Source organism: Helicobacter trogontum (assembly GCF_000765905.2).
Taxonomy (GTDB): Bacteria; Campylobacterota; Campylobacteria; order Campylobacterales; family Helicobacteraceae; genus Helicobacter_A; species Helicobacter_A trogontum.
In genome coordinates, this window is the sequence record NZ_JRPL02000005.1 from 1 (window position 1) to 57671 (window position 57671).

General features: G+C 33.7%; 55 protein-coding genes, 5 tRNA genes and 1 pseudogene. 13 read left to right on the forward strand and 48 right to left on the reverse strand.

Annotation, left to right across the window (positions count from 1 at the left end):
- The 3 genes and pseudogenes from LS81_RS03205 to LS81_RS03215 all read right to left on the reverse strand — a co-directional run.
- A pseudogene (locus LS81_RS03205) lies at positions 1-392 on the reverse strand (hypothetical protein); the annotation flags it as partial.
- Positions 392-721, reverse strand: a complete 330-nt coding sequence (locus LS81_RS03210) for a hypothetical protein (protein ID WP_034347710.1) — start codon at positions 719-721, stop codon at positions 392-394. The pseudogene LS81_RS03205 and the gene LS81_RS03210, both read right to left, overlap by 1 nt.
- 15 nt (positions 722-736) lie before the next feature.
- Positions 737-946, reverse strand: a complete 210-nt coding sequence (locus tag LS81_RS03215) for a hypothetical protein (RefSeq protein WP_034347711.1) — start codon at positions 944-946, stop codon at positions 737-739.
- A 298-nt stretch (positions 947-1244) separates the two neighbouring features.
- On the opposite strand from LS81_RS03215, the gene LS81_RS03220 reads away from it, so the two are divergent.
- Complete coding sequence (locus tag LS81_RS03220; protein WP_052096645.1) at positions 1245-2030, forward strand: XRE family transcriptional regulator; 786 nt, start codon at positions 1245-1247, stop codon at positions 2028-2030.
- A 594-nt stretch (positions 2031-2624) separates the two neighbouring features.
- Here the strand turns inward: LS81_RS03220 and LS81_RS03225 are convergent.
- From LS81_RS03225 to LS81_RS03245, 5 genes are all read right to left on the reverse strand, one after another.
- Positions 2625-2700: transfer RNA gene (locus tag LS81_RS03225), tRNA-Ala, on the reverse strand.
- A gap of 135 nt (positions 2701-2835) precedes the next feature.
- On the reverse strand, positions 2836-3339 hold the full coding sequence (locus tag LS81_RS03230) for a chemotaxis protein CheW (RefSeq protein ID WP_034318865.1): 504 nt from the start codon (positions 3337-3339) through the stop codon (positions 2836-2838).
- 3 nt (positions 3340-3342) lie between these two features.
- Complete coding sequence (locus tag LS81_RS03235; protein WP_034345213.1) at positions 3343-5718, reverse strand: hybrid sensor histidine kinase/response regulator; 2376 nt, start codon at positions 5716-5718, stop codon at positions 3343-3345.
- Between the two features lie 92 nt (positions 5719-5810).
- Entirely contained in the window at positions 5811-6758 is a 948-nt protein-coding gene (locus LS81_RS03240; RefSeq protein WP_034345215.1) for a chemotaxis protein, read from the reverse strand.
- Positions 6715-7551, reverse strand: a complete 837-nt coding sequence (locus LS81_RS03245) for a metallophosphoesterase (protein ID WP_034345217.1) — start codon at positions 7549-7551, stop codon at positions 6715-6717. Before LS81_RS03245 ends, LS81_RS03240 begins: the two co-directional genes overlap by 44 nt.
- Before the next feature lie 211 nt (positions 7552-7762).
- Between LS81_RS03245 and thiS the strand changes: the two genes are divergently transcribed.
- Complete coding sequence (gene thiS / locus LS81_RS03250) at positions 7763-7963, forward strand: sulfur carrier protein ThiS (RefSeq protein WP_034345218.1); 201 nt, start codon at positions 7763-7765, stop codon at positions 7961-7963.
- A 169-nt stretch (positions 7964-8132) separates the two neighbouring features.
- Here thiS and LS81_RS03255 read toward each other — a convergent pair whose 3' ends face one another.
- The 15 genes from LS81_RS03255 to LS81_RS03325 form a co-directional block, all read right to left on the reverse strand.
- Positions 8133-8864 (reverse strand): lysozyme inhibitor LprI family protein, encoded by a 732-nt coding sequence (locus LS81_RS03255; protein WP_034345220.1) that lies wholly within the window; start codon positions 8862-8864, stop codon positions 8133-8135.
- Between the two features lie 84 nt (positions 8865-8948).
- On the reverse strand, positions 8949-10325 hold the full coding sequence (locus LS81_RS03260; protein ID WP_034345223.1) for a hypothetical protein: 1377 nt from the start codon (positions 10323-10325) through the stop codon (positions 8949-8951).
- Positions 10326-10607: 282 nt separating this feature from the next.
- Positions 10608-11735: a PLP-dependent cysteine synthase family protein gene (locus LS81_RS03265; RefSeq protein WP_034345226.1), complete on the reverse strand. Its 1128-nt coding sequence runs from the start codon at positions 11733-11735 to the stop codon at positions 10608-10610.
- A gap of 4 nt (positions 11736-11739) precedes the next feature.
- Complete coding sequence (locus LS81_RS03270; RefSeq protein WP_034345229.1) at positions 11740-12894, reverse strand: trans-sulfuration enzyme family protein; 1155 nt, start codon at positions 12892-12894, stop codon at positions 11740-11742.
- A 465-nt stretch (positions 12895-13359) separates the two neighbouring features.
- Positions 13360-14007 (reverse strand): LutC/YkgG family protein, encoded by a 648-nt coding sequence (locus tag LS81_RS03275; RefSeq protein ID WP_034345231.1) that lies wholly within the window; start codon positions 14005-14007, stop codon positions 13360-13362.
- Complete coding sequence (locus LS81_RS03280; RefSeq protein WP_034345234.1) at positions 14000-15463, reverse strand: LutB/LldF family L-lactate oxidation iron-sulfur protein; 1464 nt, start codon at positions 15461-15463, stop codon at positions 14000-14002. The genes LS81_RS03275 and LS81_RS03280 overlap by 8 nt, the downstream gene beginning before the upstream one ends.
- A 397-nt stretch (positions 15464-15860) precedes the next feature.
- Positions 15861-16619 carry an urease accessory protein UreD gene (locus LS81_RS03285; RefSeq protein WP_034345236.1) on the reverse strand — a complete coding sequence of 253 codons (759 nt, stop codon included), beginning with the start codon at positions 16617-16619 and terminating at the stop codon, positions 15861-15863.
- A complete protein-coding gene (gene ureG / locus LS81_RS03290; protein ID WP_034345238.1) occupies positions 16616-17221 on the reverse strand; it encodes an urease accessory protein UreG in 606 nt (201 codons plus the stop codon). Before ureG ends, LS81_RS03285 begins: the two co-directional genes overlap by 4 nt.
- Positions 17222-17242: 21 nt before the next feature.
- Positions 17243-17905 carry an urease accessory protein UreF gene (locus LS81_RS03295; protein ID WP_034345240.1) on the reverse strand — a complete coding sequence of 221 codons (663 nt, stop codon included), beginning with the start codon at positions 17903-17905 and terminating at the stop codon, positions 17243-17245.
- A 61-nt stretch (positions 17906-17966) separates the two neighbouring features.
- The gene (locus tag LS81_RS03300; RefSeq protein ID WP_034345243.1) at positions 17967-18479 is read right to left on the reverse strand and encodes an urease accessory protein UreE; all 513 of its coding nucleotides are present in this window, start codon (positions 18477-18479) and stop codon (positions 17967-17969) included.
- Positions 18480-18992, reverse strand: a complete 513-nt coding sequence (locus LS81_RS03305) for an AmiS/UreI family transporter (protein WP_034345245.1) — start codon at positions 18990-18992, stop codon at positions 18480-18482.
- A gap of 12 nt (positions 18993-19004) precedes the next feature.
- Positions 19005-20714, reverse strand: a complete 1710-nt coding sequence (ureB, locus tag LS81_RS03310; protein ID WP_034345247.1) for an urease subunit beta — start codon at positions 20712-20714, stop codon at positions 19005-19007.
- Between the two features lie 25 nt (positions 20715-20739).
- Complete coding sequence (gene ureA / locus LS81_RS03315) at positions 20740-21417, reverse strand: urease subunit alpha (protein WP_034345249.1); 678 nt, start codon at positions 21415-21417, stop codon at positions 20740-20742.
- Between the two features lie 370 nt (positions 21418-21787).
- Positions 21788-22396: a penicillin-binding protein activator LpoB gene (gene lpoB / locus LS81_RS03320; protein WP_034318827.1), complete on the reverse strand. Its 609-nt coding sequence runs from the start codon at positions 22394-22396 to the stop codon at positions 21788-21790.
- Positions 22397-23881 (reverse strand): COG3014 family protein, encoded by a 1485-nt coding sequence (locus LS81_RS03325; protein ID WP_034345251.1) that lies wholly within the window; start codon positions 23879-23881, stop codon positions 22397-22399.
- An 89-nt stretch (positions 23882-23970) separates the two neighbouring features.
- Between LS81_RS03325 and LS81_RS03330 the strand changes: the two genes are divergently transcribed.
- The 7 genes from LS81_RS03330 (at position 23971) to tatC (ending at position 29697) form a co-directional block, all read left to right on the forward strand.
- The gene (locus LS81_RS03330) at positions 23971-24909 is read left to right on the forward strand and encodes a tetratricopeptide repeat protein (protein WP_034345257.1); all 939 of its coding nucleotides are present in this window, start codon (positions 23971-23973) and stop codon (positions 24907-24909) included.
- Positions 24910-25039: 130 nt separating this feature from the next.
- Entirely contained in the window at positions 25040-25645 is a 606-nt protein-coding gene (locus LS81_RS03335; RefSeq protein WP_034345260.1) for an MBL fold metallo-hydrolase, read from the forward strand.
- 21 nt (positions 25646-25666) lie between these two features.
- The gene (locus tag LS81_RS03340; protein ID WP_034345262.1) at positions 25667-26449 is read left to right on the forward strand and encodes a HesA/MoeB/ThiF family protein; all 783 of its coding nucleotides are present in this window, start codon (positions 25667-25669) and stop codon (positions 26447-26449) included.
- A gap of 87 nt (positions 26450-26536) precedes the next feature.
- Positions 26537-27307: a flagellar motor stator protein MotA gene (gene motA, locus LS81_RS03345; RefSeq protein ID WP_034318846.1), complete on the forward strand. Its 771-nt coding sequence runs from the start codon at positions 26537-26539 to the stop codon at positions 27305-27307.
- A 137-nt stretch (positions 27308-27444) separates the two neighbouring features.
- On the forward strand, positions 27445-28212 hold the full coding sequence (gene motB / locus LS81_RS03350; protein ID WP_034318849.1) for a flagellar motor protein MotB: 768 nt from the start codon (positions 27445-27447) through the stop codon (positions 28210-28212).
- Positions 28213-28234: 22 nt separating this feature from the next.
- Complete coding sequence (gene tatB, locus LS81_RS03355) at positions 28235-28729, forward strand: Sec-independent protein translocase protein TatB (protein ID WP_081955893.1); 495 nt, start codon at positions 28235-28237, stop codon at positions 28727-28729.
- A gap of 161 nt (positions 28730-28890) precedes the next feature.
- Positions 28891-29697 carry a twin-arginine translocase subunit TatC gene (gene tatC, locus LS81_RS03360; protein WP_034345264.1) on the forward strand — a complete coding sequence of 269 codons (807 nt, stop codon included), beginning with the start codon at positions 28891-28893 and terminating at the stop codon, positions 29695-29697.
- A gap of 547 nt (positions 29698-30244) precedes the next feature.
- Here tatC and LS81_RS03365 read toward each other — a convergent pair.
- The 4 genes from LS81_RS03365 to LS81_RS03380 all read right to left on the reverse strand — a co-directional run bounded on the left by LS81_RS03365 (position 30245) and on the right by LS81_RS03380 (position 34428).
- Entirely contained in the window at positions 30245-31216 is a 972-nt protein-coding gene (locus tag LS81_RS03365) for a KpsF/GutQ family sugar-phosphate isomerase (protein ID WP_034345265.1), read from the reverse strand.
- Between the two features lie 842 nt (positions 31217-32058).
- The gene (rplS, locus tag LS81_RS03370) at positions 32059-32424 is read right to left on the reverse strand and encodes a 50S ribosomal protein L19 (RefSeq protein WP_034318911.1); all 366 of its coding nucleotides are present in this window, start codon (positions 32422-32424) and stop codon (positions 32059-32061) included.
- Between the two features lie 11 nt (positions 32425-32435).
- Positions 32436-33113: a tRNA (guanosine(37)-N1)-methyltransferase TrmD gene (trmD, locus tag LS81_RS03375; RefSeq protein ID WP_034345266.1), complete on the reverse strand. Its 678-nt coding sequence runs from the start codon at positions 33111-33113 to the stop codon at positions 32436-32438.
- Positions 33103-34428 carry an outer membrane family protein gene (locus tag LS81_RS03380; protein WP_034345267.1) on the reverse strand — a complete coding sequence of 442 codons (1326 nt, stop codon included), beginning with the start codon at positions 34426-34428 and terminating at the stop codon, positions 33103-33105. The genes trmD and LS81_RS03380 overlap by 11 nt, the downstream gene beginning before the upstream one ends.
- A 315-nt stretch (positions 34429-34743) precedes the next feature.
- Here LS81_RS03380 and pstA point away from each other — a divergent pair, with 315 nt between their 5' ends.
- Together pstA and pstB are read left to right on the forward strand one after the other, a co-directional pair.
- A complete protein-coding gene (gene pstA / locus LS81_RS03385; RefSeq protein WP_034345269.1) occupies positions 34744-35562 on the forward strand; it encodes a phosphate ABC transporter permease PstA in 819 nt (272 codons plus the stop codon).
- A gap of 2 nt (positions 35563-35564) precedes the next feature.
- Complete coding sequence (gene pstB / locus LS81_RS03390; protein WP_034345271.1) at positions 35565-36323, forward strand: phosphate ABC transporter ATP-binding protein PstB; 759 nt, start codon at positions 35565-35567, stop codon at positions 36321-36323.
- 149 nt (positions 36324-36472) lie between these two features.
- On the opposite strand, the gene LS81_RS03395 is transcribed toward pstB, so the two are convergent.
- From LS81_RS03395 to LS81_RS03455, 14 genes are all read right to left on the reverse strand, one after another.
- The gene (locus tag LS81_RS03395; protein ID WP_034345273.1) at positions 36473-38200 is read right to left on the reverse strand and encodes a proline--tRNA ligase; all 1728 of its coding nucleotides are present in this window, start codon (positions 38198-38200) and stop codon (positions 36473-36475) included.
- A gap of 421 nt (positions 38201-38621) precedes the next feature.
- Complete coding sequence (locus tag LS81_RS03400) at positions 38622-40028, reverse strand: DNA recombination protein RmuC (protein WP_034345275.1); 1407 nt, start codon at positions 40026-40028, stop codon at positions 38622-38624.
- Positions 40029-40040: 12 nt separating this feature from the next.
- Positions 40041-41333 carry a tRNA pseudouridine(13) synthase TruD gene (truD, locus tag LS81_RS03405; protein ID WP_052096484.1) on the reverse strand — a complete coding sequence of 431 codons (1293 nt, stop codon included), beginning with the start codon at positions 41331-41333 and terminating at the stop codon, positions 40041-40043.
- 89 nt (positions 41334-41422) lie between these two features.
- Entirely contained in the window at positions 41423-42367 is a 945-nt protein-coding gene (locus LS81_RS03410) for a hypothetical protein (RefSeq protein ID WP_052096485.1), read from the reverse strand.
- 3 nt (positions 42368-42370) lie between these two features.
- Positions 42371-42601: a hypothetical protein gene (locus LS81_RS03415; protein ID WP_034345279.1), complete on the reverse strand. Its 231-nt coding sequence runs from the start codon at positions 42599-42601 to the stop codon at positions 42371-42373.
- A gap of 332 nt (positions 42602-42933) precedes the next feature.
- Entirely contained in the window at positions 42934-43362 is a 429-nt protein-coding gene (locus tag LS81_RS03420) for a hypothetical protein (protein ID WP_034345282.1), read from the reverse strand.
- 193 nt (positions 43363-43555) lie between these two features.
- Positions 43556-44248 carry a Bax inhibitor-1/YccA family protein gene (locus LS81_RS03425; RefSeq protein ID WP_034345285.1) on the reverse strand — a complete coding sequence of 231 codons (693 nt, stop codon included), beginning with the start codon at positions 44246-44248 and terminating at the stop codon, positions 43556-43558.
- A 232-nt stretch (positions 44249-44480) separates the two neighbouring features.
- Positions 44481-44735: an HP0268 family nuclease gene (locus LS81_RS03430; RefSeq protein WP_034345287.1), complete on the reverse strand. Its 255-nt coding sequence runs from the start codon at positions 44733-44735 to the stop codon at positions 44481-44483.
- Between the two features lie 192 nt (positions 44736-44927).
- A tRNA-Arg gene (locus LS81_RS03435) sits at positions 44928-45004 on the reverse strand.
- A gap of 5 nt (positions 45005-45009) precedes the next feature.
- A tRNA-Arg gene (locus LS81_RS03440) sits at positions 45010-45086 on the reverse strand.
- A 42-nt stretch (positions 45087-45128) separates the two neighbouring features.
- Positions 45129-45205, reverse strand: a tRNA-His gene (locus LS81_RS03445).
- A gap of 30 nt (positions 45206-45235) precedes the next feature.
- A tRNA-Pro gene (locus LS81_RS03450) sits at positions 45236-45313 on the reverse strand.
- A 330-nt stretch (positions 45314-45643) separates the two neighbouring features.
- Positions 45644-45769 (reverse strand): hypothetical protein, encoded by a 126-nt coding sequence (locus LS81_RS12300; protein WP_267892471.1) that lies wholly within the window; start codon positions 45767-45769, stop codon positions 45644-45646.
- A 252-nt stretch (positions 45770-46021) separates the two neighbouring features.
- On the reverse strand, positions 46022-46696 hold the full coding sequence (locus LS81_RS03455) for a hypothetical protein (protein WP_233715874.1): 675 nt from the start codon (positions 46694-46696) through the stop codon (positions 46022-46024).
- A 114-nt stretch (positions 46697-46810) separates the two neighbouring features.
- Between LS81_RS03455 and LS81_RS03460 the strand changes: the two genes are divergently transcribed.
- The gene (locus tag LS81_RS03460; RefSeq protein ID WP_034345290.1) at positions 46811-47023 is read left to right on the forward strand and encodes a hypothetical protein; all 213 of its coding nucleotides are present in this window, start codon (positions 46811-46813) and stop codon (positions 47021-47023) included.
- A 681-nt stretch (positions 47024-47704) separates the two neighbouring features.
- Positions 47705-48907 carry a serine hydrolase domain-containing protein gene (locus LS81_RS03465; RefSeq protein ID WP_034345291.1) on the forward strand — a complete coding sequence of 401 codons (1203 nt, stop codon included), beginning with the start codon at positions 47705-47707 and terminating at the stop codon, positions 48905-48907.
- A 446-nt stretch (positions 48908-49353) separates the two neighbouring features.
- Here LS81_RS03465 and LS81_RS03470 read toward each other — a convergent pair whose 3' ends face one another.
- From LS81_RS03470 to LS81_RS03505, 7 genes are all read right to left on the reverse strand, one after another.
- Positions 49354-50310, reverse strand: a complete 957-nt coding sequence (locus LS81_RS03470) for a UDP-glucuronic acid decarboxylase family protein (protein WP_034345293.1) — start codon at positions 50308-50310, stop codon at positions 49354-49356.
- A gap of 241 nt (positions 50311-50551) precedes the next feature.
- Positions 50552-51100, reverse strand: coding sequence for a LolA-like outer membrane lipoprotein chaperone (gene lolA, locus LS81_RS03475; protein ID WP_034345296.1), 549 nt, complete (start codon positions 51098-51100; stop codon positions 50552-50554).
- Complete coding sequence (locus LS81_RS03480; protein WP_034345299.1) at positions 51100-52443, reverse strand: MFS transporter; 1344 nt, start codon at positions 52441-52443, stop codon at positions 51100-51102. Before LS81_RS03480 ends, lolA begins: the two co-directional genes overlap by 1 nt.
- Positions 52444-52849: 406 nt before the next feature.
- Positions 52850-53431, reverse strand: a complete 582-nt coding sequence (gene gmhA, locus LS81_RS03485) for a D-sedoheptulose 7-phosphate isomerase (protein WP_034321483.1) — start codon at positions 53429-53431, stop codon at positions 52850-52852.
- A gap of 433 nt (positions 53432-53864) precedes the next feature.
- Positions 53865-54965, reverse strand: coding sequence for a bifunctional chorismate mutase/prephenate dehydratase (locus LS81_RS03495; RefSeq protein ID WP_199769746.1), 1101 nt, complete (start codon positions 54963-54965; stop codon positions 53865-53867).
- A gap of 192 nt (positions 54966-55157) precedes the next feature.
- Positions 55158-56564: a phosphomannomutase/phosphoglucomutase gene (locus LS81_RS03500; protein WP_034345302.1), complete on the reverse strand. Its 1407-nt coding sequence runs from the start codon at positions 56562-56564 to the stop codon at positions 55158-55160.
- Between the two features lie 253 nt (positions 56565-56817).
- Positions 56818-57501, reverse strand: coding sequence for an outer membrane beta-barrel protein (locus tag LS81_RS03505; protein ID WP_034345305.1), 684 nt, complete (start codon positions 57499-57501; stop codon positions 56818-56820).
- Positions 57502-57671: the final 170 nt, after the last annotated feature.

A 57671-nucleotide genomic window follows, 5' to 3' on the forward strand; every position in this document is an offset into this window, starting at 1 on the left:
CACGCCAAAGTGTCATTTACGCCACCACTCACCACTGCACCACTACTCATGTCATTGAGTGCATGCAAAGTATGCGTAGCATTCGTGGTAATCTCATTACTCACACCAAATGTGTGTTTTGCCATCTTTTCTAGCATATCCACCCTATAATTATGCAGAAATGCCTCTGCTTCTGCTTCACTCTTAAAAGGCTCACTCCATATTTGAAGGACTTTGCCACCACGACCAATGCCATTGGTGTAGGTGAAGGTGAAATATTGCTTATTCAGTGTGATAAACATTTTTTGTTTATCATTGGCTCGTTTCACCTTTTGATAAAGGACATTTTTGTCCTTTTGTAAGGTAAAATTTTTTAACACTAAAAACTCTTTACTACTTATCCATTGTCCCATTATTTTTCCTCTTTATAAGCAAAGCATGCTTGTCTTCTTGCCTTAACTTTAAGCTTACCATTATGTGTTCTTCTACTGAAGTGCCTGTTGCAATAGTAAAAACACTGATTGCCTCTTTGCACACGCTCACTATACTCACATTTACCACATATCCTAGTATGTTTAGTATCCATTTTTTGATCGCATAAAAGCACTACATGGTTATTGTCTCCAGAGATACTAACATTAAATAACATTGTTTGCTCTTGCTTTTGCCTCATTACTTTATCTGATTTAGGTTTTGACCACATACTATAAGCATATTTTATTTTTCCTTGTTGCTTTTTCATATTTTCTCCTTTCTATCACGCGCTCTTTTTAGGGATATAAAACCCTTCAATCTCAAGCATATCACGCAATTCTTTTGCTCTACCTCTTTTACCCTTAATCCTGGCACATGAAAGGGAGTTTAAAAGTTCAATATCTTGCTTATTTAAGCCTTTAGACAAAGCCCATGCCCGTATTCTCATGCCTCTTTTTGCCATTTGCGTGGCAATATTATCCTTTTTATCCATTTTTGCACCTTTCTATGAAATTTATGCTATAATCCACTTAACCCCAAAGCTAAAGCTAAGGGGAAAGCGGTTATTTTTTAAGTTTAGAAGCTGTGTTTAACCTATTTTAAGGGTTATTTTCAGCCTCCAAAACTTAAGTTTTACAACCACTTTTTTAAACTTCCTGATTTTCATCATAAAGCCTTTAAAAGTGATATTCTTCCTACCCACCCAACCGATTAATGTTTTTAAGCTAAAATACATTAATTAATGATATTATAGGACATTTTTGGTATTTTGTCAAGTAAAAAGGACATAAATGGTTGAAATTGGTAAAAAAATTGCAAGTTTAAGGAACAATGCAGGAAAAACACAACAGGAATTGGCAGATTTTTTGGGAGTTGATGTAAAAAAAATAGGCAGAATAGAGCGTGGAGAAACAAAAACCATAAAAAATAATGATTTAAAATCAATTGCTATTTTTCTAAATACATCAATCAATGATTTACTTGAAAATAAAATGTCAGTAAGTCAAAACCAAAATGTCAGTAAGTCGTCAGTAAGTCGTGTCAGTAACTTGTCAGTTAGTGATTCGTCAATGTTTCCCACTCAAAACAAATTGTCCCTCAATAGTGTCCCTCAATCAGAAAATGTGTCCCTCAATATGTCTATAAGCAATTTGCCAATGTCTGCTGATATGATAGCAGTCCCATTTTTTAAAGACAGCACAGCTTCAGCAGGTTTTGGAGTAGTGAATTTTGAAACAGAAGTAGCACATATACCACTATCAAAGCCCTTTCTGCTCGAAGTTTGTGGCGTTATGAGTTTAAAAGGACTAAGCATACTACAATGTAGCGGTGATAGTATGCAGCCTACAATACAAGATGGCGATTATTTGCTTATCCAAGAGGAACAAAATATAAAAGAGGGTTCTATTTATGTCGTTGAATACAATAATGAGATTTTTGTAAAACGCATACATAAATACCCTAAAATACGCCTTTTGAGTGATAATAGAGACTACCTTCCTATTGAGATAGGAGGCGAGGAAAATATAAAAATCATGGCTAAAGTAATTACTTCTATTAGTATAAAAAAAATTTAATATTTTTGAGACAGTTTTTTGTATATTGTGCTATAATGATAGAGAGAATTAAGAAAGCTTTAAATTTAAATACCTTTGAAATAAGTGTTTAAATGCCTATTTTACGAGCTTTAAGCTAGTTATTTATACATCTGTATAGTATTTTGTATAGGAATGTATAGGATTTTTTAGACAATGTATAGGATTCTTTAGAATTTGTCTAAATTTTTCCACCCACTTTGATTTCTAAAAATCTTTATCAAACTCCCACACACACGATACTTTCTAGCAATATCCCCCACTTTGATTTTATACAAAACTATACACTATGTTATTTTATATTTGTATCAATTATTTAAGCTTAACTATTACGTATATTATCCTACCCATTTTGCCATTACATTGTATAGATAAATTTGATATTTAAAGACCACTTCTTCTAGTTATTACCAAATAATACAATAGCAAAAAACAATACATAAAGATTCTATAGTCAATGTTTTAATATGTCTTTTATTGTTACATCGGGCACACCAAAAGATATATTGTTTTTATAATTTAATAAAATAAAAGCTGGATTATATGGATATATTTTCATAAATATCTATTCTTTTTTGGTGGAGTGTAGGGGGTTCGAACCCCTGACCTCAACGCTGCCAGCGTTGCGCTCTCCCAACTGAGCTAACACCCCAATAGACACAACCATAAAACCATCATTGCGTCAATTCGCATATAAAACCTTTACGTTCTACCTTATTTTACACAAAAAATAAAATAGAAAACCTTATAACACTTCTTCTCCAAGCAACAAAAATATACTTAAAACTTAAAAATTCCTTTTCAAAAGATTGTCGACACGCAATATCGTGGTAAGTCTATCACCCTGCTTGGCAATACCATATAATAAATTTTCCTGTTCATTGAAGGTATCAGGTATAGGATCAATCTGACTTTCATCAATTCGTATTGCTTCTGTCAATTTATCAATAACAAAACCTGCAATCTCATCATTATGATTTACAACTAAGTAGCGTGTATCCTTATCTTGCTTTGTTGGTGGAATACCAAATTTCATCCTAAGATTGATAAGTGGATATACATTTCCACGCAAGTTAAATACACCCATTACATAGTTAGGTGTGCCAGGCACTCTAGTAAAATCGATGGGTTTTATGATTTCTTTAACATTTAGAATGGGAACCGCAAATTCTTCAGTACCCACTACAAAACCAATGAGTTGCACAACATGTTCAGAATCACTACGCAACTCTTCTCCCATATTTTGCTTTTGTTGCTTTGTAAATACTTCTTTTAGTGCTTTGTTATCCATCATCTATTCTCCATCTACATGCAGGTTAATATTTCGTTTTACAACATTCAATAAATACTCAGGTGTATATGGTTTTGTAATATATTCTGTCATGCCAGACTCCACACCACGCATTCTGTCTGTCTTGCTTGTTCGACTTGTTACTGCAATAAGCGGTAAGTTTTTAAAACGATTATACTTTCTCACTTCACTCGCAAAAGCATAGCCATCCATTCTAGGCATTTCAATATCAACAAGTACAGCGTCAAGATCGTGATCACCACTCTTTACAATCTCAAGCCCTTCAAGACCATTACTTGCCTCAAGCACTGTAACTCCGAGTGGCTTTAGACACTTTTTCATGATTGCTCTATCTGTCGTGCTATCATCTATTGCTAATACAATATAATCGCTTGGTGAGTTTTTGGCTCTTGCAGCAGTGCTTTGTGAAATAAGATTATTCACACTCACCTTAACATCTTTTGCCATGTCCATCATTGCCGCAACATCAGCAATCAAAGTAATCTTGCCATCTCCCCTGACAGTTGCACCAGCAACTCCTTCTGTGCCTTTGAGATAATATCCCAAACTCTTAATAACAACTTCTTCTTGCCCAATGAGATAATCCACAATCACACCAATTTTTTGCTCAGCCAAACCAATAATAACAACATAAACTTCATTGAGACTTTCTAAAACAGAATCTACTTTAAAAATATCTGCTAAACGCACAAGACTTAATACCTCATCCCGAAGCCTTAGCACACTCTTTCCATCAACCGTATAAATCTCTTCTTGAGATACACGCACAGTCTCAAGTACTGAACTAAGCGGTATGGCATAATACTCCTCTTGCACTCCAACAAGTAGAGCCTGCATAATGGCCAATGTTAATGGTATCTTTAATTTTTGTGTAGTACCCACACCCACTTCAGAATCTATCTCTATAATACCATTAAGCTTTTCAACATTGGTTTTTACAACATCCATACCAACGCCACGCCCACTTACATTTGTAATATTTGATGCGGTCGAAAAGCCAGGTCTAAAAATAATGCCAAATGCCTCTTTTTCACTCATGTTTTCAGCATCTCGCTCATTTATGAGACCTTTTTCAATTGCTTTCTTTTTCAACATTTCAGCATCAAGCCCTTTACCATCATCCTTAATTTCGATAACGATATGATTTCCTTCATTGTAGGCTTTAAGCTCAACCTTACCAACCTCACTTTTACCATTTGCTTTTCTCACATCTGGTACTTCAATACCATGGTCACACGAATTTCTGATGATGTGAATAAGTGGATCCCCAATCTCTTCTACGATTGATTTATCAAGTTCAGTCTCTTCACCACTAATAATTAAATCGATATTCTTACCAAGCTCTCTACTTAAGTCTCGCACCATTCTTGGAAACTTACTGAATACTTTGCCAACAGGAAGCATTCTTGTTTTCATAACAGCAAGCTGTAAATCCGTCGTTACTGTGCTAATCGAGCTTACAACCTGATTGAGCTCTTCAAGGAACTTTTCACCATCATATCTCTCTTCAACATCGCCATAGATTCTAATCAATCTATTTTTGCCCAACACTAATTCACCGATGAGATTCATAAGATGATCGAGTCTTTTTACATCTACACGTACGGTCGGTTCTACTGCCACAGAAGGTGCTTTTTGCCCACCTGCATCTGATTTGGGTGCTGCTTTAGGAGCTTGAGGAGCTGCAACAGGTGCTGCTTTTTGCCCTGCAGCTTGCGCTTCTTCCTGTTTTTTCTCCTGTCTTCTTTTTTTATCTTCTTCTTGTCGTTTTGCAAGTAACCTTGCTATCTCTGCTTCAACTTCTTCTGGCGACATGTTGGCATAGTCAGGTTCTTCTTCAGAATCTGCTGATACAGATTCTGTATCTTTTGCAGGAGCAGCCTCTATATCAGACTGCTGTGTTTCTTGTGTAGGTGCAGCACTTGTTGCTGGAGATTCTGCAGCAACCACTTCATCGACTACTCCACCCTTTGAGATAGCTTGTAAACGCTTTACGCAATCACTTACATCAATACCACTATCTGCATCTGTTCCATTGTCACGAATAACGCTTAAGAGTGCTTTCATTAAATCAATTGATTCTAGGATAACATCCATTACATCAGGCGTGATTTTAAGTTCCCCTCTACGGGCTTTATTAAGCACGTCTTCCATATTATGTGTTAAATGTGTTAAAACATCAAAATTTAAGAATGAACTTGAACCTTTTATGGTATGTGCTACTCTAAAAATTCTATTTAATAAATCTAAATCTTCTGGATTATTTTCTAATTCAACCAAGTCTTGGTCAAGTTGCTCAACCATCTCAAAGGCTTCAATCAGAAAATCCTCCATTATCTCTTGCATATCATCATTCATTTAGCACCTCTAAATAATTATAAATTATATCCTGTATTATTCACGCGTCTTCCGTAACCATCAATTATAACATAAAAAAAAACATTTTTGATTTATTCCAAAACTTTTATAATTTCATCATAAAACCTCTGTGCATCAAATTTCACTAAATACGCATCTGCACCAATATCCCTCCCTTTTTGCTCACTAAATTTGTCGCAAATCGAAGAGTTAAATATAAAAGGTATAGATTGGAATCTTTCATCACTTTTGATAATTTCTGCAAAATGAAAACCATCCATCTTAGGCATTTCAATATCAGATATAATAAAGCGTATAAATGAAGCTAGATCGCCATTTTTCTGTGTATACAAATCATTGAGTGTTTGCAACGCCATCTCTCCATCGTGTGCTTCAATTACAGTAAAGCCCATCTTTTTCAAATTCTTCTTCAGTAAAGAACGAGCAATAGTGCTATCATCTACAATCAACACATGTCCATTAAACTTCTTAGCTACTTCTTGCAACTCTTTTTTATCCTGCTTATTAGTATAAAAATCTAAGTCATCAACAATGCCCTCTAAATCAAGTATCAATAAAGTCTTACCACCTTCTATACGTGTTGTACCTGTAATTTTACCACGCTCTAAATTGTGGCTATTTGAGCTAAATTGTGCTGCTTGCACATCATCCCAACAAATGCGTCTAATCAACTTTGCCTCATGCACTAAAAAACCTATTTTTAGGTTGTTGAATTCAGTAATAATCACTCGTTTTTTGTGCAAAGGTAGATCCGCTTCTCTTTCCTTAATATTAAGCCATGCCGCTAAATCCACAAGAGGCATAACAATACCTCGTAAATCAAATACACCAATAATATAATCAGGACTAGCTGGTAATTCAAAGGTTTCTGGCATTTGTATAATTTCTTGCACTTTTGCAACATTTATACCATATATGCCCTCATATATTTCACCATTAGCTTGTTCATTGATTCTGAAATCTACCAATTCTATTTCATTGGAGGATATTTTTGTTTGATATACTCTTTTTTGTTCCATATGTCACCTCTATGAATAAGTCACCTTTTTTAAAACTAAGATAATCTTTGTGAAAATAACACGATTGCAAAGCGTTATAAAAAATATTTTCCTTTTTTACATGCTTACCCAAATGATAATGTCCTTCTATAATACAAAATTTTGTATTATCTGTGGCAAACCCATTATCGATTAACTTTTGAATAACATGAGACTTATATTTTGCAATCCTCTCAGACATAAAATGTAGAAAATCGGTGCGAAAAAATGAAAACTCTGCAATCAATTTTTGATTTATACGAGTTGCAAGTGCTCTGTAAATTATACCATAACTTAGTTTATCAAGTAGCCAAAAAGCAGATAAGATATAGGGTTTGGTAATAAACTTGCGATAAGAATCATAATTTTTATTAATCCACAAATCACCATGCGATAATATGCATATATTATCACTATCATCTCTTATTATAATTGGCTGCATACAATAGGTGTAAATTTTTAGATTCTTAGTATTATAATCAGAATATTTTTCCCACATAATGGAATCTAATCCAAAATCATGGTTCCCCTCTAGTATTATAATTTCATTACTGCGAGTTAATCCTGCAAGCTTTCTTATAAGTGCTTCATTTATGATGTAGCTTGTATGTATACTGCCAATAAGAAAATGGAATATATCACCCATCAGAATAATTTGTCGTCCAGATGGAAAGTTATCAAAATATTCTAAAAGCTTCTCATCATTTTCTTTGAAATGTGAATCTGCGACAAAAAAGGCATCTTTTTTAATTGTAAAATCATTAATAATTGTCATTTCTTCGCTTTTCAACTTTTATGTTAAATTCCATAAAATAATAGCACAAAAAAATACATGATAATTTTCCAATCATTTATTAATGTCAATAAAATGTCCTCTAGCTTTCATCAATATTAAAACGTAATTTACATTAAATACAAAGCATCATAATGCTTTACAGAAATATGATACAATTAAGCGTTTTATCTTTTTTGCTTAGGAGAGTATTATGCAAATTTATATTAATGGCGAACATCAAACTATCGCAGATAATACCACAATAACACAGCTTTTAGAACAACTTGAAGTCGAGGATAAAATTGTTGCAGTATCTTTAAATGCAAATGTAGTTAAAAAAGATACATGGACACAAGTTTATCTTAGAGAACATGATAGATTAGAGCTTTTACAATTTATGAGTGGTGGTTGATTAAATAAAAAATTATTATTGTATATTTGAGCTACAACTTAGTAGATTTGAGTAATATTATATTCTAGATTCTACTTCCTATAGACACATTCTATATCAGATATGTCTAGGGGGAGGTACATTTAACAGATAATATGTGACAATGATTTTATTATGCAGATTCTCATACTTAATCCCCATTGTTACCACAATCGCAATAAAACATATCATGAAACTCGATGCCATTATCTCTTGTTATCATAAGATAACGATAAAAAAGTTCATCCACGCGTTTTTTCAAAAATGCTAAACGTGCAAGGCTTGCATCAATCTTATAGATTGTTCCACCACCATTTATATCATAAACATGTGCATGCTGTGCTATTATATATGCTTCATAGCTATCGCGAAGCTTAAGCCATGCTTTTTGTTCATCAAGTAGTATATCTACTTTCTCATTTATGTTTAACCCTGGAGATAACAACTCTTCTCGCAAATCCTTATTCTTCTGTTTTTTTATTTCAGTCTGATAAAGTTTATAATATTTATTTAAGAGTTTATCATATTCATTGTAAGCATAATGTAGTGCAGCTAGAATACCTTGCGTTGAGCTGAACACACCGCTTAATGATTGATATTCACATTCAATCTGTGCCACTTTTATTCGATAAGTTCGCTCCTGTAGAGTTACATTCTTGAGACTAGCCTTTGTCTTCAAGATTTGCTCATCACATTGTGTTTTAACATATTCTTGTTTGTCTTTACTTGCATTAAAATCCTCAAAAAACTTTTGTAAACTTTCATTGTCAGCAAAAGTAACATTTGCAACTATCATCAATATGAGAAATAATGAAATCTTAATTCTTACTACCGCTCTTGTTGCACTAGCTACATTAAATAATAATTTTGTAAAAATACACATAAACTCCTACTCTCCTTTTATGTATTTTCTCATCAATATAAAATTTATAACTAATGAAAACTAAAAGATTTGAGATTTCTAATCTTATCTATATGGTACACTAGAACTACGAACAAACTCTAACCCTATAATATATATCTTATTATCTATAAAAAATCCTTTTAATCGTAAGCTTGCACTGCTCTCATAATGATGACCGCTAGCATCTTCCGTCAAATGTGCCTCAAAACTATCCGCAAGACTTAATTTTTGAGATTGTTTTGTGTTTGTAAAAGCGGTATATGAACTTGTGACATTGGGCTGTAATGCAAACAATGATGTAACATGTCTGTGTGTAACTTCCTCATATTTCAAACTTGCTTGATTAGCAATGAGGGCTTTAAGCATATTATCATCACATCCTACTTCTGTGCAAACGCCAATTAAGGCTTTTTGCATATTTTCACTCCCATCAAACACCCACAAACGTACAAAAACATTGCTATATTGACAAAACTCTCTAGAACAATCTTTATCTTCGCTACTTACTAAACTATGCTTTATGCGTGTAAAACCGTAATGTGTGGGCAGCCACTTTTTCCTATCATTTGGGATTTGCGCTAGATCAATACGATATGCAAAGTTGTTCGCATTATCTTTTGTGCATTCTCTATATTGAGCTACTTTTGGATAGAGTTTATCACATCGCTCAAGCTCTCTTTGTCTTTGTCGCTCTATCTGTTCCTTTTCTTGTATAATGCGTTTTACTTCTTTGTCATTTTTTAAAGCTTCCCTTCGACAAGCATTAAAATCTCTTTTCCTTGCAGTCTCGTTGAGACCACGAATATTGTTAACAATACCCAGCAATGACGCCTTTTGCTCTTCTAAGCATGCATTGCAAGAAGCTATATTTTTGCAATTATTGTAAAAATTCTTTTGTGCCTTTTCATATCGAAGACTAAGTGAGCCAAAATCAAATTTATCGTATGCTTGAGACCTACATTCATCATAAAACTTATTTGCAGTCTTGCTCGGAGCTTTTTTACAAAGTCTTTCATAGTGTGTTGCCCTATCCTCAAGCATAAGTGTTGCTATCGGATTAAACGATTGTTGTAAGGTAAGCTCAAAACACTTTTTGCTAGATTCCAAGCCTTTTTGTGTTACCTTGCTCCCTTCAATATTTTTGCCAACAACTAACTTAGTTTGATTAAAGCATTCCATAAGACGATCTTCAAGATTACCTTTTGTATTTTCTGTCTGTAAAGATGAAATGCTACCAGGCTGTGTAGCGGCAAGTACAGGCACTTGCAACACTAGGAGAAAAAATATGCTAAATATAAGAATGAGTTGTTTTGCATATATTTTAGATTCTATTTTGTCTAAAGCATTATAAAAAAGATATTTTACTCTATCATAAAATACATTTTGATTATAATATGACACAGCGTGTTGTGCATCTTGATTTTTTGCAAATATCTTCACGATCGCTCCTTGATGTGAATACCTTATAATTGTATTATAATCAAATAGTATAGTTATTTGGTGCTTGATAATTTTAAATTATTTAATTTATTTAAACATTGTTATTTTGCTGAATACATAGAATTTAACAATAAAAGTTTTGAGTTTTAGATCCAAAATGAGCTAAATATCACTAAATTTCACTATCTTAGAATGCAACCACATCATTTCTATCAATAAAAATAGATAGAAATAAGTTATAGTTATCTTTCATTGTTGTTTGTAATCATAGAATCATATACTTTAAATAAGATTTTTACTGAAATACCTACTCAAATCATCAGCAAAAAGTGTTACGATTAGTTTATCTTCTATTGTTTCAGCAAGTTTTAAGCATGCTTGTAAACACGCACCCGATGAGATTCCCACAAGTAACCCTTCCTCTTTTGCCAAGATTCTAAGCCCATCATATGCCTCTTCATCGCTAATCTTCTGCACCATATCTATAAAGCGAGTATCCATAGTTTTTGGAATAAAATTATTTCCAATACCCTCAATATTAGCACACCCTTCTTTGCCTCCACCAATCACAGAGCCAATGGGATCGCACAATACACTCTTTATCCTAGAATCTTGCTCTTTGAGGTATTGTGCAACACCGCTAAAGCTACCACCACTTCCAGCACCACACACAAAATAATCTAATATAGGCTTTACCTTGTGTTGTTGCATGTTCTCTGCATAATTAATACCATAAGATTCTGCGTTATTAACTGCATCATGTTTATCCAATGTGTTTTTAGACTGACTTAAAGGCTGCAATTCCTTTGTATAGTTATCCCCATATGAATTCTCACTTAATGATTGCAATTTTATTTGGCAAGAATCTGTATTATTCCACACATTAGAACCCATATCTAAGCTTCTTACTCCCTGCATTTCTGCATAAATTTCTTTTGCAGTAGTCAAGTAATGTGCTTGTGGGTTAAGTGGATTCTCAAACTGATGTAAGCTAAAAGAGTGTGGGGTAGAATCTAGCAATTCCTTTGCCTTATCAATTGCCCCTTGTATACCTAACTCTTTTGGCGTATTAATAACTTCAGCCCCTAAAGCCCGCATTAAAATCTGCTTTTCAATAGAAAACTTATCAGGCACAACTAAAATTGCCTTAAGATTGAAATGCAGACATACAAAAGCAATCCCTAGCCCAGTATTACCTGCAGTCGCCTCTATCACTACAGAATCCTTGTGGAGTTTTCCTGCCTCTTTTGCTCCCTGTAAAATGTGTAATGCCACCCTATCTTTTACGCCCCCTGCAGGATTGTATGATTCTAATTTAGCAAAAATGCGATTGTTGTTTGGAATCTTTATGCGAGATAATTCCACAAGTGGAGTGTTGCCAATGAGTTCGAGACTAGAATGGAAACGCATTGCTCTAACTTTGTTTTGAATTATCTATTGCTTGATTTAAATCATCAAGCAAATCTTTAGCATACTCAATACCAACAGATAAACGTATAAGATTCTCACTAATCCCCATTTGCTCACGTAAATCTTTTGGAATGGAAGCATGTGTCATACTCGCAGGATGGCAAAGCAAACTCTCTACTCCCCCAAGACTTTCCGCTAAAACAATAATACGTGTAGATTTAAAAAAGATTCTATAATCATAATTTGGCTTTAAAGTAAAGCTAAGCATACCCCCACCACCTCTTGCTTGAGCTTTTTGAATCTCATATTCGCTATCACTTGCCAGTCCTGGATAATATACCTTCTCTACCGCCTTATGCTCACTTAGAGCTTCTGCTAGAAACAATGCATTTTCACAATGCCTTTGCATCCTTAAGCCCAAAGTTTTCATACCGCGAATAAGCAAAAAGCTATCAAAAGGTGCCAACACGCCGCCAATGCTATTTTGCAAAAATCCTATACGTTCGGCTAAGCTCTCATCATTTACCACTACAAGCCCAGCAACAAGATCGCTATGTCCACCAAGATACTTTGTTGCAGAATGCACTACAATATCAATGCCAAGCTTTAAGGGTTGTTGTAAATAGGGTGTCATGAAAGTATTATCTACAATGCTTAATATACCTTTTTTCTTACAGAGATCTGCAACCTTTGCCAAGGGTGTAACACTTAAAAGCGGATTTGCTGGACTTTCTATCAATACTGCTTTGATTTCAGGTGTAATCGCAGAGTTAAGCACATCTAAATCTCTTGTGTCTACAATTTTATAGCCGATGTTAAAATTCTTAAAAACTTTATCTAAGATTCTAAAAGTTCCACCATAGACATTTTGTGAGATAATGATAGAATCTCCACTTTTAAAGAGGCTTAAAATCGTACCAAGAGCCGCCATGCCTGATGCAAAAGCAAAGCCAAACTTTCCTCCCTCACATTCAGCAATGAGGCTTTCTATCCCATCTCTTGTAGGGTTCTTGGTGCGAGAGTATTCATAACCTCTATGTTTGCCTAGCTCGTCTTGTGCGTAGGTAGAAGTTTGAAAAATAGGCGTATTTACCGCACCAGTACGTGGGTCTGTGGTTGCCCCTCCATGTATTAGTGTTGTATCAAGAGTGCTGTTCATAACAATCCTTTTTATAAATTATTATATATGTATCTTTAAATATATAAAGTTACATAATTTATATCTAGTAAAATACTAAAATTTACATATATTGTAATTATTGTTATTTTAACAAAAAAATTGTTTACTTTTGTTAATACAGCTAATACTTAATCTCCAACATACTAAAATCACAAAATACATAAAAGAAGTGCTTATAGCCAGATATTTACTATTGCACCAAAGCTTTTATGTTTATATCAAACCACTTGGTTGCTTTGTATTTGAGAACTTTTTTATTAATTTTCATATATAACGCAAAAATTAACCATAATAATGCAACACATAACAAAGAATGCATTACAAAATATTCGACATAAATAGTTTGAAGACAACAAGGATAAAAAAGATTCTAAACACAAAAATCTTTACATGAGATGACTTAATACTACCCCTCCTTTTTATACAAAATAACTTTAAATTATTTCACTCATATAGCACAACATATACATTCTGTGGTCCATGCACACCAAACACAGTCTGCAACTCAATATCAGCCGTCCTGCTAGGTCCTGCTAAAAATACAATATTTGTTGGCAAATTGGAATCTTGTCCACTAGTTCTTAGTATCTTAAATGCAGCAAAGAGATTTGGCACAATAGAATCTTTATGTAGTAAGATGATACAAGTTTTAACAACAAGTGAAGCTAATCGAGGATTACACTCACTCGTCCCAAGTCCAACTATACCAAGATTTGCAACGCCGACTTGAGCATGCAAGATACTTGCTTCAATACTAAAAAGCTTATCACGTATAGAATCTACGCTTGTGTCATAGAGCATTGTTTGCGTTTGCAAAGATTCTACAGAGAAGTCTTGCATATTCACAATATTTTTTGCACAAAGCAGCTCTTTAATATCGCATTTCCTAATAATCTCATTTATGCTATGCGATAGAGAATCCTTTGTTGTTGTTATAAGATGTGCCATATTTGCTTTTTGATACTGCGTATAAACAGAAAGCAAATCCTCTCTATCATATATCATTGTATCAAAATATGCGGGTTGAACTGATTGTATAGGATTTGTGCGACTTGCTTCACGCACTGCTTGTAAAATGCTGTCTCTACTCATAGATTACCCCTTTCATTTTCTTTATCTTTGCATGGAGATTTCCATTTAATGTTGGCATTTCGTGATTTTGCAACCATTTACCAAGCATACCTTTTTGCGCGAATGGAGATTGTGCGACATAATGCAACAATGGTGAAAAAATATGCATCATTTTAAACGCCATACGCCACTTAAAGCCACTTGTTGCTGCCTTGCTAAACTGATGCATCATCTTTTGTTCTTTGGGATCTCTATGCGTCTCATGATAGCCTGCTATCTTCATGCGTCCCTGCCCCACTTTTTCACTACGCAAATCACGTATAAGCTCAGCTAATGGGATTTTAACTGGACACTTTTCACTACATCGCCCACACAAACTACATAAATTTGTCATATATCCGCAGTTATTTAACCCAAAAATTTGTGGTGAAATAACTTCACCAATTGGTCCAGGATATGTTACAAGATAGGAGTGCCCTCCAATTTTGTCATACACTGGGCAATGATTAAGACATGTACCACAGCGAATACAACTCAAGGCTTTATGGAAATGCGGCTCAGCAAGCATTTTTGATCGATTGTTATCAAGCATAATAATATGCACTTCCTTTGGTCCATCAAGCTCTTTCTCTTTTCTTGGACTTGAGATAATATTATTATAACAAGTAATGGGTGCACCTGTAGCCGATGGTACAAGCAAGGTATCCAACACACATGCATCTTCGAAACTTTCAACAAGTTTTTCAATACCACAAATTGCCACATGAATATCACATGCACTAGAACTCATGCGTCCATTACCTTCATTCTCAAGTAGCCAAATAGCCCCTTCATTTGCAATGGCAAAATTAACACCTGTTAAACCCATTTTAAAACTTTGAAATTGATTGCGTAAATGCACTCTTGCAATACCATTCAACTCTTCTGGAACATTTGTAAATTTCACCTTAAGGTTTTCTTCAAAAATTTTCCCAATTTGATTGCGATTTTTATGAATAGCTGGAACCACAATATGCACCGGAGTTTCATCTATAAGTTGAATAATGAGTTCACCTAAATCAGTTTCTACTGCTTTTACACCCTTTTTCTTTAAGAAAGCATTTAGATGGATTTCTTCGCTTGCCATAGACTTACCCTTGAGGATAGTATCTACATTTTTTTCTTTGGCAAGATTGTAGATAATTTCGTTTGCTTCTTTAGAATCTTTTGCCCAATGCACTTTTATGCCCTGCTTTGTTGCATTAGATTCAAACCTTTCTAAAAGCTCTGGTAAATTACTTAATGCACGTTGTTTAATTTGCCTACCAAGTTCACGTAAGCCTTCCCAGTCATAATAACGGTTAGCAATCAATTTTTGTCTGTTTGCTTTTAAAGCATCCATAGATGATTTTAAATTTGTACGTAATTGAGAATCGCTTAAATGTGTAACAATAGAATCATGATATTGCGTTGGTGAATAGTATGTATTTGCACTCATCACAAAACCTCTCTTTAAATTAGAATCTTCTATCCAAATATTCTAGCGATATTCTACAATTTTTATTTTTATTTACGTGATTTTATGAATGTGAAATGTAAAATAAGGAAAATTAGTAAAGTTTCCATGGGAATTAGTGGATATTTGTATTCTAGGAGGCTAGATTTAATTAAAGTTTTATGTTCTTCTAAAAACATACACACATGTTCTACATCACACATGAAAGATTATTTAAGATTTAAGCCTTATGACAAGTTATACCTAAAACCTTACATACATGCTTCACAAATACTAATGATGATATTCTCATCATATTAAACCTAGTCAATCAGACTAGAAGGAGTTACAAAGAAGGCAGAATTAATTCAAATTATAATCTCATTTATTATACATTAAATTATCCGCAAAGCTTAATTTGCAGATCCAATAAATCTTCACTCTCGTTTGCAAGAGCCTTTATAATAATAATATCACCATGCACACTTAGGGCTGCATATATCTTAGAATCTTCTATGACACTTTGCAACTTTTCTACATCTGCACTTTTATCATAAATCAAAAAATGCAAGTAGTGTGTAAAATTATGAAACATACAGATATTTGTAAGATACATGTTGTCTGGCTTTAGATTCATATTATCATAAAATAATAGTATATTGTTTTTGTAGATAAAGAGCTTTTGGTGAAAATGCTTAAATAAAAAGATTTCATCTCGAGCTATGCGTCCTGCACAAAAAATCTCACCATAATAAAGTGTAGAGTTTTCTTGCAGATGTATTGTGGTTGTATTCTTAAAGCTTGAGTTAGCAAAAGGAATACAGGGCAATGGCGTATATATAAGAAATGCATTATCAGCAATATTTAATGCTGTGTTACGCATAGCGTAGTCATTTTGTGTATTATGGATTTTTTCATAGCTTTGTGAAGTGATTTTTAACTTACTATACTCTTGTATATCAAATACTATTGTTTGTTTATCCCCTGCCATAAGCCCTGCTGATACATTGAGAAGCATAATATTTGCCATATCATTTTCATACAGTGGAGCTATAAGCTTCAAAGGTGGGGTAAAAAACATAGATTCTATAATTGTTTTTCCATTCACGCCTTTTTTTGTACGGCAGTAGAGATTACTCTCTTGTGCGTAACTACTCACGCTAAATCCTCTAAAAGTGCATACTTTTTAATCCAAGCGACTACTTCTTGCAGTCCAACCTTATTTTTAATATTTGTGAATATAAAGGGTTTATCTCCACGCATTTTTTTAGAATCTCTATCCATCACCTCAAGACTTGCCCCAACATGTTCTGCCAAATCAATCTTATTGATAATAAGTAGATCTGAACGTGTAATCCCTGGACCACCTTTTCTTGGAATTTTATCACCACCTGAAACATCGATGACAAAAATCGTGAAATCTGCCAACTCTGGGCTAAAAGTTGCAGAGAGATTATCTCCACCACTTTCAATAAAGAGAATTTCTAATTCACTAAATCTAGCCGACATTTCCTCTACTGCACAAAGATTCATAGAGGCATCTTCTCGTATAGCAGTATGCGGACAACCACCTGTCTCTACACCTATAATCCTATCTTCTGGTAAGACAGAATTCTTGCACATAAAATTTGCATCTTCTTTTGTGTAAATATCATTTGTTATAACAGCAACTGAATAATCATCACTCATAAGTCTTGTCAAACTCTCAATGAGAGCAGTCTTACCGCTACCCACTGGACCACAGATTCCAATCTTTACCATAATTTATCCTTTTTATAAAAATTAAGACATATAGAGTCTTGAATGTAGTGTCTCATGCAGCATACCTTGCATATCATTATGTATAACTGCATTACAAAAATCATCTTCATCTAATGTTTGAATCTTTTCATATATAGACATAAAGTCTGTATGTAATTTTGCAAGTATAGCTTGTCCATCATATTGGGAAAGTGGGATAAGCTTCACACAATTTGTAAGAGTATTTGAGATTTGTGCATATATATAGTGTTGCAAAGATTCCTTAAAATCAATACCCATTGTTTTACAAAAAACCGCATAAGCACTAGGATGTGTAGGATATTTACACACTCTTATATATTCCTTAAATAACAAAGGCAAATCTAGCTTCATAGACTCTAAAGTTTTAATAAAAATGGAGCCAATTTTTTGCATACCTAGTCTTGTTTCCTTCGCTGGAGTTGAAGCATTCATCAAAGATTCCAAATATAAAATAGATTCTAGAGTTTCTGCTTCATAAACAAGCTTTATCATAAGTAAATCCGCATAAAGCATTTGTGTATAAAGTAGAGATTGCAGATAATTATAAGCCTCATCTTTATTTGTGATTAAACCTTTCTGCACATAAGTTTCTAGTCCAAAAGACTGCGTATAGCTGCCAATAGGAAATGCTGAATCATTAATTTGTAAAAGCAAGAAATTCATGTTTTATAATCCTTTGCTTGATTGCTAATATATATTCAAAAGTTCTATAGCAGTGCATATCTCATTTACCATTTATTATTACTTTAAAATCTGTTCCAAGCTGTAACTTTGGCTCAACCGCCATAAGACTTGCTTGCAACCTATCTTTAGAGTTGAGCACTGCTTTCTCTTCTCTATAAAAAATACCATATTTATCAAGCAATCTTTGCAAGGGTTTTTCATAGGGTGTGCGAAAGTGAAACGCACTCTCTCCAAGAAATAAGGGCAAATGATAGTTGCCAATCTCATAGCAAAGTCTTGCAATGTCAAGCTCTGTTTTTACATAAATACTTAGAATCTGTGTTGGCACAATGGAAACTGCAATGACATGTTCTTTATCCCTAAACACAATATCACCATGATTTAACCCAATCATTAGAGGTTTTTCAAATCGCAATGCAATTTCTTTCCCCTGTGCTGAAGTATAACGTGCTATTCTTTTTCTTGTATCAAACCACTCAATAAAGATGAAATCCACCAAGATATCAGCATGTGCCATATCCTTAAGATTCCCCAATATTTGTGTAACAAGCATTTACAGACTCCAAATACCCGTCAATAATAACCAAGCAGGTATCCATGCTGTAAAAATACCTTCAAAAATAGCAAGATAAGGTGTAAATTTTAGCTCAATTTTCATAACACACTCAATAAAACCTGTAAGCCACAAAAATCCCCATGCAAGCCATATTACTGCAAATAAAATATGAAGAGTATCATCTTGATAACTCAAATATGCAGCTGGAATAGAGTTTATCGCAACAAAGAGGCTATACCAACCAAAAGCTCTTACATCAAGATTAAAGAGATTGTTGCAAGCAACGAATAAATAAGTAAAGCCAAACAATAAACCTGTAGCCGCAGCATAAAAATCGCTTTTATCATTATTGAAATCACCATGTACAATGGCTATAAGATTTACAACAACAGATAATAAACCTACAAAGATATTCATCACCGCAGTCGTTTTTCCATCGATATTGCTGATACGACATATCCCATTACTGATAAGCACAATGGCTACATAAAGTAGTATAAGCCCCAACATTATCGCTCCTTGTTAAAAAAGAGTGTAAAGTTGTCCTAAGGACACTTTATCAATTGGTTTTGAAGTGATTTTTTCTCCTCTCACTCTGACTTCATAGGTTTCAGAATCTACTTCTATTTTTTCTACAACATCATTATGTTTCATATCTCTTTTTGTGATATTTCTACAATTTTTGACTGGCAAAACATTTCTCTCTATACCATATTTTTCTTTGATATTAGAATCAAAAGCAACCTTTGACACAAATGTAAAGCCACAATCATATTTTGCACTGCCAATACTACCAAACATATCTGTATAAACCACAGGTTGTGGAGTTGGGATTGATGCGTTACTATCACCCATTTTTGCCGCAACAATCATACCATTTTTAATAATCATTTCGGGCTTCACTCCAAACATACTAGGCTTCCAAAGCACCAAATCCGCAATTTTATCTGTTTCAACAGAACCAACATAATCTGCAATGCCGTGTGCTATAGCAGGATTTATTGTATATTTTGCGATGTAACGTTTGATTCTAAAATTATCATTTTTGCCTTCTTCTTCCTTTAATGCACCAAATTCTCGTTTACATTTATCCGCAGTTTGCCAAGTCCTCATAATCACTTCGCCAACTCGACCCATAGCTTGTGAATCAGAGCTCGTGATAGAAAAGATTCCCATATCATGGAGAGTATCTTCTGCTGCGATCGTTTCAGGTCGGATTCTAGAATCTGCAAATGCTACATCCTCTTTAATATTTTTGTCTAAATGATGACATACCATAAGCATATCTAAATGTTCATCAGCTGTATTCTTTGTAAAGGGTATTGTAGGATTTGTTGAAGCAGGTAATACATTTAACTCTCCTGCCGCTTTAATAATGTCGGGAGCATGTCCACCGCCTGCGCCTTCTGTATGGAATGTATGGATTGTGCGTCCATTAATAGCTTCTAGCGTATCTTCCATACAACCAGCCTCATTGAGCGTATCAGTATGGATAGCAACTTGAACATCGTATCTATCTGCAATCTTTAATGCATGATTAATTGCTGCAGGTGTCGAACCCCAATCTTCATGGATTTTTAATCCCAACGCTCCAGCTTCTACTTGTTCACTCAATGCCTTCTCATTTGAGCTATTACCCTTGCCAAAAAAGCCAAAGTTCATAGCATATTGTTGTGTTGCTCTAATCATTTCGCGTATATGCCAACTACCTGGTGTACAAGTTGTAGCACTTGTACCAGCGGCAGGACCAGTCCCACCACCAATCATCGTTGTAATACCGCTGTATAATGCAGTTGGAACCTGCGTGGGTGAGATAAAATGTATATGTGTATCAATACCACCTGCAGTAACTATCAATCCCTCACCAGCGATGGCTTCTGTATTTGCACCAACAATAAGCTTATCACACACGCCATCTTGTGTATCTTTATTTCCAGCTTTTCCGATACCTGCAATTTTTCCATTTTTTATACCAATGTCTGCTTTATAGATTCCAGTGTAATCAATAATGACTGCATTTGTAATTACAGTATCTAATTCATTCTCACTATCGCTTACAGATTGTGCCATACCATCTCTTATTGTTTTTCCGCCCCCAAACTTAATCTCTTCTCCATATACCGCATAATCTTTTTCAATCTCTGCAAAAAGTTCTGTATCACCTAATCTTATTTTATCACCAGTTGTTGGTCCATACATAGAAACGTATTCTTGTCTTTTTATTTTTATCATGTCTTTCCTTTCTCTAACTCTAAACCTAGTTTATAAAACCTCTACTTTTTGCATTTTTCAAAGCCTGCTCTTTATTTGCCTCGCTTATTTGCCCATCAACTAAATCATTAAAACCATGCAATCTTTGATTACCACCAAAGCTAACAAGATTTACGCTTTTAGTTTCTCCTGGCTCAAATCTTACAGATGTACCAGATGCAATATCAAGCCTTTTGCCATAAGCCTTTTCTCTATCGAAAACCAAAAGTTTATTTGTTTCAAAAAAGTGGAAATGTGAGCCTACTTGTATAGGTCTATCACCTTTATTTGTGACTTTAATACTTATGGAATCTTTATTGGCGTTCAGCACAATTTCTTCATTTCTTAAGATAAACTCACCCGGATTAAGTTTGCCATCATCTTCAATAGGATTGTGGATTGTAACAAGCTTGGTGCCATCAGGAAAACTCGCCTCAATTTGCACATCATGAATCATACTTGCCACACCTTCCATTACATCATCTGCTTTTAAAAGTGTTCGACCTAACTGCATCAGTTCAGCGACGCTTTTTTTACCTTCTCGTGCATATTCCATAATCTCCATGGAAATATAGGCAACAGATTCTACATAATTTAACTTTATGCCTTTTTCCTTACGACTCTTCGCTAATGTGCCAGCATAATGCAGCATCATTTTATCTAACTCTCTGGGGGTCAATCTCATCGGTATTCCTTTATAACTAAAAAATAATCGCAAACGCCAGTTAAGTATTACCTTATAAGGCAAACAATTAGCAATATATTTTATATTATGTTGATTTTATGGTAAGTTTCCAATCTTATATTATCTTTTTGACACCTTTTTCTTGAAAAACTGCTTCTTTCGCTTTCTTTAATAAACTTCTATATAATCAACTTTTTTTACATAAAAAGTTTTACAATTTAAAAATTATCTAGAGATATTTTGCAAAGGTTTTATTTGTATTTGTATAGAATCTAACTGCAAGTTACTTTCTGAAGAAATTTTGCTTTGAGTATCTTTAATAAAATTTCACTCAAAGCATATAAAAAATTACACGATATGATTTGAGAATCTACCACGATACTTTACTATTTGGGGCTACTTTTATAATATGTGTATTTTCATCCCACTCTACCATACCCGTTTTTATATTTGTAAGCGTTAAGGTAAATGAATAATCTACTCTTTGTTTTTTACCTACTCTCGTATTTCTTTGTACAATAACACCTGACAGAGAAAGGTTTGGAGCAATCAGTGTGCCTTTTTCTGTTGTTGTATATTGATTAAATTCATCATTCTCTCTTAAATTTCTCGTATTATAAATCATATTGTCAGTTGTGCCACCACTACCACTGATCGCATTTGTAAGTTGAAATTTTCCACTCTTACGCATAGCTCTTGCTACTTTGCCTGTTAGCTCTCGCACATCAACTTGTTGCATAGTATCATTAATTACATCAGAGATAGCAAGCACTTGTTTGTTTTCTAGACCTAACACATATTCGCTATTCAAAAGACTTTGCACACTTTTATGCACTGCCGCCTCAATATCATGATAATCTATACCTACACTCGTATATTCTGCCGAATCTTGTGTATCAACATAGCTTACCTTACCGCCACAACCAATTATGCCAATAGCTGTAATGCCTATCACTACAGCTTTCGTCCATTTATACATTTAATCTCCTTTAATAACAGTATGAGCTACTGTGCCGCGATGCACACGCAAATACATAATATTATCCGTTAGGACGCACAATCTATCTTCATTGCCATTTTCATAATATCGTTTGAAAAATTTGATTCTAGCAGAGACATCTTTAGGCTTTGCTTTAATGAGTGTATCCAACTGATCTTTACTTGCTATTCTAGCTACCCTAGCATTGCATTCTTTAGTTATTGGAATCTCCAACAGCATATCGTTATTACCATAAACCTTTATGCTAGATTCTGTATTGGGGATTCTAGCTATCCATACACTATCTGATAAAACAATACTTGAACGTAAGTCAGCAGCAGTGGTAGCACGAAAAGCTAGGGCACTTGCAAGTCCAATAATCGCACCATATTCGTTACCAGCCGCACTAAGTGCTGATGTAATACCAAACTTCACCAATGCTCCAACTATGGCACGAGTAATTATTGATGGAAGTTGTTTTTCAAATTCACTCGCAAAAAGATTACTAACATTACTTATCAAATCTGCATCTGTGGCATTTATTTTGTAGGCACTATATGTAGGTTTTCCATTGACAAAGTCTGGTAAGGCTAAATTTATCGCATTTATACCATTACCAGTTACAAGTGGTTGTGAGATTGTTAATTCTTTTTTTCGTGCCAAACTCCCATCTTCAATGATAACCCAAGTAAATTTAGGATATTCTACTTTACCTTTACGAGATTCTAGGAGTTGCATATCTCTTGCTACAAGCTGGGCTTTGCTAATACCATAGGATTCCTTTAATAAATCAATAGATTTAGTAAAATCTTTTTCAATCATAAAATACAAACCAGAAACATAAGGTATAAGTGGGTTTATCATATCTTTATATACTGCGAACTGCCCCAAATTTGTATATTTTGTATTCAAAATATTATTCAATTCAGAATCTTTTGTGTTTGTTTCATAAAACGTGCTTTTTGCTTCCTCATTTGCTTCTTTTATTGTCTCATCATGTGCCTTTTTTATCTCTTTGCTATAATATTCCTTTGCTCTTCTCTGCCTATCATTTGCTCGGTTAAACTCAATCCTTGCTTGCACATTATCCCCTAAACTAGAGAATGCAAGGGCTTTATAAAAGTTTAATAATGCTCCTTCAAAAATCATACCATGATAGGGCATTGCCATATCATTACTCAAAGTTGCACCCACGTTTTCACCCACACTAGATAGCAAACCTTTTTCTTCATAAATCTTAAACTGCACTTCTGCCTGCTCTAAATCATCAATACTAAAATGTGCACCAAAATATGAGAACGTAAGAAAACCAGATTGCATTTTCCACAAAAGCCAATCATTGGACTTATTCTTCGTGGCTTTTTGTAAAGTTTTATAGGTTTGCGTGTAATGTTGTGTATCGTATTCTCTCTTAATTTGTGTATCGTATGGAGAACAAGCGGATAAAAAAAATCCAATTAAGACAAAAATAATAAAATTTTTCAAAGTTTCCTCGATACTATTGTAAAGTTTTTCTCTAAAATCATGAAATACTAATATAATTTCATGCAAAAATCAATTATTTGGGAGTAAATATGATGAAAAAGTCCTTTATAGTGTTTATCATTGCTATATTATCGCTCTTTGGGGTTATGTATGCAAAAAGCTACTGGGGACAAGGAGATTCTCACTATAAATCAAACTATCATGGACAAAGTTCATATTACAATGATCAATATAATGCACAAGTTGACTATGATTATGCATATAATCTCTATAAAAGAGGTGATTTAGAGGCTGCTTTATCCACATTTGCAAGACTTTGCGAACAAAATAATTATATTGCATGTTTGTCTGCTGGGATTGTGCAGGGTAAGTTACTTGATAATCTAGATTCCAATAGGAAATTTTTTCAATCAGATCAAAAGAGGAAAAAAGCAGAATATTACAATGCGATGATGGCATTTTACACAAAAGCATGCAATGGCGGCAACTATGATGCATGCAATAATCTTGCGTTCTATGAGCATACCACAAAGGCACAAAAAGACAAAGAAAAAAGAGATGAAGAAAACGCAAAAAGGGAACATAATAGAGCAATAGAGCTTTATGTAAAATCATGTCAAGCTGGAAATAAAGAAGCATGTCAAAATCTAGGCGTCATATATAGTGGGAATTTAGAAGATAAAGACAAACAGAGTGCAAACCTCATGCAGGCACAAAACTACTATGGTAGGAGCTGTAATATGGGTGATAATGTAGCATGTTTTAATCTTGGTGTATTACGCTACAATTACGCAAAAACAACAAGTGATTATGCACAAGCAATTCAGTATTTTAATCAAGCATGCGAAGGCAGTTATCCTGCTGCATGTCTCAACCTTGGAATAATCTATGAACGCGGTGTCACACAAGATATAAACGAGGATATAGCAAAGGCTATGCAATACTATACGAAAGCATGTTATCTGCAAAATGCTGATGCCTGTACTTACCTTGCAAAACTTGCCAATAAACGTAAAAAAATGCAGTAATATTTTACTTATGAAGTTTTTTATTGAGAGTTAAAGAAGTTTATGCTAGAATATTTGAGGTTTTAGTAAAATAATTATACAGACTATGTGTATATAGAATCTTGGGTGCATTTTTCAGAAGGTTATGGTTATGAAGATTCACAAATGTGCGTTTGGAGAATATCAAACAAATGCTTATATATTGCAATTCAATGGTTTTGAGTTCGTAGTAGATCCAGGTTATGGTGCGACAGATTGGGTTTTAAGAAATACTACAAACTTGCAAGCAATCCTTATTACACATGGACACTTTGATCATATTTGGGATACTTCTAAGCTGCAAGAGAAGACACAAGCAAAAGTATATTGTCCTGTTCAGGATTCTTTCATGCTGGAGTCAGATTGCTTTAATTTAGGACTAACACCATGTAAAGCAGATACATATGTGGATAACAATAAAAATGTTGTATGTCTCAATATAAATGGTGTTGATGTGAAATATTGGCATTTTCCTGGTCATACGCCTGGTTGCAGCATCATAGAGGTGTGTGGACATATTTTTAGCGGTGATTTTGTTTTTCAAAGAAGTATCGGACGATATGACTTTCCATATTCAAATAGTAACGATATGAAAGAATCTTTGGAGCGGTTTTTGCAAATCAAAGAAGACTTACCTATCCATCCAGGGCATGGCGAAGATACTTCAATATTTGCAGAATCATATAATATACCCATATGGATAAAGCATATCGCATAATAATAATTTGGTAGGTATAAGATGGAACAAGAAGAAGTATTAAAAGAGCGGTATCTAAGGCATTTAATGCTTGAAGATGTTGGGGAAGAGGGACAAAAGAAGCTTGATAATGCAAAAGTCCTAGTGATTGGTGCTGGGGGATTAGGCTCACCTGTGTGTTTATATTTAGCAGCTGCTGGCATTGGTCGCATAGGAATATTAGACTATGATATTGTTGAAGTGAGTAATTTGCAAAGACAGATTATACATGCAACTTCAGATATAGGCAAAGCTAAAATTTCATCAGCACAAGTAAAAATGAAGAATTTGAATCCAAATGTAAGAATTGATACTTATTTTGAAAAACTCACAACAAATAATGCTTTGCCAATTATGCAAAATTACGACTTTATTATTGATGCTACTGATAATTTTGCAGGTAAATTTCTTATCAATGATGCTTGTGTGTTACTCAATAAGCCATTTAGTCATGCAGGTGTTTTAAAATATCGTGGACAAACTATGACAATTTTACCACATGAAAGTGCATGTTTTGCATGTGCATTTGATGAACCACCTGCAAAAGAACTTAATGCAATATTTCGGGCAGGGCTTTTTGGTGTTGTTCCTGGTATCATAGGTTGCATACAAGCAAGTGAAGCAATCAAATATATACTAAACCTTGGTGAGCTACTCACTAACACACTGCTAACAATGGATATTAAGACCATGAATTTTAGAAAAGTAGCAATTCATAAAAACCCTGATTGTCGTGTATGCTCCAAAGAAAATGGAATTAAGGAGTTAAAAGCGTACCATGAGTAAAACGAGACAAAATAAGGTATTAAATAAAACTGCAAAGCTGGCATACAGTTTGCTTAGTTTACATCTAACTATTAAGAGAGGATAGGTATGGATTTAACAAGTATTTTAGGTATTATATTGGCAATCACAAGCCTTTCTGTTGGAGATATACTCGAGGGTGGAAATCCAGTGCATTTAGTGCATTTAAGCTCCGTTATCATCGTGATTCCGACCGCGGCAATGTGTGCGATGACAGCCACACATGCACATGCGGTAAAAGCAGCCTTTAAGGAACTAAAGATTGTTTTTGTGAATCCAAAAGTAAATATGAATAATACTATTAGGCAAATGGTAGAGTTTAGTTCAGAAGCACGTAAAAACGGACTTTTAACACTTGAATCAAGAGTGTCACAACTGGAAGATGACTTCACACGCGAAGCGATGTCAATGATTATTGATGGACGGGAAGCAAAAGATGTGCGTGAAGACATGGAGATTCAGATTGAGCAATTAGAACACTATTATCATAGTGCGGCACATTATTGGATTCAATTTGGTGAAACATGTCCTACGATGGGGCTTGTTGGTGCGGTGTGTGGTCTAATCCTTGCACTTACCTTACTTGATAACCCAGCGGCTATGGCAGCTGGTATTGGTGGTGCTTTTACAGCGACAGTTACAGGGATTATGGGTGCATACGCGATTTTTGGTCCATGTGGTCAAAAGATGAAAGCAAAATCACATGATATTATCATTGAAAAAGTGATGATATTAGAAGCAGTTGTGGGTATTGCAAATGGAGATAACCCAAGAAATCTTGAAGCAAAACTTCTAGGATTTATCCCACCAGGTGAACCAAAAATATCACAATTTGAATAGTATAAGCAACAATGTGATAGTAAATAGATTTGATTGGAGTATATGGAATCTGTGTGGCTACATATCCAATCCTGTGGTTGCATGTAGCTATGATAATGTATTGCTTCATGCAGTTAAGATAGATTAAGGAATAGAAAATGGCAAAAAAATGTAAATGTGAAGAATGTCCAGCTGGAGAGAAGTGGGCGGTTCCATACGCAGACTTCCTTTCGCTCCTACTTGCACTTTTTATTGCACTTTATGCAATTTCAGCAGCAAACACCTCAAGAGTGAAAGCTGTTACAGAAGCTTTTATTACCATTTTTGATGCAACACCTATGCCAGAACGCACCATGCCTGTAATGATTATTCCACCAGATCCTGGGACAGTTAGGCAGGAAACAAAAGATACGTTAAAAAATACTTCTACAAATCTTAATTCACCAACGACGGTTGTAACCATTACACAACTATCAAATCTTATACAAGATGGTGGTTTATTAGAACAAATTGAACAAGGAACAACTCTTAGACTTCCATCAGATATTTTATTTGAACCGGGTACAGCAGACCTTGTGAATCAAGATAGAAAAATAGAGCTTGATTTACTTGCAACAGCAATTGCAAAAATGCCACCAGAAGTTATGGTAAATATCAGGGGCTATACGGACAACTCAAGTCCAACAGGTTACCGTAATAATTATGAGCTTGCAGCTGCTAGAGCATCAAACGTTATGGAGTATCTAATGGGCAGAGGAGTTGATCCTGCTAGGCTTTCCTTTACTTCCTATGGGCAGTATAATCCTATCGTCCCAAACACAAGTGAAGTAAATCGTCGTGCAAACAATCGTGTTGAAGTATTCTTTGCAACAACAAAGACCTCAGTCCACGAAGTGCAAGGCGTATTAGAAGACATGCAACGATAGCATAGCGTGTAAAGGGGTATTCTTGTTAGGATTTGGAATTGGTGAAATTATTCTTATAGTAGTGGTTGCTATCATTGTGCTAGGACCTGATAAACTACCAAATGCACTTATTGAAATGGCACGGTTTGTGCGTGTTGTAAAAAAGACGATGCAAGATGCAAAAGACACGATTGATAGAGAAGTTAATCTAGCTGAGATTAAAAAAGAAGCGCAAGCCTACAAAGAGAAGCTAGAACATAGTGTCGATATTAGCAAGGAAATTAAGGATGCAGACCTTGTAAATGAAATACAAAAAGATATGAATGACATACAGCATTTATTTAAAGACTATAATCCAAAACCAATTCAACTTGACACGCAAACAAACAATACAGAAACAGAATCTAAAAACTATCATCACAGTGATGATTTGACACCAACTAGTAATGCAGAATCTATACATAACACACATGAGACTCCTGGTGTTTTACAAAATACCAATGAAATAGAAACCTCAAATAAGGCAAAGCATGTCTAATCATGTATTAACACAATCTTATCCTCACACAATATTTTGTGACACAAGATGCTGTGCAGCACAACTTTATACTCTTAATATAAGGAATAAGTTGTGTATGTCAAAAATCAATTTCACTGGTTATAATATCGCAACGAGTATAAAATAATTGGGGTATATATATGTTTGAAGAGTTAAGACCACATTTACAGGACTTGCGAAAGCGACTCATGCTTTCTCTCTTGAGCATTGTGATTTGCTTCGTGGCATGTTTTTCATTTCATGAAGAGATTTTTACATGGGTGCAAACGCCAATTTCAAATGCGTTTGCTAGTGGTATCAAAGGAAAGCTTATACAAGTTGCTCCAGCAGAATATCTTTTTGTGGCAATTAAAGTCAGCTTTTTTGCAGCCTTTGTAATTTCTGTACCAATTGTATTTTGGCAGTTGTGGCTTTTTGTTGCACCAGGTTTATATAAACATGAAAAAAAGCTTATTTTACCATTTGTATTCTTTGGCAGCTTTATGTTTGCCTTAGGATTGTTTTTTTGCTATGAAATTGTATTTCCGCTTATTATTCGTTATGTCCTTGCGTTTGGAAATGAGGTGGTTGAAGCAAATATAGCAAGTGATGAATATTTATCATTTTTCATTCGTATTATGCTTGCATTTGGCTTTGTATTTGAATTGCCTGTTATGGCTTTTTTCTTGGGTAAAATAGGACTTATCACAGATAATACACTAAAACGATCATTTCGCTATGCTGTTGTAGCCATATTTGTTGTTGCTGCTATTGTAACGCCGCCAGATGTTATCTCGCAATTACTACTTGCATTGCCCATGGTCGTGTTATATGGTGTTGCTATTATTATCCTGAAGTTTGTAAACCCAGAGAAAAAGCAAGATGAAATTTTGTCATCATCTAACAATATCGAGCAAACGCGGAAAGATGAAATACAAACAGAGATAGAGCAACAACTTAAGGAATAATTTTAATACGTTGTTAATTTATCCATCCGCATACAAGAAGAAATTAGTTGGTGTGCCTTCATATATGATCTTTGTTATAAATTGAATTTCAAGCATTAAAGGCAATACAAAAATAAGGCATCAAGTTAAAGCCAAATACAATCTTACATCGATTGCGTATAGCATAAGAAATTTCATACAACAGATATTTACAATGAGATATATTTACTCTTTTATAGAGCAAAAATCTTAAAAACACACTTTTAAAAATTCCTTAGTATCACAAAATTTGGATATAAGTGATGTAATTCTCATAATTCAATCTGAATTCTAAATGCTTCCAAGTGTTAGGGGAGTTATAATAAATTACATACATTCTTCCTTATAAATAGCAAAGAGTAGAATTGTGCAATATTTAATTTAAAATTCAAACATTTAAATACACAACATAATATGTTTTATGCACAATTTCTAGATAGGGCTTACTTAAAGACTTGCTTAAATAAGTAGGTGGTATATATCAAATTAACAACTTTTATTCATTCTTTAATTCAACGCTAAACACATATCACCTACAAAAGCCTGCTTGGATTAAATCATGCATATGAATGACACCCTCCAACACTCCATCTTTTGTCAAAATAGGTAATATTTGGATTTTAGAATCCTCAATAATTTTTAGTGCATCAAAGGCAAGCATATCACTACCATAAAGTACCTTTGGATTTTTTGTAGCATACGAAAACGCGATGGATTGCAAACTAAAATCTTTATCAAACATAGCCCTTCTTAAATCACCATCACTTAACACGCCGAGTAATTTATGATCTGAATCAACAAAAAACGCATTTCCCAAACGTCCATTTGTCATAACGCTAATTGCATCACGTAGACTCATTACAACATCAAGCAAAGGGAGTTCTCGTGTTTGCATAATATCGCTCACTTTGATAAAGAGCATACGCCCTAAGCTTCCACCTGGATGGAAGTTTGCAAAGTCATTTTTACTAAAATCCCTAGCCCTCATAAGACATATTGCAAGAGAATCGCCTAAAGCAAGTGTAAGTGTGGTTGAAGTCGTAGGGGCAGTTTGTATGGGACATGCTTCTCTTTCTATCATTATTGGTAAAAAATAATCACCAAGCATGGACATACGCGATTTTTTTGACTTTGACATAGTTATGATAGGCAATCCCATGCGTCTAATATGAGGCAGGATTGCCACAATTTCTTCACTCTCACCACTATAGCTAATTGCCAATACACAATCATCTTTTTGCAATACACCTAAATCACCATGCATAGCCTCTGTAGGATGCAAAAAAATACTCGGAGTGCCTGTGCTTGAGAGTGTCGCTGAAATCTTTTGTGCAATTAGCCCACTTTTGCCTACACCTATAAGCACGAGTTTGCCTTTCATGCTTAAGATATGTCTTATAATAGAATCTAAATCACTCAAGTCTCCATCATACGCTAGAAGAGCATTCCCTTCATCACGTAAAGTCTGCATAAAAATTGCCTTAAAATCACAAGATTCCATATCTAACCTTTTAATTATATATTATTTGCTTTCTCTAATGTGACTAATTTTAACATACTTTGCTTTAATGATAGGAATTATCTTCTTCTTATATTGCCTAATTATCTTAAGTTTGCTTATCACATATTAAATAGGTCGTCTTTATGTAAAAAATGCAATAGATAGATAAAAACTTTGACTTCACTTAGGTGTAAATATACTATATTGATTATAGAATCTTGCTTAAAATCTTGATATCCCAGTAGACAATCAAATCATTTAATGAGTAATGTATGACAAGTTGACTTAGCCCAGAATCAAGCTATTTATAAGTATAAGGCATAACGCTAAGAGGTAGGGGGATCGCAATAGCTTAGCAATTTTTATTTAAGAAAATTAAAGCTGTAAAAGATTTAAGTATTATGTCATTTGATGTTTTTGACACTTTGTTTTTATGCTTATGTTACAACCACGACCTATTTCTTTATCTAGCAGAATATATTCATGATAAACCAAACTACGCAATAGCTAGGATTTATGCAAAAGCTACCTCACACTATCACCATAACATGAGATATACAAAACAATATGCTCTTGATTCATATCATGGACTGATAAGATTGTAGAATCTGATTCTTTGATCTAAAAATGAGGAATTGTCATTACAATCACAAGATACAACAACAAAACCTTGAAATGTCAGAAGTTTAGTATCACAACAAATCCTTGAATAAATATTGCTATAGCAAGTAAAACGTATCTACCAAGAGATTTTATCTAGGACTTTTTTAAAGCCTTACAAAATCGTAGCCGCCTCTATATATCAAATAGCATTAGATATGTAGAGGTAAGGCACTAAAGACTTATCCAATCTTTTTCTTTAATTCCTTAATCCTTGCTGCCTTACCTCGTCTGTTACGCAAATAATACAACTTTGCACGGCGAACTCGCCCAACACGCAACACTTCTATTTTTTCTAAACTATCGCTATAGAGTGGAAAAATCTTTTCAACACCTATATTATTAGCACCCATTTTACGCACAGTAAAAGTCCTATCAACGCCATTACCACGTATTGCTATACATATACCCTCAAAGTTTTGCACCCTTGTTTTATCACCCTCTTTTATCTTAATTCCAACACGCAAAGTATCGCCCGCTTTGAACTGCGGCGCAGATCTATTTTCAAGTTGTGTTTTTTCAAACTGCTCGATATATCGATTTTTCATGACTTCCTCACTTATGATATTAATAAATCCGGTCTAAAATATTGCGTTTTCATCTTAGACATGGTAAGTTTTAAATCGCTTATTATAGCGTGATTTCCATTTAAATAAGCAGAAGTTGGTAAATTTTTTTTATTTTTTTCAACAAACTGCTTTGATTTTGTAAAATTTGGTGCTTCAAGCAAGTTAGACTCAAAACTTTCACCTTGCAAAGAAAGCTCATTGCCAAGCACACCATGTATATGTCTAGCAATCGAATCTGCCATGCACAATGCCGCTAACTCTCCGCCACTCAATATAAAATCACCTATACTAAAGATTTCTGTAGCATACAACTCAATAATGCGTTCATCAAACCCTTCGTATCGTCCACAAACAAAGCTAATATGACTATATTTACTAAGACGCACAGAATCCTTATGACCAAATTTTGCACCGCAGGGACTAAGAAATATAATACGTGAATTTTCAGCCTGCTGTAGAGCACAATCAAGAACAAATGGATCAAGCAACATGCCAGCTCCACCGCCAATAAGTGCATTGTCAACTTTTTTATGTTTATCCAACGCAAAATCACGGATATTAATGCATTCTACCTTAATCTTTTGATTACAAACAGCATGCCGCATGATACTTTGCCCAAAATAAGGCATAATCAAATCTGGAAAAAGAGTAAAAAAACTAAAACGCATAGGTTATAGATGACATAAGATAACTTCGATCAAGTATATTTCGACCTGTTAGCGCAATATCTGATTCATTCCACGCATCACTTTGCATAACATGCGTATAGTAATTTGCAATCAAGCCCAAATTCACAGTATCTATAATCTGCCAATCAACAATAAACTTTAATGAATATTCTATTGCACTAGGAGCAGTTGTATAACGCCCATTAAGCCCAAATGATAAAGATTGAACATATTTTGCCAGATTCTCATATCTAGCCTCAGTAAAAAGCAGCACACTAAGTGCATCAGGTGCCACGGAAGCATTAAGAGATGCACCTGTGCTATACACACTATTATCCCAAATATCTATGCCAATAGGGTTACCAAACATACCCATGCGCGCATTCGCATTACCAATATTTTTATAGATTCCAAGTGCTAGTTTGTATGTATCATAAAAATCAATATCCTGTCGCACCAAAATGCTTGAGGTAAAACCTGTAGGATCTTTAAAACTTGAGAAAAAATAATTATCCAAATCAATAATACTTTGGCTATGTATAGGGAAAAGTGCACTAAGTTTTGTGGTATAACTAATACTCTCTTTATTGCCAAATTCTGCACTAATACTAAATCCAGGCGCAACATATTCTTTTGCACCATAATACACATAGGCTTTTGTATCTAGGAACTCATTATTATAGCCAACTTCAGCATTAACAATTCCATAGGTAGAGTAAAGAGTACTAAAATCTGTAAGCCAACCATTCCCTACAAGTGCAACCGTGCTCGAGCCAAAAATCTTAACATGAAAATGATTTGCAAATCTAAATATTGCATTGATACCCTCAGCATAACTATCAAACCAATCATCATCTTCTTGCTCAAATCTTCCTGCTTTCACATTTATAGAATCTGTTTGATAGTATATATAAGCATTGTGCACAAAAATATTGCGAGTATTATCAGCATTTGCCTCTCTATCATTAAGATAGCCAGGATATGCACCTACATAATTATATGCCAAACCTTTTGTAGAATCATATGTCAGTCCAGCAGCAACCGCTCCTACCATAATCTGAAAATCGTTATATTTATACCCTACACTTAATTGTCCCAATGCATAGCCATAACTATTATTTGGCAAAGCCTGTTTCGTGCTAAATGCAGTTTTATTAAATATTTCTAAGCCACCATGTAAAAATACACCATTATCTTGCTTTATCACAGGTTCTGTATCTTTATATTCTTGATCCATTATTGTAATCTCATTTTGCCTTGCATAAAGTGCTGAAAAACAGAATGCAGAACATATGAGAATCCTATGTAATTGCATTATAACTCCTAAAAACAATCTAGAATCTATAAAAGACAAACCGAAATTATATGCTATTTCTGTTCATTTTATGCCTAATTATATATGATTGCATAAAATTAGCTCTTTCATAACCTAAATATTCACAAAAACAAAATCTGATGTCAAGTATAATAAAACGCATATTTTCAAATCAAGTCAATCAAAGTATGCCTGCTAAACCAAACAGCCTACAGCAGTAACATAATTTACAAATATTTTACAATTTAGATTTGCGATTTTACATACATTTCATACACTTTCAAATGAAATTTCTAGATTTTATAAAGGATACGAATGAAAAAAGATGGACTTTCTAGTCTATTGTTTTGGTGTATGAGGCTTTCAATATATAGCACACTTGCAATATTTTGTATTTTAATTGGTTTTATATTTATGAAAGGTGTGATTCATCTTACACCTAGCCTCTTTGAATGGGAATACAATAGCGAAAATGTCTCTATGATGCCAGCTATTATAAATACTATCAATATGATACTTTTTTCTCTTGCTATTGCTATGCCTCTTGGAATCTTTGGAGCAATTTTTCTCACAGAATACAGTAGCAGCAAAAATAAACTTATTGTTATAATAACAACTGCAGCTGAAACCCTTGTTGGTATTCCATCAATCGTATATGGGCTTTTTGGCTTTCTTGCATTTGTTGTGTTTTTTCAGTTAAAGTTTAGCTTTTTAGCAGGTAGTCTTACTATTACCATTATGATTTTACCTGTAATCTTGCGTAGTGCACAAGAGGCGTTAAGATCTGTCCCCTTAATGTATAGAGAAGCAAGCTTGGCTCTTGGGGCAGGCAAACTTAGAACAATTTTTTCTATTATTTTACCTGCTGCTACATCAGGAATCTTAGCAGGTATTATCCTTAGCATTGGAAAGATTGTTGGAGAAAGTGCGGCACTACTCTATACATTTGGTGGATTTGCACAAGTTTCTGGATTATTTGATTCTGGCAGAACACTAAGTATGCACATGTATTTAATCTCAAATGAAGGTCATCATATTAACGAAGCATATAGCACGGCTATGATTCTCATTGTGATTGTATTGATGATCAATCTTTTATCAAATTACATAGCAAAAACTCTTACAAAGGCATAAAAATGGATAAAAAAGTATGTTTTAATATTAAAGATATGAATTTGTATTATAATGATTTTCACGCATTAAAAGATATTAATATGCAGATTCTAAAAGGTAAAGTGACCGCTTTTATTGGACCTAGTGGTTGTGGTAAATCAACCTTTCTTAAAAGCCTTAATCGCATGAATGATTTAGTGGAAGGTTGCAAAATTAAGGGCAAAATTTTATTAGATGAAGTTAATATCTATAAGAAGTATGATGTAAATATATTGCGTAAAAAAGTGGGCATGGTATTTCAAAAGCCAAATCCATTTCCCATGAGCATTTATGATAATATAGTATTTGGTCCAAAAACACATGGAATAAAACATAAAGATCAGCTAGATTCTATTGTAGAAGAATGCCTAAAGGATGTTGGTTTATGGGGTGATCTTAAGGATAGGTTAAAGCAATCTGCCCTAAGCCTTAGTGGTGGGCAGCAACAAAGACTTTGTATTGCAAGAACGTTGGCGGTAAATCCTGAAGTAATCTTGATGGATGAACCTACAAGTGCACTTGATCCCATCTCAACATTAAAGATAGAAGAACTCATCAATAAACTCAAAAAAGAATATACAATTATAATCGTTACACATAATATGCAGCAAGCTATGCGTATAGCTGATAAGACCGCGTTCTTTTTACTTGGTGAAGTGATAGAATTTGATGACACTGAAAAAATATTTTCAAAACCAAAGAACAAAAAGACACAAGATTATATTTCAGGAAGATTTGGATAGGTATTTGTTTTTACATAAATATAGTTATTACTATTAGAGACAATATTAAACAGACTGAAATAATTAGGTTTAACTCCCTAATATCAATGATGCAAAACTATCTTGCCAAGTTATTTGGCCTCATAATTCTTTACATCTTATAAGCATAGCTATAAGATTTCCAACAGAGTTTCTAAAATATCTGTGCTCCCATGTTCTGTCTTTATGAGTCCATCTCGTTTCACTAATTCTAATTTATTGTCAGCAAGTTTCTTACCCACAATCAAAGCATACTCAAAACCTATCAACTCAAAATCAGCAATTTTACTTCCAAATCTCTCGTTTCTATCATCAAGTATAACCTCAACGCCCCTCTCCTGTAATTGCTTATAAAGCGTAGTAGCAAATGTCATCTCATCTTCATTTTTTACATTTGATACAATAATGTCAAGTTTAAAAGGTGCAACAGCTCCCCATACACAACCTTTTTCATCTGCTTTTTGCTCCAAAATGGCTGATAAAAGTCTACTTACACCAAGTCCATAGCATCCCATGGTAAAAGGCTTACTAGAGCCATTAGAATCAAGAAATGTAGCCTGCATAGGTTTTGAATACTTATCTTCTAACTTAAAAATATGTCCTACTTCTATCCCCTTACTATAACGCAGAGTTGCACCACATTTAGCACACAGATCACCCTCTTGCACAGCAACTAAATCATGATAATATATATCATTAAATTCCTCCAACTGCACACCAACGTAATGATACCCATGCTCATTTGCACCACATATCAAATCTTCACCATTCTCCAATTCTTTGTCAAAAACAATAAAACGAGAATTCGTCAAAGCACGTAAATGTATAGGACCGATAGAACCTTGTGGTAGCCCATAGGATTCTAAAAACGGAGTATCTGCATCAATTATATCAAGCACATCAGAATCAATTGCTTGAAGTGCATTTAACGCCTTTGTATCCTCTAGCATATCTTTACCACGCATAAAAAATATAGCAATATCAACACTATCTTTAAAAACTACTTTTTTTACAACAGCTTTCATAAGATAAAATGGATTGACTTTAAAAAATTCACTTAAATCATCAATAGTTTTTACATTTGGTGTTTCAAATTTATGATAGTTACTTGTAGCCTGTGGGGCAACCTCATCACACACCTTTGGCTTACGTACAGCAGCTTCAATATTTGAAGCATAATCACATTGACTACAAGTTACAATTGTATCTTCACCACATTCAGCAAGCACCATAAATTCACGGCTACCACTCCCACCAATTGCACCAGAATCCGCCTCAACGATACGGAAATCAAGCCCTAAACGTTCAAAAATCCTTACATACGTATCACGCATGTTTAAAAACTCTTTGTTTAAAGATTCTAAAGAATCATGAAAGCTATAGGCATCCTTCATGACAAATTCCCTTGCACGCAAAAGTCCAAATCTAGGACGCAATTCATCTCTAAACTTTAAATGGATTTGATAAAGATTAAGCGGTAGCTGCTTGTAGCTCTTAATATATGTCTTTGCGATTTCTGTTACACATTCTTCATGAGTTGGACCAAGCACGAAGCTAGCCCCCTTTTTATCAGTAAAAAGAGCTAATTCGCTATATTTTTCATAGCGTCCACTCTGCTCCCAAAGATTTGTTGGTGTTAAAAAACCCATAGTAATTTCATTCGCACCTGCTTGATTCATCTCTTGTCTGACTATAGTTTTAATTTTTTCCATTACAATTTGTGCTAATGGCAAAAAATTGTAAATACCACTCCCTATTTGATGAATGAAACCAGCTCTAAGTAAATATATGTGACTTTTTAATACTGCATCTTTTGGTGCTTCTTTAAGTGTTGGTGCAAAAAATGTTGAAAAACGCATAATTTCCCTTTTTTATTGATGAAAGTTTAAATCTTTGTGTAATATATTTTACAAAATTTTCTTGATATTGTAATACCAAAAAGCATAAATATCCTTGAGCCTATCAACACTATTATATCCTAACTTATTGAAGATTAGACTCTAAAATGTCTAGGTGCATAAGCAAACAAATTTTAAACTACATTTTATGAAAAAATTTCCCTGCTTTTATCTTCTTTGAAAAAATAAAAACTAGCTCAAAGCTATCTTTTCTCTGCGTGTTATTATATATGATAGCAATTTATTTTATTTTTATCTATAAATTTAGAACTTATGCAAGAAAGAGATGAGGGTTAAACCAAGTCTCTTATCGCCCTCCCCCACCCATGTCAATGTATATAGATTATATTAAGAAAATGATGATTAGGGTAAAAGTTAATAACTATAATGCAATTTGTTCATGCTGTGAAATATTTAGCATATTATCATCTTTTTCTGCTTCTAATCCTTTATTATTGGTTGTGTGCATTTGTGATTTTGTGTCAATTGTAATTTGAGACATATAGGTATCAAGATTTCTAATATAACTACCAAGAGAACCGCGTCCTTTTACCTGTATCTCTGCTTTTTCATATGCATTTTGTGCAGTTTCTAAAGCACGATTTATTTTTTCCATACTTTCTGTAAAACCATCAAATTTTTTAATAAGCTTTACGCATTCCTGTAGAATCTTTGTGATGTTTTTATCCTTTGCCTCATTGCTCCAAATATGATGAATAAGTCTTAAAATTACCATAAGAGTTGTCGGAGCAGCAAGAATAATCCCTTTGTTGTATGAATCTAAAAATAATTGCATATTATGCTGCAAGACCGCACTATATGCACCCTCCAGCGGCATAAACATAATGACAAAATCAAGCTGCCCCCCTTCAATGTAATGCTGATATTGTTTAATCGATAAGCTTTTGATATGATTTTTAACACTCTCAAGATGTGCTTGTAGATATGTTTCTTTTGAATCTTTTGCATTAAAAAACTGCTCATATGCTTTTAAGCTCACTTTAGAATCCACAACTACAAAACGATTATTAGGCAGCTGTATCACAACATCTGGTCGAAGTATTTCTTTTGCCTCATTTTTCACATGCACTTGCGTATAATATTCTCTACCTTTTTGCAATCCACTAGTTTCAAGCAATCGTTCTAAGATCACCTCTCCCCATTGTCCCTGTAGCTTAGAATCCCCACGCATTGCATTTGCAAGATTGTTTGCATCTGCAGAGATTTGCAAACTTGCTTCTCTTAGATGCTTAATTTCTGCGTTCAAAGCGATGTTTCGCTCGTGATTCTCCTTTGTGTGTTGTGCTATCTCGGTTTTGAATCTCATAATTTCATCACAGAGTGGCTTTAAACTATCTGTTTGTTTTTCTTGAAATTGGCGATTTTTCTCTTCTAAAAGTTGCTCACTTATCTCATAAAATCTTTGTGTCATTAGTGCAGAATGTTTTTCTTGATTTGTTTGTAATATCTCTTGCATAAGTTCTTGCTTTTGCGCGTATTGTAGCTGTAGAGTTTTTTCTTGCTCTTGCAAAGCATTTGCTAAATTTAGTGCATACTCTTTTTTAATAAGCTCTAATTGTGTAAGATATTCATTTTTATTTAGCATAAGTGTATGCTGCATATCTTGCATTTTTTCCTCAAAATGTTTATTTGTAAGCAAAGCAGCTTGTTCATTCAATGCTTCTTTTATACGTAAAGCTCTTATTTTTTTTCGGTATAAAAAAAGCACAATGAGTAAACATATAATAATACAGATGTAACAAGCATTGATAATATATAAAGATTCCATATAATCCCTTTTTTAGAATTCACGCACATCGCCATTTTTTATATATGATAAAAAACTTGTCGCATACGCACCGCTTGGTAATGTAAAAGCTATTTCAACCTGTGCTTTTTCTGCATTATACTTAATATTTAAATCCGTGGGATACACCCAAGCATATCGTCTTGTACCATTTGCCATAATTGGATAGGTAAATTTTTGCTCTATTATAAATGCATCTTGTTTTGCCAATCTCACCCTATTTTGATCATTCTTAGATTTGCTAGGTTGCATAGAATCTAAAGTTTGCAATTTTTCTTTTCTACCACATTCTAGCACCTTTTTACAACTCATACCACTTAATAATCCTGTAATACCAATGCTTCCATTTTTTAGCCGCTCAGTATCACTTAGCAAGAGTCTAGCAAGATCCACATCTTGAGAATCATTTGCTTTTTTATCACCAAAATAGAAAAACTTTCCATGTGGATAATGCATACACACATCGCCTATGAGCGGCGTCAATGGTAATGTTTGTGTATGTAAAATCTCAAAAACTTCTCTATTCATGGATATATTATACATATGTGAGAGTGCATACATAGAATCTTTAAGGCTAAAATTTTGCATAATATTGCTTATTTTTAACCGCTCTTCAAGCCACAAGTTAAAACATACGCTTTGCAGACTTGAAATAAGAAGCTGTTGAAGGGAATTCTGTTTGTTTGGTGGTTTTTTAATCTGCAATGCTTGCATGTAATTATCACCAAAATTACCAAACCTCTGATAACCAAAAAAATTAGGGAAGCCATGTTTTTCTGCTAAACTTGCCTCGTCTTTAATTCGTTCAAAATTTTGCGGTGTAACCTTTTTTAAGCGGATAAAAAATTTATTACCTTGTAAATGTCCTGTTTTTATTTTATTATTATGTAAGCAAGATTCTATGATTTTTATTTGCTCTATCTTATGTAGATTATTTTCATTTATAAGAAATGCTTTATCTGGAATTGATATGTATTGATAGGTGAGTGCATTTTTATCTTTCAATCCAGCATAGCCAACATCTCTTTCTTTAATATTTAAAGCCTGTGCGATCATCTTTACGCACTCCAATGTGCCTAGATTCTTTTTTCTAAGCTTTAAGATTCTGTGTTCCCCTGTATTACTAAAAGGATAGAGTGGGACTTCTTCTACAATAAAATCTCTTTCATTGTGTGAAAATACAAATGGAATTTTAGGATAAGCCTTGCCATAGAATCTCTTTTGTGTACTATATTGCTCTAAAAGTGTTAGTAGCTCATCATTATTATCAAGCCCTACATTATCCATGAAACCAATCCTCATAAAATAATTAAGTTACAATTAAAGCATAAAATCGCCAATAGGGCGATGTATCTCGCTTGTATATCACAAAAAACTTAATACACAAATTCATAATCTTTTAATACCTGCCGTGGTGGAAGCAATACTTTTCCAAAATTTAGTGATACCCCAACCATAAAGTTTGATGCGGGTAATTCTATATTATCTGCCTTAAGCATATAATAACGCAAAAGTGGTGCAACACTTAAGCTTCTAAATAACTTTGCATCAATACGCGTCTCAAGCAAGAGCTGATAATCAGGCGATATTTTAGAATCTTCTGCATTAAATATGTATTTTTTATAGTTCATTGTATATGTCCATTTGACATACTTATTTAAACTATATTCAAGTGATATACCTACCTCCAAACCTGTACCATTAAGCCTTGTCATAGGGTTAAGATCATGTTCGCCAAAGAAATCAAAATAAAGATTCTTAACATATCTACCATCAAAAAGCTTTGCTCCTACCATGTAGTTTATGATATGCCTACGCCCTACGCTTGGCGTTGGGTTAAACTCTGTTTGGTAAGAAACCCGCATGTAAGGACCCATCTCAAACACTTCAAAACCCCAGTCAAAATCCCACATCCTTTGTGTATAATCTGTTGAAAATAACATTTTATCAAGGCTTTTGTTGATAACAACACTTTGATCTGTCTGTGTAATTTGCGTAAAACCATATTCTGCATACGCAGTATTAAACACTACAAATCTTGGTGCATAAAAATTACCATTTAAAGTAAAAAAGAACTGCAAACCAAGTTGAGAGCTCCCTTTTAAATTGCTATCAGAAAAGCTTGTGTAAAGACTTTGATTAGTTAGTGAACTCTGCGTAAAATTGAGGGCAATACGATTGAGATCCACCTCCCAACCGACTTTATCCTCACTAATATCTGCCTTTGCCTGAACAAAAGGCAAAAGTGGGACAGCTTGCATACATTGGATAAATATAAAAAATAATAGAATAAGAAACTTGTTTTGCACAAAGCTTTCCATACACTAAGCATTATACTCATTGCATTCTTGTGTTACTACGACATTGTCTATAAATTCCACTCCATCACCATGCTCCAAAATAATATCAGCAATGCCTTGCATGATAATATCTTGTAAAAATTGCTGTTTACACTCTACATCAATTAATACTTCGTGATATGTTTGTGGTATTTGCATATCTAATTCTTGTATAGGATTTATCATGGAGTCTTGTGTATTACTTTTGTGATTCATAGATACCTTTCTGTATTGGCTAGTTTAATTTAGATTTTAAAAATATTCATACAATATAAATATGCCTACTAATAAATGAGTATTATATCATTCTTTTTTATGCATTGGATTGAAGTTAGAAAAATTAAGTACTAAACACTCAAATATTCTTGATTATGTATTTTAAACATAGAACTATTCTGCAAGATACAAGCAAAAGAACTAATCACCTCAAATAGATAAATAGCCTAAATAATAAAAGTATAAATTGCAGTCAAAGAAAACAGAGTGCGACATAGTATCATAAGATTGATTTGACATATACTTCACTTTTTATCTATTATGTTATTATATTAAGGAGTACTATCTATTAGTATTTTGGTGGCAATAACATGCAGATTGTATGCCTCATAACGCAATATCTTAAAGGTTTGACTCTTACCAAATTTTTTACATTCATCAAGCTTTAGGCATTCTTCAAGCACCCTAGCACTTTCACAAATTCTATGAAAGTTTGCGTGTAATATTGCCGCCAAATCCAATCTTTCAACTTCTGTATCAATACTTTCTTTTGCAATATCACGCCCAACATCACGTGCTTGCAGTAGTAAATCTGTATAGTGCAAAATGGCTTTATGTCGCATTTGTTTTAACATATAGGTTATCTCTTTGTTATCATAGATATAACGGAATATATCTTCTACTACTCGAATACCTTCTTGTAGTCTATTAAGATTTGCATCTAGTATGCGTAATATTGTGTGAGTGTTATTTGCATTCATGAAAGCTCTTATAAAAAATAAAATAGTTATTATAAGGTAGATGGGCATAATTGCCCAAGAAAAAGAAGGATCATTTTGAATTAAGTCTTACTTTGTATAGAGATAGTTCTCTAGAATCTAGAGAAACCTTGTCAATTTGCTCTATACAATATGTAACCCCACCCAAACACGAGATTTTTCTAAAATTCTCTAATTAATCTTTGCTAGATAAACCTAGAATTTGCAGCAATGCTGTAAAGATGTTTAACACATCAAGGTAAAGAGCAATAGCCGCCATAATAGGATTGTCATAGCGACCTCTTACGATATTTTGCGTATCATAAGCAATATATAAACTAAAGATAAGTACCACCGCACTTGCAATTACAAACTGGAACATTGGGCTTTTAAAAAAAATATAGTTCAAAAGACCAAACACAAAGATCACAAGCACTGACCAAAATAATGCAGTCCCCATATTTGCCAAATCTTTTTTAGTCTTCAAAGCAAAAATACTCATAATACCAAAGATAATGGTAGTCATAGCAAGTGCTTGAGCAACTATTCCTGAATTTTTTGCCATTACAAATGATAAAAGCGGCACTAAAGCCAAACCACTAATAAAGGAAAATGCAGCAAACACAGCTAGATTAACACCAGGCTTATCTTGCACAAAGCCCAACGCAAAAATAAGTGCAATTTCAAGTATAAAGATCGGCATTCTATACTGTGCAACAAAAAAAGGATCATAAAAGCCAACTAATGCACCTATCGTTGCTAAAAGCAAACTACCGGCAAAAAACTTGTATGTTGTTTTTACAAAATTCACAAGAGCTGTATCGCTATATGAAGCTTGATAATCGACTTCTTGTGTATTTTGGGTATAATTCCTATCATAAATTCCCATAATTTCTCCTTGTAATAAAGAATTTCAAGCATTCTAACCAAAAAATATTAACCAATCAACAAAATACACCCTCCACAAATTCTTAAAATGCAATACAATCAAAGAGTTGTGAAATTGAACTTTGTATCAGGTCATTTCGCCTTTATGGGCTTCTGAATGCCTTTTTAAAGCTATATCATAAATACTGCAGTTCTATGGTAATAAATATTGCAAATCATCTACTATTTATATACTACAAAATATGGACCTCATAGATATAATCCTTTGCATCCATGCTATAACGCAATTCGCGTATAAGCGTATGACGATTTTTCCCCTTAAAAAAACTCTCAAGTTTTTTCAAATCTTTTTCCGCATTTTCTCTATCAAGATAAAAAACTACACCTTTTTTTCCATTCTCTTCTACTTTCTTTGCCATGTCTTCAAACGTGATTGTATCTGCCTTGATATTGGCTTTGAGACTCTCTTTGGCAAGTTTAAGTTCCATGTGTATCCTTTCTAATTTAAAAAATTACTTCGCATTGTATCTTAATTCTTGTCAAGATTGTTAGGAGTTGCAATAAATGTCATTGGAGTTCTTATAATTTATTACGATGATTACATGTTAAACGCACAATAAGTTCTATCTTCTAGAGTTAAATTGCACTATTAATTATAGGAGGAATTTCTATTAAAGAAGTGGTACGCCCAAGAGGATTCGAACCTCTGACCTACGGCTTAGAAGGCCGTTGCTCTATCCAGCTGAGCTATGAGCGCATGCGTGGTACGCCCAAAGGGAGTCGAACCCCTAACCCCCAGATCCGAAGTCTGGTGCTCTATCCAATTGAGCTATGGACGCATAAATTTTTGTTTATATTATGCTTTATGATGATAAAAAACATGGGGTGGATGATGGGGCTCGAACCCACGACCCTCAGAGCCACAACCTGATGCTCTAACCAACTGAGCTACACCCACCATGTATACCTACACAATCATAAGTGAAAATGGTCGGGGCGAAAGGATTCGAACCTTCGACCCCTTGGTCCCAAACCAAGTACTCTAACCAGACTGAGCTACGCCCCGACACAAAATAAAGAAGTCATTATAAGATAATTTTACGATAAAGTCAAGATATTTTGCACAATTTTATATTTAGTGCCAACACCTATGCAAATTTTACATAAAATAGCAGCAATAAAATATGTAAACAATAAATGCTATATTCTCATCTCTTAATTTTTTGTAATAAATTTATAAGCTATTTATTGTTTTCTTATTGCTCTATAGAATGATAAGCTATACTCAATAACTCCTGCTATACAAATAAATCTTTATAATTAATGCAACAAACATGCTTCTACCTCCTCTCCTTTTTTATATTGCAATAAATTGATAAATCAAGGACATAGCCAATTAGATTCCAAGTTTTAGAATCTTTTTAAGAATCTTTAAGGAGCTTATCTGCCATGTCTTATTAATATGAGATACACTTCTATATTCAATAAGTCTCACCTTATACAAGAGACTTTTTACACACATATCTTTGCTATGTAAAAATAATCTAGCAAAATATGTCCCAGTTTGTTTGCAAATTATAGAATCTAGATTTCATCACATTCGCAAAATATTATCTTGGGTGATGGTAGGAATTTATGTTTTGCATTCTATCTGTATAGATGGGGTCAGATAATCAAAATAATTATTAGATTCTAAATCTTCTCCATTGTTATATAACATAATATATAACGTGATTACAAGATTTAGATATATACTCTAAATGTAAAATCTACATCACAAAAGTTTTGGTGGTAATATGCGTAAGCCAAAGCTTACAAAATCAAGTCCACCCTGAAAGGCATTTCCATAAGTGGCATCAAGCTGCAACATGTCTTGAACAAGCCATGTACGTAATCCTACTTGATACATCACTGGATCAAAACGGCTATAATACACTTCACCAATGGCATATAGGCGGGATAATATTTCTGTCTCTAAGCCCATACCAAGAGTATAAATCCCATCCATAAAGCTTTGCAGATTATATCCTACATTAACATGTAGTGCAATTTTAGAATCTAAAAATAAAAAGGTAGCGGGAATATAGGCATACACCTCATTTGCATTATCTGCCCCAAAGAGGTAATTATGAATATTTCCAATTGCAATACCAATGCCCCAATCTTTTTCATCAGCATCAACAAATAGTTTTTTTAGCTGAAATTGCACAGAGTTAGACTGCAATCCTATCATACCGCCAAGTGTAATTTCAGTATTCCATAGTAAATTACAACTTGGCAAACTCCACAACTCGCTATCCCCCTTAGCATGTATCTCAACCCATGTCTCCACCTGACAATGTCCTTTTGCTACCACCCGTGCATCATCTGTGTTAAATGGTCTTGCAGCATACAAACTTATTACATATATACACGATAGCATCAATAAAAATGCAACTTTTTTAAACATATTTAAACCGCTTTTTTGTAATTTTTAAACAGCTTATTATAACAAAAAATAATTTTTGGATAGAATGCAGGTTGCAACAAACATGTTAGTAAATATATTAGCAAAGGAAATATGATGTTTCAATACAAATTAATGTTATTTGGATTCCCAGATTTATGTAGAGATTATGATGATGTGTTACTACATTTAAAGCAAGTACCACCACAAAGAGCAATAACTGAAACACTTGATCAATGTTATCTTATTGATATGCAAACAGGGCAAAAATATGAAATTAGTTATGACAATAAAGGGTTATTTGTAAAAGATTTTAAACCAAGCAAATAGAAACAATATCGCATTTTTACCTCCATTGTCATACAGATCTTAGTGCTACTTTGCAAACTATATGAATTTGCATAACAAATCTATACACAAAAAAGAAAAGTGATATAAGGTTATGGGAATACGGCGGGTTTTACTCAAATGCTTATATTGCACTATATAATCTTCATAGTTAAAAGATAAAATTTATCTAAATTTCTAGCTAGTTCTCTAAGCATAATTGTGAAAAATTAGTTTCAAGGTGTTTCTAAAAATACAATCAATCCTATTCTACATTATACTTTTATTATTTATCTGTTTTATAACTAGAGTAAAAAAATACAATTATCTTGTTAAGGCATGGAGCAATCATTGAAGTAGAGATTATACTATAGTTGTATTTGTAGGAATTTTGATAAATTTAAATTTGAAAATATCATTAATATATAGACATGGATAATCCAAAAAAATGATGTACAATTATATTTTGTAGGTTTATACTCAGCATATCTACATTCATATTATGATATTAGAAATAATATATTCTAGAAAAAAAATTATAGTATAACTTCATATAGTGAAGTATTTTTAACCTTTTTATCAATATTTGCGTATCTTTATAATTTATTATGTTAGTAAATAACATTAACTTTAAAACATTAATTTACTCTATAATTTGCACATTAAAACAAAATAGGAGAAAAAATGCCTAAATTTAGAGATAGATTACATGATGACTTAAATAAATCTTTAGAATCTGCGGTTAATGTAGCTGGTGGTGTGGCTGGTGTTGTTGCAATGTTAACAGATAAAAAAGCAAATATTTATGAAGGTGCGCTAGGTAAATTATCAGTCGATAGTAATCAACAAATACATACAGACAGCGTTTTTAATGCGTTTTCAACTACTAAAGCTTTAGTTGGTGCATTATTGTTTAGATTGATTGAAGAAAATGTTGTTAAACTAGATGACCTAGCAAAAGATTATTTGCCAGAAATTTCTGATATAGAAGTCTTAGAAGGATTTGACAAAGATTCAAAACCAATCACACGGAAAGCCAAAAATGATATAACATTAAGACATTTAGTGCTACATACAGCTGGCTTTGGTTATGAATTTTTTAATAAAGAGGATTTAGCCTATAGGCAATACTACTCTATTCCTTCAATAGTAAGCAACACCTTAGAATCTTTTAAAACCGTATTATTGTTTGAACCAGGCACATCTTGGAACTATGGCATTAATATAGATTGGTTGGGTCGAGTTCTAGAAAGTGCCACATCAAAGCGTTTAAGCACTTTATTAAAAGAAAAAATATTTCTACCATGCAATATGAATGAGAGCGTTTTTGACTTGACAAAAGATTTAAAACAAAGATTAGCGGTTATTCATGTTAGAGATCAAAGTGGTAAATTATCACCTGCAAAAGATATTGTTCTACCAAATCCTTCTCCTGTTGATATGGGAGGACATGGACTGCATTGCACGGTGTCTGATTATATGAAATTTATTAGAATGATTCTAAATGATGGTGTTGGCGAAAATGATCGGGTTTTATCTGAAAAATCAATCGATTTTATGTGTATGAATGGTATAGGTAACTTAAGATGCAAGGGTTGGGATAATGCTATGCCTTTATTCACAAATAAAGGTGAATTCTATCCAGCTACAGAAAAATCGTGGGGCTATACATTTCAGATCAATGAAGAAATGACAAATACAGGTCGTCCTGCTCACACTTTAATGTGGGCTGGAATATCCAATCTATTTTATTTTATAGACAGAAAAAATTCAATTGGTGGTTTTTGGGCTTCTGAAGTTCTACCATTTTTAGATCCAACTTCTTATGGTGGCTTTTTGCAATTTGAAAGTTCGGTGTATCAAAACCTAATCAATAAGAAACTCTAGTCATTGACTGAGAAGTTTAGATAGAGGATAAAAAGATAACAAAACTAAAACAACATGGATAAGTAAAGTTTATATCATACCTACAGAATCTCTTTGGCTTTGATATTATTCATGTTATAATGACGGGTATAAAACGTTTTAAGATGAAAATATATTTAGAAAATAGATTATAAATTAGCCAAAGATAAGTTTGTTAAGCCACATGGCGAATGCTATATTGCAATAGAGGGTTATTAATCATTGATTTCAGACATTATCAATAGCGATTGATATTGCCTATTTGTTATAGCAATAACACAAAGCACATTGTTAATTACGACAAAATTATACATAAAGTATGCTATACGACTCTGTCTGTTGCAAAAACATATTAATGGTCTTTATATGGCAAAACCCCTATTAATACTCTTTGAGCACATTATATATCAACAAATTATATCGCAACACTAAGCCATTCTCACACCACTAAGCAATGTTTCAAAATATCTAATTGTTTTCTCAAGACCCTCTCTTAACTGCACCTTTGGGTTAAAACCTAACTCCTTTTGAGCCAAACCAATGTCTGGTTGGCGTTGCTTTGGATCATCTTGTGGAAGTGGAAGAAATACAAGTTTTGACTTAGAGTTTGTGAGATCTAACACATTTTTTGCAAGATCAAGCATACTAAACTCACATGGATTACCAATATTTACAGGACCAAAAAATCCATCCCTACTATCCATAAGCAAAATCATTCCATCAATCAAATCATCAACATAACAGAAGCTTCTTGTCTGTGAACCATCACCATAAATAGTAATATCTTCGCCACGCAATGCTTGAATTATAAAATTACTCACGACACGTCCATCGTTAGGATGCATTCTGGGTCCATAAGTATTAAAGATTCTCATCACTTTGATATTAAGGTTGTGTTGTCTTTGATAATCAAAAAACAATGTCTCCGCACAGCGTTTACCTTCATCATAACATGCCCGTATACCAATAGGATTAACTGAGCCTTTGTAAGATTCTGGTTGCGGGTGAATTTCAGGATCACCATATATTTCGCTTGTTGAAGCCTGCAAAATTTTGGCCTTTACACGCTTGGCAAGTCCCAACATATTAATTGCCCCCACTACAGAAGTCTTAGTTGTCTGCACAGGGTCAAACTGATAATGCACTGGACTTGCTGGACAGGCAAGATTATAAATCTCATCAACCTCTACATACAATGGAAAAGTTACATCATGCCGCATAAACTCAAATCGTGGATTTTGCAAAAGATGAGCAATATTCTGCTTTGTACCGGTAAAGAGATTATCCACACAAAGCACTTCATCACCACGATTTAACAATCTCTCGCACAAATGCGAACCTAAGAAGCCAGCTCCACCAGTTACTAGAATCTTTTTATTTAACATATAAATCCTTTAATATGAAGTAATGAACTCTCACATCAATGTTATATTAACAACAAATAACTATGTATGTCAACCAATACAACTATAAACTACATTCTAAGAATCTTACACATAAACTCCAACATGATTATAGCACTACATATAAGTTTCTTTTCCTTGGTAAGTTTTGATATATGAGATAACAACTTTATAGCATCCATATCCCCTCATTATACTACACCAAGTTTGAAACTAACCCCTCTCATTGCAAACCCGCATCGATATATTCCACATCATCTGGTGGTTGAAATATAAAGACACTATTATCAATCACTGTATTCATTTTAACATTCTCAAAGCGTATGGTGATAACATTATCAATACTATCGGTATATTTCAACTCATAAGGCATTGAATCTTTGATAATAACATAATAAGTAATATCACCAACTTGTGTTTTATAACTATCTTTTCCGATCTTTTGCACTCTTTTTAAAATCTGTATAAAATCTACGCTTTCCTCAAGACTCCCAATTGTTACCTGTTGTAGTTGCGGCTCATAGATATAGGCTTGTGTTTTTTCTAAATACACCTCCTTTGCAAGTGGAGATGTATAAAGCCATTTCACCTTATTATTTGCCACATAAAGCTTACCTTTATACACAACAGGTATAGCACCCTTTTCACCTTTAATTTCTTGCATAAAATCTGCTTCGATACTCTTTGCATTACGCCATGCTTCTTGTTGCACATTCTGTCCAAATGACAATGTGCTGAAAAATAAAGCTACTATGACTAAAATATGTTTCATCATACCCCCTTACATTGCAATAGTGTGTAAATTTGCTTAGATTCTAAGATTTTTGTATCATATTTAATAGTAAGCAAATTTTCTTGTAAGTTTTCATACCATTCCCTAATACCCACAAGCGTATTAAGAGCTTCTAAATCTTTTAACTCTATTGTTTGTAATGGAATATAAAGCGTTTTATATGTTTCGGGATTTTTCACAAGAACAACTACTATGAAAGCCCACAAAATCATACATCCCATAAGTAAGCCAAAAAGCACCCAATGCCATGCAATAATCGCTTCATATTGACTAAAAAAGCCGCCTATGATCGCACCAACAAAGCTGCCACCAAAACCTGCCGCACTAAAATCACCAATAACACCACCACGATTTTTTGCTTTTGCATATTTACTTATCATGCTCTGCAGCAATGCCTCTTGCATGGAAAATGCTGCAAAAAAGCATGCAAGCCCAACACCAAAAATCACAACATTATCAATCCATAATGCCATACAAAAATATGCAACAAAAAAGATCACAACACTTACAAGCAATACTTCTTTTGATTTCCCTCTTTTTTCACTAATTACTGATGTTGGTCCAAGTGCTATAATACCAGCCAACATAGCAGGGAGATAAGCATACCAAAAATGTGTTTTATCTATGTGCTCATTCAAAACTATAGGAACTATTGCAAAAGTTAAAACCATGAGCAACTTCTCAATAAAGTTACTTAGATTCACAGCAAAGATACTTCTTTTAATCATAGATTCTGCAACTTTATTTTCATCATGGCTTGGATATACGTAGGTGATTTTTGGTGTTGGTTTTACAAAAATAAAGGTGATAATAAGTGAAATAATAGTTACTACCGCACTCAATCCAAATAACGAATTAAGCCCATAATGTGCACCGAGTATAGAACCTAGTATCATGGCAATAACAAAACTCACAAAGATTCCAATACCCATTAGTGCCATAGCACTTGTGCGTTTTTCTTCTTTTACAGAATCTGCAACTAAGGCCGTAAGTATCCCGCCAATCGCACCCATACCTTGCACACATCGTCCAAATATAAGATAATAAATCGAGCTCTCAAACATACAAATAATTGTACCAATAAGAAATATAACAAGCCCCAATATGAGAACAGGTTTGCGACCATACATATCACTCCATCTGCCAAAAAATGGCTGACAAATCATTTGCAAAAGATATGGTGCACCAATTGCTAGACCAACGCTCCACACATTAGCATGGGGCATCGTAGCAATAAGCAGAGAAATAACAGGCAATACAATAAAAAGCCCAATAAAGCGAAATACTAAAATACTTAAAAATGGTAGAATCTTTATAAACATTAAAACACCCTATGTAATATCTTCATTATTTTTATAATTCTAAATTCCTAGATACTCCCTAACCCTACGAACTATAGTTGCTATTATCTAAATCTATATTTTGTGTTATATAAATATGATCATACAATACACAACCGCAACCTCATAATCACAAGATCCCTATAAATTGCATAAATCCATAACAAAAAAAACACATTAAAAAACTCATATTTATCTTAACCAAAAGAGTATGACCCCAACTAAGCTTAACTGAGGCGAACACGGAATCTAAGGTATAATAACATAAAATAACTATATTTAAAAGTCCCAGTCATGCAACCATAAAAAGGCTAGGCTCCTTAATCACTTTTTAATCCTTGCCAAATCCACACAAATTAAGCTAATCTAACTCCATAACTCAATGTACTTATGCTTTATCTTCCACAAAGCATCTTTCAATAAGTTCACATAAAATATGTATACACAAAATATGAATCTCTTGAATGCGAGGTGTATCGTCGCTTGGCACGATAATACTATAATCGCAAAGATTCTTAATCAGTCCGCCATCTCTACCACTTAGTGAGAGTGTGATACAGCCTATTTGATTCGCTGTTTCGAGTGCATTAATGGTATTTTGTGAATTACCACTCGTTGAAATTCCAATCACCACATCACCAGGTAATGCTAATGCCTCGACTTGTCTACTAAATACGTGATTATAACCATAATCATTGCCAATCGCAGTTAATGCAGATGTATCAGTACTTAGTGCAATTGCACGCAATCCCTTTCTTTCACGTTTATATCGCCCTGTAAGTTCTGCGGCAAAATGTTGGCTATCTGCAGCACTTCCGCCATTACCACATATAAGAATCTTTTTATTATCCCGCAACGCTTTTGTAATAGCCTTTGCACTTTCAAGTAAAATAGGTGCAAGAGAATCAAGTGCTTTTTGTGCAGTATCTATATGTGCTTTTATCTCATCTGTAACCAATCCTATATCCATATTTAACAACCTCTTATCACGATATATTCCTAATATTACTTAAATTTTGATAATAAAACATTAATATTTACAAGATAAGATAACACACGTTTTTAAGGATGAATTTATGCAACACTACACTATATCGCCAAAAATATGTTGCAACATACCCTTAAGCTCATTACTATCGCGTTTCAAGTTAATACTATCGCAACTTTTGTAGGGATTAGAATTAGCATAATCATTAATAACAATTCTTTTAGCATGATATAAACCATAAATAATGATGATATTTTATTCCCTCTCTTTTCAATTGCTTTTCTGTCACATCTTTATATTCTAACATTCTTGAGGTTGTAAGGATAATATGAATCTTACCTGTATCATCTTTATTGCAACATGAGATTCCAACGCTAAATCATAAGATTATTAAAATGCAATCACACATGGAATATTATGTAAATGCAGGATAACTACCAAGCCATTTTATCTCATCACCCCTCTTCTCAAAAATCCGCTTCACCCCTTCATCATCCTTATGCCCATAAAAATCCATATAAAATCCAGAATGAAATGCACCCTCACTCTGTATTGGTCTAGAATCTATTTTTGTAATATTAATTGATTCATCTTTAAAATCTTGTAGAAGAGCAAACAATGCCCCTGGCTTCCCAAAGTCTTTCATGCTTACAAAAATTGAAGTCTTATCATTCTGCCCTTTTTCATTTGTAAAATCACTAATAATAACAAATCGTGTTTGATTTGTGCAATGATTCTCAATATTTGCAAACATAATAGGTAAATTATATAACTTTGCAGCGATTTCAGAGCAAATTGCTGCACTTCCACTCTCATCACTCGCAAGTTTTGCTCCAAATGCAGTAGAGCTCACAGAGACATATTCAACCTCTTGTAGTTGATAATGTCGTAAGAAGTTACTGCACTGCCCAAATGCAATATCTTTGGAATAGATTCTCTTTATATCATTAAGATGTCTTTCTTTAGTTGCAAAACTATGATGTATAGGCAAGATATTTTCATTAATGATCTTAAAATTATACTTTGCTAAATTATCAATTGTCTCACCTACCATACCATTTGTATTGTTTTCAAGTGGAACTACACCATATTTTGCATTACCTCTCTGCAGTGCTTCAAAAACCGCACTAATGGTTGTAAGCGGCAGATATGAGCTTAATGGACCAAAACGATTTTCAGCTGCTTGATGCGTATAACTCCCAATTGGACCTAAAAATGCAATTTTTTGTGGTGTCTCAATATTTCTAGCAATAGCAAATATCTCATAAAAGATAGCTTCAATAATTGGTTTATTTAGGTTTTTTAATCCCTTTTCCTTTGTAACAGATAAAAGATTTTGTATAATCAATCTCTCTCTATCAGGACGATAAATACTTGCATTATTTCTAACTTTTAAATGCCCAATTTGCTGTACAAAATCAAGTCGTTTATCTAAAAGCTGAATTATTTCTTTATCAATAGAATCAATATTTTGTCTTAATAGTTGCAGGGCTTGTTCTATATCTTGAGTTTGCATACTACTTTGTTGCATGGAAGCTTGTGATGCAGAATTTATAGAATCTGACTTATTAAATGCTCCGTGTTGTTCAGCATGACAATTATGAGATTCCATATTCTCGCTGGTTTGTATTGCAGTTTCTGTATCCCACTCATCAGATGGGTTTAAATCCTTGTTTAAAGGCTGCTTCATTTATGCTCCTTTTCTTATTTAGTGCTGAATTAAGTGCAAAAGCACTTGTTTGTAATCTGATAACTTTTCTTTCGTATAAGCTTCAAAACGCGTAACAAGTGTTGGTGTTGTATTGCTAGCACGCACAAGCCCCCAACCATCTTTAAATACCACTCTCACCCCATCAATACTAATAATGTCTATAATCTCTGGAAAATCTGTTGTCCTACCTTCTTTTTGCTCCTTTAAAATCTTTTGTAAATCATCTTGTAATCTAGCAATAATATGGAACTTTTGTGTTTCATCAGTATGTATTTTTTCTTCTTGTGTGCTATAGAGTTTTGGTAAAGATTTTATAGTATCTTCTAGTGTCGCAATGGGCGTTTGTAAATTTTTATGAGTTTGATTTTCTTTGTAAATCAACTCTAGAATCCGCAGTGCAGCATAAATTGCATCATCATAACCAAAATATCGATCATTAAAAAATATGTGCCCACTCATCTCACATGCAAGCTGTGCATTTAGCTCTTTTAGTTTCACTTTGAGATTGCTATGCCCTGTCTTATACATAACGCTCTTTCCGATAGCATTAATATAATCATACATAACTTGCGAACATTTGACTTCACCTATTATAGTTGGACTATCAATTGTTTTTGCAATATCTCGTGCAAAAAGGATAGCCAACTCATCACCCTTAAAGTTGTGATTCTGTGAAATGAGTGCTACCCGATCTGCATCACCATCAAACGCAATACCAATGTGAGCATTATGTGTTTTTAGAGCTTCATGTATATCAATTAAATTGTGCTCTTCGCTTGGGTCTGGGTGGTGATTTGGAAAAGTGCCATCTGGTTCAAAAAATAAAGGGACGATTTGTAAATCGAGATTTTCTATAATTTTTGCCAAGGCAATACCTGCTACACCATTACCGCAATCAAATACTATTTTCTCTTTAAAATTCCTTAATGTTGCAAATTCTTTTGTCATGTAATCTATGTAGGATTCTAGCACATTTAGCTTTACTGAATCTTTTAGTGTAACATGAGGCACAATAGCGCTTTCCATTTTTTTACCAATTTCTTCTATCTGTTTACCATAAAATGGTGCTTTATTGATTGTAATTTTAAACCCATTATATTGTGGTGGATTGTGTGATCCTGTAATCATAATCGAGCTTTTAATATCTGTATTGAAAGTGCAATAATAAGCAACTGGTGTGGGTATCATACCAAGATTAAAAACCTCCAACCCATTTGCTTGCAATCCATAACAAAGCCATTCAAATAAAGTTGGACTATGTGTTCTTGCATCATACCCAATAGCAACTTTGCTATCATACTTCTTAATCTCTTCCCCTAGTAAATAGCCAATTTTTGTTACCACTTCTTTTGTTAAATCAACCTCAAAAATACCTCTGATATCGTATTCACGAAAAATCGACATACAATCCCCTTAGTAATCAAATAAAAATTTATTGTAGCATAAAGCTTTATAGCTATGCAAATTGGCACTCAATTTTACACACCCATACTTATAAAATATTATCCATATAGAATCTTAATCAAAGTTCTAGAATCTAGGTCATCTTATATCCGCTTTTGAACGTAGAGTCTATTCTCTAGCTGCTTTATAAGCAAATAGAGAATATTGCAAAATATTTGAAATATTTCAGTGGATTTAGAGAAGTAAAATAGTATTAGAATATATACGAATATCCTAGATGAATTACATGTGTATTAAGAAAGATTCCACTTTTATCATTGCTTGAAATACCTTTAGGAGTAGCTTGAGCAGATAATGCCTGAATCTTTGCACCGATTTCTACCCTATGCGATTCTGCAAAAGTCGCAGAAATACCAACATTAATAGGAATATTAAAGCCATTGTAATTGTAGCCATTATTAAAGAAATCAACTAAGGCTTGATCCCCACTTACACCCATGATACCATAGCCAAGTCCAAAGCCCACATACGCACCAAGACTAAAGCTATCAAGGTTTAGGAAGTTTAGCATCGCATCAACATTCAATGTAATGTTTTGAAATGATAGATTGCCATTGGCAAATGTATTAGATATTTTTCTACTGCCATTAAAGTCATAACCCAAATAACCTCTCACACCAACAAGCGGTATAAAAAAATGTTGATAACCTACATTTGCACCTACATTAAATGTGGTAGCCATAGTATCTCCAAATATTGCATTTACAGCACTATCAGGAAATCTATCACCATTTGCTCCTTGCATACTTATGCTAAAAAGTGAAACACCTCCATGCACACCTACAAAAAGACCACTTTTTTCTTCAGCCATAGCAGTATTGCTAAATCCAATTGCACATACTACGCTTGCAGCTATTACGCTCAGGGTTTTTCTCATTATTTATCCTTTTATATTAAAAATTTACCTTTCGGTAGTAGTGAAGTTTAACAAAAGATAAACACAACTCAAAACAAAAAAAAAAAAACGATTTTTCTAAATATTTTTGGAAAAAAAGTAACATTTTTATGGAATATTCTTACACTTTTCATTAAAAGCAATATAATCTT

Bases quoted from the DNA above. Each gene is read 5' to 3' on its own strand.
- LS81_RS03335 (WP_034345260.1), top strand. From the start codon at position 25,040: ATGAAGATTCACAAATGTGCGTTTGGAGAATATCAAACAAATGCTTAT.
- LS81_RS03280 (WP_034345234.1), bottom strand. From the start codon at position 15,463: ATGAGTGCAAATACATACTATTCACCAACGCAATATCATGATTCTATT.
- LS81_RS03420 (WP_034345282.1), bottom strand. From the start codon at position 43,362: ATGAATGCAAATAACACTCACACAATATTACGCATACTAGATGCAAAT.
- LS81_RS03300 (WP_034345243.1), bottom strand. From the start codon at position 18,479: ATGCTTGTTACACAAATATTGGGGAATCTTAAGGATATGGCACATGCT.
- thiS (WP_034345218.1), top strand. From the start codon at position 7,763: ATGCAAATTTATATTAATGGCGAACATCAAACTATCGCAGATAATACC.
- LS81_RS03460 (WP_034345290.1), top strand. From the start codon at position 46,811: ATGTTTCAATACAAATTAATGTTATTTGGATTCCCAGATTTATGTAGA.
- ureA (WP_034345249.1), bottom strand. From the start codon at position 21,417: ATGAGATTGACCCCCAGAGAGTTAGATAAAATGATGCTGCATTATGCT.
- LS81_RS03330 (WP_034345257.1), top strand. From the start codon at position 23,971: ATGATGAAAAAGTCCTTTATAGTGTTTATCATTGCTATATTATCGCTC.
- LS81_RS03400 (WP_034345275.1), bottom strand. From the start codon at position 40,028: ATGGAATCTTTATATATTATCAATGCTTGTTACATCTGTATTATTATA.
- LS81_RS03455 (WP_233715874.1), bottom strand. From the start codon at position 46,696: ATGTTTAAAAAAGTTGCATTTTTATTGATGCTATCGTGTATATATGTA.
- tatC (WP_034345264.1), top strand. From the start codon at position 28,891: ATGTTTGAAGAGTTAAGACCACATTTACAGGACTTGCGAAAGCGACTC.
- LS81_RS12300 (WP_267892471.1), bottom strand. From the start codon at position 45,769: ATGTGTGTAAAAAGTCTCTTGTATAAGGTGAGACTTATTGAATATAGA.
- LS81_RS03505 (WP_034345305.1), bottom strand. From the start codon at position 57,501: ATGAGAAAAACCCTGAGCGTAATAGCTGCAAGCGTAGTATGTGCAATT.
- lpoB (WP_034318827.1), bottom strand. From the start codon at position 22,396: ATGTATAAATGGACGAAAGCTGTAGTGATAGGCATTACAGCTATTGGC.
- gmhA (WP_034321483.1), bottom strand. From the start codon at position 53,431: ATGGATATAGGATTGGTTACAGATGAGATAAAAGCACATATAGATACT.
- LS81_RS03425 (WP_034345285.1), bottom strand. From the start codon at position 44,248: ATGGGAATTTATGATAGGAATTATACCCAAAATACACAAGAAGTCGAT.
- LS81_RS03240 (WP_034345215.1), bottom strand. From the start codon at position 6,758: ATGGAACAAAAAAGAGTATATCAAACAAAAATATCCTCCAATGAAATA.
- LS81_RS03305 (WP_034345245.1), bottom strand. From the start codon at position 18,992: ATGTTGGGGCTTATACTACTTTATGTAGCCATTGTGCTTATCAGTAAT.
- LS81_RS03340 (WP_034345262.1), top strand. From the start codon at position 25,667: ATGGAACAAGAAGAAGTATTAAAAGAGCGGTATCTAAGGCATTTAATG.
- LS81_RS03365 (WP_034345265.1), bottom strand. From the start codon at position 31,216: ATGGAATCTTGTGATTTTAAGGCAATTTTTATGCAGACTTTACGTGAT.
- LS81_RS03235 (WP_034345213.1), bottom strand. From the start codon at position 5,718: ATGAATGATGATATGCAAGAGATAATGGAGGATTTTCTGATTGAAGCC.
- LS81_RS03210 (WP_034347710.1), bottom strand. From the start codon at position 721: ATGAAAAAGCAACAAGGAAAAATAAAATATGCTTATAGTATGTGGTCA.
- LS81_RS03380 (WP_034345267.1), bottom strand. From the start codon at position 34,428: ATGCAATTACATAGGATTCTCATATGTTCTGCATTCTGTTTTTCAGCA.
- rplS (WP_034318911.1), bottom strand. From the start codon at position 32,424: ATGAAAAATCGATATATCGAGCAGTTTGAAAAAACACAACTTGAAAAT.
- truD (WP_052096484.1), bottom strand. From the start codon at position 41,333: ATGGATAATGTAGGGCTTGATAATAATGATGAGCTACTAACACTTTTA.
- lolA (WP_034345296.1), bottom strand. From the start codon at position 51,100: ATGAAACATATTTTAGTCATAGTAGCTTTATTTTTCAGCACATTGTCA.
- motA (WP_034318846.1), top strand. From the start codon at position 26,537: ATGGATTTAACAAGTATTTTAGGTATTATATTGGCAATCACAAGCCTT.
- LS81_RS03465 (WP_034345291.1), top strand. From the start codon at position 47,705: ATGCCTAAATTTAGAGATAGATTACATGATGACTTAAATAAATCTTTA.
- ureB (WP_034345247.1), bottom strand. From the start codon at position 20,714: ATGATAAAAATAAAAAGACAAGAATACGTTTCTATGTATGGACCAACA.
- LS81_RS03230 (WP_034318865.1), bottom strand. From the start codon at position 3,339: ATGGATAACAAAGCACTAAAAGAAGTATTTACAAAGCAACAAAAGCAA.
- LS81_RS03480 (WP_034345299.1), bottom strand. From the start codon at position 52,443: ATGTTTATAAAGATTCTACCATTTTTAAGTATTTTAGTATTTCGCTTT.
- LS81_RS03255 (WP_034345220.1), bottom strand. From the start codon at position 8,864: ATGTGTATTTTTACAAAATTATTATTTAATGTAGCTAGTGCAACAAGA.
- LS81_RS03495 (WP_199769746.1), bottom strand. From the start codon at position 54,965: ATGCAAACTCAAGATATAGAACAAGCCCTGCAACTATTAAGACAAAAT.
- pstB (WP_034345271.1), top strand. From the start codon at position 35,565: ATGGATAAAAAAGTATGTTTTAATATTAAAGATATGAATTTGTATTAT.
- LS81_RS03220 (WP_052096645.1), top strand. From the start codon at position 1,245: ATGGTTGAAATTGGTAAAAAAATTGCAAGTTTAAGGAACAATGCAGGA.
- LS81_RS03395 (WP_034345273.1), bottom strand. From the start codon at position 38,200: ATGCGTTTTTCAACATTTTTTGCACCAACACTTAAAGAAGCACCAAAA.
- trmD (WP_034345266.1), bottom strand. From the start codon at position 33,113: ATGCGTTTTAGTTTTTTTACTCTTTTTCCAGATTTGATTATGCCTTAT.
- LS81_RS03470 (WP_034345293.1), bottom strand. From the start codon at position 50,310: ATGTTAAATAAAAAGATTCTAGTAACTGGTGGAGCTGGCTTCTTAGGT.
- LS81_RS03410 (WP_052096485.1), bottom strand. From the start codon at position 42,367: ATGGAAAGCTTTGTGCAAAACAAGTTTCTTATTCTATTATTTTTTATA.
- LS81_RS03265 (WP_034345226.1), bottom strand. From the start codon at position 11,735: ATGCGTTTCCATTCTAGTCTCGAACTCATTGGCAACACTCCACTTGTG.
- LS81_RS03245 (WP_034345217.1), bottom strand. From the start codon at position 7,551: ATGACAATTATTAATGATTTTACAATTAAAAAAGATGCCTTTTTTGTC.
- LS81_RS03295 (WP_034345240.1), bottom strand. From the start codon at position 17,905: ATGAATTTCTTGCTTTTACAAATTAATGATTCAGCATTTCCTATTGGC.
- LS81_RS03270 (WP_034345229.1), bottom strand. From the start codon at position 12,894: ATGAACAGCACTCTTGATACAACACTAATACATGGAGGGGCAACCACA.
- LS81_RS03275 (WP_034345231.1), bottom strand. From the start codon at position 14,007: ATGAGTAGAGACAGCATTTTACAAGCAGTGCGTGAAGCAAGTCGCACA.
- LS81_RS03215 (WP_034347711.1), bottom strand. From the start codon at position 946: ATGGATAAAAAGGATAATATTGCCACGCAAATGGCAAAAAGAGGCATG.
- pstA (WP_034345269.1), top strand. From the start codon at position 34,744: ATGAAAAAAGATGGACTTTCTAGTCTATTGTTTTGGTGTATGAGGCTT.
- LS81_RS03415 (WP_034345279.1), bottom strand. From the start codon at position 42,601: ATGAATCACAAAAGTAATACACAAGACTCCATGATAAATCCTATACAA.
- LS81_RS03500 (WP_034345302.1), bottom strand. From the start codon at position 56,564: ATGTCGATTTTTCGTGAATACGATATCAGAGGTATTTTTGAGGTTGAT.
- motB (WP_034318849.1), top strand. From the start codon at position 27,445: ATGGCAAAAAAATGTAAATGTGAAGAATGTCCAGCTGGAGAGAAGTGG.
- LS81_RS03430 (WP_034345287.1), bottom strand. From the start codon at position 44,735: ATGGAACTTAAACTTGCCAAAGAGAGTCTCAAAGCCAATATCAAGGCA.
- ureG (WP_034345238.1), bottom strand. From the start codon at position 17,221: ATGGTAAAGATTGGAATCTGTGGTCCAGTGGGTAGCGGTAAGACTGCT.